49 protein-coding genes and 1 pseudogene are annotated in these 57671 nt (G+C 69.4%); 27 read left to right on the top strand and 23 right to left on the bottom strand.

The window, feature by feature from the left end; genetic code table 11:
- Nucleotides 1-123: 123 nt before the first annotated feature.
- Together ACFPIJ_RS28710 and ACFPIJ_RS28705 are read right to left on the bottom strand one after the other, a co-directional pair.
- Nucleotides 124-333 (bottom strand): annotated as a pseudogene (locus ACFPIJ_RS28710) (integrase core domain-containing protein); the annotation flags it as partial.
- A 120-nt stretch (nt 334-453) separates the two neighbouring features.
- A complete protein-coding gene (locus ACFPIJ_RS28705) occupies nt 454-843 on the bottom strand; it encodes an ArsR/SmtB family transcription factor (RefSeq protein WP_380119283.1) in 390 nt (129 codons plus the stop codon).
- Between the two features lie 89 nt (nt 844-932).
- Here ACFPIJ_RS28705 and ACFPIJ_RS28700 point away from each other — a divergent pair, with 89 nt between their 5' ends.
- Nucleotides 933-2900, top strand: a complete 1968-nt coding sequence (locus tag ACFPIJ_RS28700) for a heavy metal translocating P-type ATPase (RefSeq protein WP_380119365.1) — start codon at nt 933-935, stop codon at nt 2898-2900.
- A gap of 709 nt (nt 2901-3609) precedes the next feature.
- Here ACFPIJ_RS28700 and ACFPIJ_RS28695 read toward each other — a convergent pair.
- Genes ACFPIJ_RS28695 through ACFPIJ_RS28685 form a run of 3 tightly spaced genes read right to left on the bottom strand, consistent with a single transcriptional unit; the run spans nt 3610 to nt 7656 of the window.
- Nucleotides 3610-6276, bottom strand: coding sequence for an ABC transporter permease (locus ACFPIJ_RS28695; protein WP_380119280.1), 2667 nt, complete (start codon nt 6274-6276; stop codon nt 3610-3612).
- On the bottom strand, nt 6276-6983 hold the full coding sequence (locus ACFPIJ_RS28690; RefSeq protein WP_380119277.1) for an ABC transporter ATP-binding protein: 708 nt from the start codon (nt 6981-6983) through the stop codon (nt 6276-6278). The genes ACFPIJ_RS28695 and ACFPIJ_RS28690 overlap by 1 nt, the downstream gene beginning before the upstream one ends.
- Nucleotides 6976-7656 (bottom strand): ABC transporter ATP-binding protein, encoded by a 681-nt coding sequence (locus tag ACFPIJ_RS28685; protein ID WP_380119274.1) that lies wholly within the window; start codon nt 7654-7656, stop codon nt 6976-6978. The genes ACFPIJ_RS28690 and ACFPIJ_RS28685 overlap by 8 nt, the downstream gene beginning before the upstream one ends.
- 126 nt (nt 7657-7782) lie before the next feature.
- Here ACFPIJ_RS28685 and ACFPIJ_RS28680 point away from each other — a divergent pair, with 126 nt between their 5' ends.
- The 6 genes from ACFPIJ_RS28680 (at nt 7783) to ACFPIJ_RS28655 (ending at nt 17690) form a co-directional block, all read left to right on the top strand.
- A complete protein-coding gene (locus ACFPIJ_RS28680; protein WP_380119363.1) occupies nt 7783-8475 on the top strand; it encodes a response regulator transcription factor in 693 nt (230 codons plus the stop codon).
- Nucleotides 8468-9838 carry a sensor histidine kinase gene (locus ACFPIJ_RS28675; RefSeq protein ID WP_380119271.1) on the top strand — a complete coding sequence of 457 codons (1371 nt, stop codon included), beginning with the start codon at nt 8468-8470 and terminating at the stop codon, nt 9836-9838. The genes ACFPIJ_RS28680 and ACFPIJ_RS28675 overlap by 8 nt, the downstream gene beginning before the upstream one ends.
- Before the next feature lie 246 nt (nt 9839-10084).
- Nucleotides 10085-10582 carry a hypothetical protein gene (locus ACFPIJ_RS28670; protein ID WP_380119269.1) on the top strand — a complete coding sequence of 166 codons (498 nt, stop codon included), beginning with the start codon at nt 10085-10087 and terminating at the stop codon, nt 10580-10582.
- 221 nt (nt 10583-10803) lie between these two features.
- Nucleotides 10804-14028: an efflux RND transporter permease subunit gene (locus tag ACFPIJ_RS28665; RefSeq protein ID WP_380119266.1), complete on the top strand. Its 3225-nt coding sequence runs from the start codon at nt 10804-10806 to the stop codon at nt 14026-14028.
- 32 nt (nt 14029-14060) lie between these two features.
- Nucleotides 14061-14525, top strand: a complete 465-nt coding sequence (locus ACFPIJ_RS28660; RefSeq protein WP_380119263.1) for an efflux RND transporter periplasmic adaptor subunit — start codon at nt 14061-14063, stop codon at nt 14523-14525.
- Nucleotides 14526-14555: 30 nt separating this feature from the next.
- Nucleotides 14556-17690 carry an efflux RND transporter permease subunit gene (locus ACFPIJ_RS28655; protein WP_380119261.1) on the top strand — a complete coding sequence of 1045 codons (3135 nt, stop codon included), beginning with the start codon at nt 14556-14558 and terminating at the stop codon, nt 17688-17690.
- Nucleotides 17691-17757: 67 nt separating this feature from the next.
- On the opposite strand, the gene ACFPIJ_RS28650 is transcribed toward ACFPIJ_RS28655, so the two are convergent.
- The 4 genes from ACFPIJ_RS28650 to ACFPIJ_RS28635 all read right to left on the bottom strand — a co-directional run bounded on the left by ACFPIJ_RS28650 (nt 17758) and on the right by ACFPIJ_RS28635 (nt 21928).
- Nucleotides 17758-18312 carry a hypothetical protein gene (locus ACFPIJ_RS28650; protein WP_380119259.1) on the bottom strand — a complete coding sequence of 185 codons (555 nt, stop codon included), beginning with the start codon at nt 18310-18312 and terminating at the stop codon, nt 17758-17760.
- Complete coding sequence (locus ACFPIJ_RS28645; RefSeq protein ID WP_380119256.1) at nt 18309-19082, bottom strand: ABC transporter permease; 774 nt, start codon at nt 19080-19082, stop codon at nt 18309-18311. The genes ACFPIJ_RS28650 and ACFPIJ_RS28645 overlap by 4 nt, the downstream gene beginning before the upstream one ends.
- Nucleotides 19079-20020: an ABC transporter ATP-binding protein gene (locus ACFPIJ_RS28640; RefSeq protein WP_380119253.1), complete on the bottom strand. Its 942-nt coding sequence runs from the start codon at nt 20018-20020 to the stop codon at nt 19079-19081. The genes ACFPIJ_RS28645 and ACFPIJ_RS28640 overlap by 4 nt, the downstream gene beginning before the upstream one ends.
- A 456-nt stretch (nt 20021-20476) precedes the next feature.
- The gene (locus ACFPIJ_RS28635; RefSeq protein WP_380119250.1) at nt 20477-21928 is read right to left on the bottom strand and encodes a beta-1,3-glucanase family protein; all 1452 of its coding nucleotides are present in this window, start codon (nt 21926-21928) and stop codon (nt 20477-20479) included.
- Between the two features lie 631 nt (nt 21929-22559).
- On the opposite strand from ACFPIJ_RS28635, the gene ACFPIJ_RS28630 reads away from it, so the two are divergent.
- From ACFPIJ_RS28630 to ACFPIJ_RS28620, 3 genes are all read left to right on the top strand, one after another.
- Nucleotides 22560-24995, top strand: a complete 2436-nt coding sequence (locus ACFPIJ_RS28630; RefSeq protein ID WP_380119247.1) for an alpha-L-rhamnosidase-related protein — start codon at nt 22560-22562, stop codon at nt 24993-24995.
- Nucleotides 24996-25239: 244 nt separating this feature from the next.
- The gene (locus tag ACFPIJ_RS28625; protein WP_380119245.1) at nt 25240-25392 is read left to right on the top strand and encodes a hypothetical protein; all 153 of its coding nucleotides are present in this window, start codon (nt 25240-25242) and stop codon (nt 25390-25392) included.
- 328 nt (nt 25393-25720) lie between these two features.
- A complete protein-coding gene (locus tag ACFPIJ_RS28620; protein ID WP_380119242.1) occupies nt 25721-27136 on the top strand; it encodes a cellulase family glycosylhydrolase in 1416 nt (471 codons plus the stop codon).
- Between the two features lie 626 nt (nt 27137-27762).
- On the opposite strand, the gene ACFPIJ_RS28615 is transcribed toward ACFPIJ_RS28620, so the two are convergent.
- Complete coding sequence (locus ACFPIJ_RS28615; RefSeq protein ID WP_380119240.1) at nt 27763-28062, bottom strand: transposase; 300 nt, start codon at nt 28060-28062, stop codon at nt 27763-27765.
- A 319-nt stretch (nt 28063-28381) separates the two neighbouring features.
- Here ACFPIJ_RS28615 and ACFPIJ_RS28610 point away from each other — a divergent pair, with 319 nt between their 5' ends.
- From ACFPIJ_RS28610 to ACFPIJ_RS28590, 5 genes are all read left to right on the top strand, one after another.
- Nucleotides 28382-29677 carry a M23 family metallopeptidase gene (locus tag ACFPIJ_RS28610; RefSeq protein ID WP_380119238.1) on the top strand — a complete coding sequence of 432 codons (1296 nt, stop codon included), beginning with the start codon at nt 28382-28384 and terminating at the stop codon, nt 29675-29677.
- A gap of 1286 nt (nt 29678-30963) precedes the next feature.
- Nucleotides 30964-31968: a BPL-N domain-containing protein gene (locus ACFPIJ_RS28605; protein WP_380119236.1), complete on the top strand. Its 1005-nt coding sequence runs from the start codon at nt 30964-30966 to the stop codon at nt 31966-31968.
- Complete coding sequence (locus ACFPIJ_RS28600) at nt 31965-33464, top strand: heparan-alpha-glucosaminide N-acetyltransferase domain-containing protein (RefSeq protein WP_380119234.1); 1500 nt, start codon at nt 31965-31967, stop codon at nt 33462-33464. The genes ACFPIJ_RS28605 and ACFPIJ_RS28600 overlap by 4 nt, the downstream gene beginning before the upstream one ends.
- Nucleotides 33465-33583: 119 nt before the next feature.
- Entirely contained in the window at nt 33584-33700 is a 117-nt protein-coding gene (locus ACFPIJ_RS28595) for a hypothetical protein (RefSeq protein WP_380119361.1), read from the top strand.
- 547 nt (nt 33701-34247) lie between these two features.
- Entirely contained in the window at nt 34248-34508 is a 261-nt protein-coding gene (locus ACFPIJ_RS28590) for an alpha/beta fold hydrolase (RefSeq protein ID WP_380119231.1), read from the top strand.
- 11 nt (nt 34509-34519) lie between these two features.
- Here ACFPIJ_RS28590 and ACFPIJ_RS28585 read toward each other — a convergent pair whose 3' ends face one another.
- The gene (locus ACFPIJ_RS28585; RefSeq protein WP_380119229.1) at nt 34520-34981 is read right to left on the bottom strand and encodes a barstar family protein; all 462 of its coding nucleotides are present in this window, start codon (nt 34979-34981) and stop codon (nt 34520-34522) included.
- Nucleotides 34982-35124: 143 nt separating this feature from the next.
- Entirely contained in the window at nt 35125-35259 is a 135-nt protein-coding gene (locus ACFPIJ_RS28580) for a hypothetical protein (RefSeq protein ID WP_380119227.1), read from the bottom strand.
- Nucleotides 35260-35795: 536 nt separating this feature from the next.
- Here ACFPIJ_RS28580 and ACFPIJ_RS28575 point away from each other — a divergent pair.
- The 3 genes from ACFPIJ_RS28575 to ACFPIJ_RS28565 are packed head-to-tail and all read left to right on the top strand — an operon-like array spanning nt 35796 to nt 37648.
- The gene (locus ACFPIJ_RS28575) at nt 35796-36140 is read left to right on the top strand and encodes a winged helix-turn-helix transcriptional regulator (RefSeq protein WP_380119225.1); all 345 of its coding nucleotides are present in this window, start codon (nt 35796-35798) and stop codon (nt 36138-36140) included.
- A gap of 49 nt (nt 36141-36189) precedes the next feature.
- Nucleotides 36190-36813, top strand: coding sequence for an NADPH-dependent F420 reductase (locus tag ACFPIJ_RS28570; RefSeq protein WP_380119223.1), 624 nt, complete (start codon nt 36190-36192; stop codon nt 36811-36813).
- A 46-nt stretch (nt 36814-36859) separates the two neighbouring features.
- Nucleotides 36860-37648, top strand: coding sequence for an SDR family NAD(P)-dependent oxidoreductase (locus ACFPIJ_RS28565; protein WP_380119221.1), 789 nt, complete (start codon nt 36860-36862; stop codon nt 37646-37648).
- A 113-nt stretch (nt 37649-37761) separates the two neighbouring features.
- On the opposite strand, the gene ACFPIJ_RS28560 is transcribed toward ACFPIJ_RS28565, so the two are convergent.
- Both ACFPIJ_RS28560 and ACFPIJ_RS28555 read right to left on the bottom strand, forming a co-directional pair.
- Nucleotides 37762-38535, bottom strand: a complete 774-nt coding sequence (locus tag ACFPIJ_RS28560) for a beta-galactosidase trimerization domain-containing protein (protein ID WP_380119219.1) — start codon at nt 38533-38535, stop codon at nt 37762-37764.
- A gap of 324 nt (nt 38536-38859) precedes the next feature.
- Entirely contained in the window at nt 38860-39228 is a 369-nt protein-coding gene (locus ACFPIJ_RS28555) for an integrase core domain-containing protein (protein ID WP_380119217.1), read from the bottom strand.
- 800 nt (nt 39229-40028) lie between these two features.
- Between ACFPIJ_RS28555 and ACFPIJ_RS28550 the strand changes: the two genes are divergently transcribed.
- The 5 genes from ACFPIJ_RS28550 to ACFPIJ_RS28530 are packed head-to-tail and all read left to right on the top strand — an operon-like array spanning nt 40029 to nt 44521.
- On the top strand, nt 40029-40904 hold the full coding sequence (locus ACFPIJ_RS28550) for a sigma-70 family RNA polymerase sigma factor (RefSeq protein ID WP_380119216.1): 876 nt from the start codon (nt 40029-40031) through the stop codon (nt 40902-40904).
- A gap of 44 nt (nt 40905-40948) precedes the next feature.
- A complete protein-coding gene (locus ACFPIJ_RS28545; RefSeq protein WP_380119214.1) occupies nt 40949-42337 on the top strand; it encodes an NAD(P)/FAD-dependent oxidoreductase in 1389 nt (462 codons plus the stop codon).
- On the top strand, nt 42321-42677 hold the full coding sequence (locus ACFPIJ_RS28540; protein ID WP_380119212.1) for a sigma-70 family RNA polymerase sigma factor family protein: 357 nt from the start codon (nt 42321-42323) through the stop codon (nt 42675-42677). The genes ACFPIJ_RS28545 and ACFPIJ_RS28540 overlap by 17 nt, the downstream gene beginning before the upstream one ends.
- Nucleotides 42678-42731: 54 nt before the next feature.
- Nucleotides 42732-43673 (top strand): SDR family oxidoreductase, encoded by a 942-nt coding sequence (locus ACFPIJ_RS28535; protein WP_380119210.1) that lies wholly within the window; start codon nt 42732-42734, stop codon nt 43671-43673.
- 2 nt (nt 43674-43675) lie between these two features.
- The gene (locus tag ACFPIJ_RS28530; protein WP_380119208.1) at nt 43676-44521 is read left to right on the top strand and encodes a helix-turn-helix transcriptional regulator; all 846 of its coding nucleotides are present in this window, start codon (nt 43676-43678) and stop codon (nt 44519-44521) included.
- Here ACFPIJ_RS28530 and ACFPIJ_RS28525 read toward each other — a convergent pair.
- Nucleotides 44518-45252: an SDR family oxidoreductase gene (locus ACFPIJ_RS28525; protein ID WP_380119206.1), complete on the bottom strand. Its 735-nt coding sequence runs from the start codon at nt 45250-45252 to the stop codon at nt 44518-44520. The two genes, ACFPIJ_RS28530 and ACFPIJ_RS28525, sit on opposite strands and share 4 nt — an antisense overlap.
- 283 nt (nt 45253-45535) lie before the next feature.
- Between ACFPIJ_RS28525 and ACFPIJ_RS28520 the strand changes: the two genes are divergently transcribed.
- Nucleotides 45536-46144 (top strand): DJ-1/PfpI family protein, encoded by a 609-nt coding sequence (locus tag ACFPIJ_RS28520; protein ID WP_380119204.1) that lies wholly within the window; start codon nt 45536-45538, stop codon nt 46142-46144.
- 158 nt (nt 46145-46302) lie between these two features.
- On the opposite strand, the gene ACFPIJ_RS28515 is transcribed toward ACFPIJ_RS28520, so the two are convergent.
- From ACFPIJ_RS28515 to ACFPIJ_RS28500, 4 genes are all read right to left on the bottom strand, one after another.
- Nucleotides 46303-46674 carry an ArsR/SmtB family transcription factor gene (locus tag ACFPIJ_RS28515; protein WP_380119359.1) on the bottom strand — a complete coding sequence of 124 codons (372 nt, stop codon included), beginning with the start codon at nt 46672-46674 and terminating at the stop codon, nt 46303-46305.
- Between the two features lie 66 nt (nt 46675-46740).
- Entirely contained in the window at nt 46741-48591 is a 1851-nt protein-coding gene (locus tag ACFPIJ_RS28510; protein ID WP_380119357.1) for a sensor histidine kinase, read from the bottom strand.
- A 413-nt stretch (nt 48592-49004) separates the two neighbouring features.
- The gene (locus tag ACFPIJ_RS28505) at nt 49005-49511 is read right to left on the bottom strand and encodes an HD domain-containing protein (RefSeq protein WP_380119202.1); all 507 of its coding nucleotides are present in this window, start codon (nt 49509-49511) and stop codon (nt 49005-49007) included.
- Between the two features lie 106 nt (nt 49512-49617).
- Entirely contained in the window at nt 49618-51294 is a 1677-nt protein-coding gene (locus ACFPIJ_RS28500; RefSeq protein WP_380119200.1) for a LuxR C-terminal-related transcriptional regulator, read from the bottom strand.
- Between the two features lie 292 nt (nt 51295-51586).
- On the opposite strand from ACFPIJ_RS28500, the gene ACFPIJ_RS28495 reads away from it, so the two are divergent.
- Complete coding sequence (locus ACFPIJ_RS28495; RefSeq protein WP_380119198.1) at nt 51587-52018, top strand: WD40 repeat domain-containing protein; 432 nt, start codon at nt 51587-51589, stop codon at nt 52016-52018.
- A gap of 542 nt (nt 52019-52560) precedes the next feature.
- Here the strand turns inward: ACFPIJ_RS28495 and ACFPIJ_RS28490 are convergent.
- Complete coding sequence (locus ACFPIJ_RS28490; protein WP_380119196.1) at nt 52561-53469, bottom strand: integrase core domain-containing protein; 909 nt, start codon at nt 53467-53469, stop codon at nt 52561-52563.
- A gap of 30 nt (nt 53470-53499) precedes the next feature.
- Here ACFPIJ_RS28490 and ACFPIJ_RS28485 point away from each other — a divergent pair, with 30 nt between their 5' ends.
- Both ACFPIJ_RS28485 and ACFPIJ_RS28480 read left to right on the top strand, forming a co-directional pair.
- Complete coding sequence (locus ACFPIJ_RS28485; RefSeq protein WP_380119194.1) at nt 53500-54396, top strand: DUF7919 family protein; 897 nt, start codon at nt 53500-53502, stop codon at nt 54394-54396.
- Nucleotides 54397-54423: 27 nt separating this feature from the next.
- On the top strand, nt 54424-55473 hold the full coding sequence (locus ACFPIJ_RS28480) for an MOSC N-terminal beta barrel domain-containing protein (RefSeq protein WP_380119192.1): 1050 nt from the start codon (nt 54424-54426) through the stop codon (nt 55471-55473).
- Here ACFPIJ_RS28480 and ACFPIJ_RS28475 read toward each other — a convergent pair.
- The 3 genes from ACFPIJ_RS28475 to ACFPIJ_RS28465 form a co-directional block, all read right to left on the bottom strand.
- Nucleotides 55367-56296 carry a hypothetical protein gene (locus ACFPIJ_RS28475; RefSeq protein WP_380119190.1) on the bottom strand — a complete coding sequence of 310 codons (930 nt, stop codon included), beginning with the start codon at nt 56294-56296 and terminating at the stop codon, nt 55367-55369. The two genes, ACFPIJ_RS28480 and ACFPIJ_RS28475, sit on opposite strands and share 107 nt — an antisense overlap.
- The gene (locus tag ACFPIJ_RS28470) at nt 56275-56799 is read right to left on the bottom strand and encodes a SigE family RNA polymerase sigma factor (protein WP_380119188.1); all 525 of its coding nucleotides are present in this window, start codon (nt 56797-56799) and stop codon (nt 56275-56277) included. The genes ACFPIJ_RS28475 and ACFPIJ_RS28470 overlap by 22 nt, the downstream gene beginning before the upstream one ends.
- A gap of 323 nt (nt 56800-57122) precedes the next feature.
- Nucleotides 57123-57671: transposase (locus ACFPIJ_RS28465; protein WP_380119186.1), on the bottom strand; the 549-nt coding region annotated here is incomplete at its 5' end.

Below are 57671 nucleotides of genomic sequence, written 5' to 3'. Positions count from 1 at the left end.
ACGGTGTCGCGCCGGCTGTCGGTCGTAGTCGGCTTCTACTGCGTCTGCGTCATCGACCAGATCATGCCGCACTCGCCCGCCGACTACGTCCGCCGGCCAACAGTGCCGGCCGAGTCACCAACCCTAGGTGTTCTGCCCAGAGAGGTTGGGAACGCGGCTGGCGGGTGGTCCGCCGATCGCGGTGTGGTGGCGGTGGTGATTGTAGGTGTGTAGCCAGCCGCGTAAGGCCTTTCGGCGGGCGTTCTCGCTGGTGTAGGGCCTGGCGTAGGCCCATTCGTCGGTCAGGGTGCGGTGGAAGCGCTCGACCTTGCCGTTGGTCTGTGGCCGGTAGGGCGGGTCTTCTTCACCGTGACGCCGAGCTGGGTGCAGGTGTCGGTCCAGAGCCGGGACTTGTAGCAGATGCCGACTGTGTCGTCGCGGCCACAGGTAGCTGCGACGCCATCCGGCACAAACCTAGCGAGCGGCTGCCGCGACCGAGGCGTGGGCGTGCGGCAGGGTATCCCCGTTCGGGTGGTCGGGAAGGTCGCGGTCGGTGTGGTCGGCGTGGAACAGCGCCTCCGCCAGCAGCGCCCGCACATGGGTGTCCGCCGCGGAGTAGTGCACGAACGTGCCTTCCCGGCGGCCACGGACGAATCCGGCCAGGCGCAGTTTGGCCAGGTGCTGGCTGACGGCGGTCGGGGCGGCGCCGACGAGTTCGGCGAGGCAGGCGACGGACGACTCGCCCTGCAGCAGCGCCCACAGGATCTTGATGCGGGTCGGGTCGGCCAGCATCCGGAAGCCCTCGGCGGCGAGGTGGACCTGCTCGTCGTCGGGCATCTGGAAGTCGGGCAGCGAGGTGTGCATGTGCCCAGCGTAACCCGAACCACCGCATTCATCTGCCCATCTGTTTGGCTATCTACGTGATTACGCAGGTATCGTGGTTCGTTGTGACCCTGACAACGAGCCCGCCTGCCGCCGCGACCGCGATACGGCCACCCTCACCGGCGCCGAGGCGACTGCCGGCTCGGCTGTGGGCGCTGCCCGAGATCCGCTGGGCGGCACTGGCCACGGTGTTGTTCGCCGCCGGTGGGCTGGCGCAGCTGGCCGGTGTGCCGTCGCCGGTGTGGTGGACGCTGTACCTGGCCTGCTACGCCACGGGCGGCTGGGAACCGGCCCTCGCCGGCCTCCGCGCGCTGCGCGCGCGGACCCTCGACGTGGATCTGCTGATGATCGTGGCCGCTCTCGGCGCGGCCTCGATCGGGCAGGTCTTCGACGGGGCGCTGCTGATCGTCATCTTCGCCACGTCCGGCGCGCTGGAGGCGTTCGCGACAGCGCGGACCGCCGACTCGGTGCGAGCCCTGCTCGACCTGGCCCCGGATCGGGCCACCCGGGTCGACGCCGACGGTGCGGAGACCGTCGTGGACACGGCGGACCTGCACGTCGGGGACGTGATCCGGGTCCGGCCTGGTGAGCGCATCGGCGCCGACGCCGTGGTGCTCGACGGCGCAAGCGAGGTGGACCAGGCCACCATCACCGGCGAACCGCTCCCGGTGGCCAAGACCACCGGCGACGAGGTGTTCGCCGGCACCCTCAACGGCACCGGAGTCCTGCTCGCCCGGGTGCACCGGGAGGCCGGCGAGTCGGTCATCGCCCGGATCGTGGCCCTCGTCGAGGAGGCTTCGGCGACGAAGGCCCGCACCCAGCTGTTCATCGAGAAGGTCGAGCAGCGGTACTCGGTCGGGGTCGTGGCCGCGACCCTGGCGCTGTTCATTGTTCCGCTGCTGTTCGGCGCCGACCTGCAGTCCACGCTGCTGCGGGCTATGACGTTCATGATCGTGGCGTCGCCGTGCGCGGTCGTGCTGGCCACGATGCCGCCGCTGCTGTCGGCGATCGCGCTCGCCGGCCGCCACGGTGTGCTGATCAAGTCCGCGGTGGTGATGGAGCAACTGGCCGACACAACCGTGGTGGCGTTCGACAAGACCGGCACCCTGACCGAGGGCACCCCGCGCGTCGCGGAGATCCACCCCGTCGCCGGCGTGAGCGCCGAGGAACTGCTGCGGCTCGCCGCCGGGGCCGAGCACGCCAGCGAGCACCCAGTCGCCGCCGCGATCCTGGCCGCCGCCCGTGACCGGCACCTGGCCATCCCGGCCGCAGCCGACTTCACCTCGACCCCCGGCTGCGGCGTCCGCGCGATCGTCGACGGCCGCCTGGTCGAGGTCGGCAGCCCCGCCGTGCTCGACGAGGGACGGCACGGCGAGATCCGCAGCGTCGCGAGCACCGTCCAGGCTGCCGGCGGCACCGCCGTCGTCGTCACGGCCGACGGCGTTCCGGCCGGTGTCCTCGCCGTCACCGACCGGATCCGCCCGGCCGCCAGGGACACCGTGACCGCCCTGACCGCGGTGACCGGCACGTCGCCGGTGCTGCTTACCGGCGACAACCGCGGCGCGGCTGGCCGGCTCGCCGCCGAGGCCGGCATCACCGACGTGCATGCCGGGCTACTGCCGGCCGACAAAGTGCAGCGGGTCCGCACGCTGCAACACGACGGCCGGCGGGTGCTGCTCGTCGGCGACGGCGTCAACGACGCGCCCGCCCTCGCCGCGGCCGACCTCGGTGTGGCGATGGGCCGGCACGGCTCCGACCTGGCCCTGCACAGCGCCGACGCGGTCCTGGTCCGCGACGACCTCACCGCCCTGCCCGCGGTCATCGCCCTGTCCCGGCGCGCCCGCCGCCTCGTCACCGCGAACCTCGTCATCGCCGGTACGTTCATCACCGTGCTCGTCGCCTGGGACCTGTTCGGCCACCTGCCCCTGCCGCTGGGCGTCGCCGGGCACGAGGGCTCGACCGTCCTCGTCGGCCTCAACGGCCTGCGCCTGCTCGCCGACGCCGCCTGGCGACGCGCCCTTAGCGGCCTGGCCTCGTGAGCCGCCAGCACCGCGCGGCGCCGAACGGTGGGGCGGCACCCTGCACCGTCACCGTCTGCCGCGGCTGCTGCTGCGGCACGCCGAAGATCCCCGGCCTGGACCACGCCGCCCAACTGGCGCAGCTGCGCCGGTCCCTGGGCGGCGTCGCGCAGGTCCGGGCCAGTGACTGCCTGGACGCGTGCGAGCAGGCAGGACGGTGTCCGGTCGTACCAGTAGCCGCAGTCGGCGCAGCACCTGGCGGGGCAGGGGCGCCAGAAGGGCGGCGAGGAAGGTCTGGTCCTCGGGCGCGAACTTCACCCGGTCGGCCTTCACCCCGTCAGCGCCGAGTTGCCTGTCGGGCTCGTAAATTCGGTTCGGGCCTGTGACGTGCGGCTTTGTACGACGCCTACCGCGGGCAGGGATGATGATCGACGTCATGACGGCTTCGCTGGTGTACCTGCTCCTACGCCAGGTCTTGCAGATGCTCACCCCGCTCGCCCGCGACGGCAGCGCCAAAGATGTCGAGCTGTTGGTGTTGCGGCATCAGGTGGCGGGTGCTGCGCCGGCAGGTGCACCGACCGGACCTGCAACTGGAGGATCGGGGGCGGCTCGCCAGCGCCGACCAGCTGCTGCCGCGCCCGCTCGCCGGCCACACCCTCGAGGCCGGGGCGCACTCGAGGTCCTCCGCTGGTGCGGGCGCGTCCGGCTCCGCCCGGGCGCGGCCTGAACCTCACGGTTCACGCAGCACGGCGGCCGGCGTGGCGCGGGTGACCCGGCGCAGGGTGACGCCCAGCGCGACGAGCGAGGTGACGACCAGGCAGCCGGCAAGCAGGGCCAGGGTCCCGGCCGGCAGCACGAGCAGCGGCGGCCGCAGTGAGAAGAACAGGCCGAGGATGCGGATGGCCAGGGCGCTGACGCCGACGCCGATCGGCATGCCGATCACCAGGCTGCCCACGGTCGCGATCGCCCCCTCGGTCGCCGGCGGGGTGAGGATCTGGCGCGTCGTCGCGCCGCAGGCCCGCAGGATCGCGGTCTCCCGGCGGCGTTCGAGCACCAGGAACGCGCCCAGGACGGCGACCCCGACGGCGGCCGCCAGCCCGGCCGTGACCGACTCCAGCCGGCCGAGCGCGCGCAGGTTAAGCGCGGTGAGGCTGCGCTGTTCGTTCAGCCGGCTCTGGTCCATCGTCTGGACGGTCTGGCCGGGGACGGCGTCGCGCAGGTCGGCCGCGACCCCGGCGGGCGGCCGGCCCGGGACGACGCGCGCCATGAAGTAGTCGGGTGCCGGTGCCGGCCCCGGGAGCGCGGCGGCGTTCATCACCAGCTCGCTGAACGGCTCGTTCGGCGCAAACGAGCGATACACGCCGGCGATGCGCAGCTTCAGGTTGCGGGCGTCGCCTTCCGCGTCGGGGAAGAGGGTTAGCGTCAGGGTGTCGCCGACGCCGAGCGCGAAACCGTCGGCGATCTCGGCGTGGACCAGCGTCGCCTGCGGGTCCCGCCGCAGCGCCTCAACGCCCTCGCCGTCAAGCAGTTCCGGGGCGACCCTGCTGGCCTGCGGGAAGGTGGCGGGGTCGATGGCGAGGACGCTCTTGCGGTCCGTGCCCACACGGGCGGGCAGCAGCCGGATCGGGGTGATCGCGGCAATGTCCGGATGGCTCGGCGTGGTGGCGGGGCCGCCCAGGCGGGCCGGATCATCGGGTGGCGTGATGCGTAGGTCGGCGCCGAAGCCGGCCTGCCGGTCGTTGTGCTGGGCCGCGTGGTACGTCGCGACGAACGTCACCACGTTGGTGCCGAAGGCGACGGCGAGCGTGCCGAGCACGAGTGCGACGCCGGTGCGGGCGGGACGGCGCCCCAGCCAGCGCAACGCCGCCGCCGTCCAGGTGGTCAGCGCGCGGGCGCGCTGCGGTGCCGTCCGGCGGGTCAGCAGCGCGCTGAGCCCGCGCACCGCGAGCAGGCTGATCCCGAGCCACAGCGCGATCGGCGCCAGCAGTACGTAGAACGCCAGCGCCAGCGTCTGTCCTTCGATCGGTACCTGCTTCAGCCCGCCGGCAGCCAGGTTGATCAGCAGGATGCAGGCGCCCACGGCGATGGCGATCAGGTCGAGCCGCGACCGGCGCCATCCCGGGGCCCAGCCACGCTCCAGCACCCGGCGTTCGACCGCCACCTGACCGCGGCGGACCGCCCGGACCAGGGGCACCACGCGGACCGCCACGGTCAGCGCACCGCCGGCGAGGGCCACCGCCACCACGACCGCGAGCCGATCGGGCGGCAGCTCCCGCCACACCTGCCGCCCGGTCGCCGCACCGACCGCGAGGGCGGCCAGGACCAGGCCGAGCACGGCGCCGAGAGCGCCGGCGACGATCGCATGCGCCGCCGCGAGCCGGGCGAGCTGCCGCCCGGTGGCGCCGCGCAGGTCGAGCAGCGCGTCCTCGCGCCGCTGCGCCTCGGCCAGGGCGGAGGCGGCGGCCAGCCCGAGACCGGCCGCGACGAGCGCGCCGGGGATGCCCAGGAGCAGGAACAGGATCCTGGCGTTGGTCGCGTCGACGCGGGCCATGTCGAGCACCTCGGCGGCGTTGTCGGCCACGATGATGTCGGGTGAGCGCTGTTCGAGTACACGACGGAGCCGGTTGGAGAAGAGCAACGCCTGTGCCGGGTCGGCCGGGTAGGCGTTGTGGTCGACGGTGAGATGCGTCTCCAGCGTCACCGGCGGCAGGTCGGTGGTGCTCGGGTTCAGCGCCGGCTGGGCACCCTGCGCCTGGCGCAGCAGTGGCAGGAACTGCCGCTCGAAGGTCGCGTAGTCGACGACGACCGCCCGCGGGACGCTTGCGATGTCGCCCTGCGCGTCGCCGTACGGGATGGCGAACCAGGTTGTCGCGGCGCGCAGGTCGGCGGTGCCGGTGACGGGCAGCGTCACGGACGGCGGGGCCTCCTCACCCCCGGCCGGGAGGCCGACGGTGACGGCGGCCGGGCCGGTGAAGCCCGCGGTCGCCCGCAACGGCTGCGACATGAGCAGGCCGCCGCCGAGCCGGCCCTCGGTGATCTTCACCCACGGGTGGTGGGCGAGGTACTCCGGATCGACGGCGAAGAGCCGCGCGGGGAGGGGGGCGGATCCGGGCACCGACACGGTCACGGCCGCGGACGCGAAGCGTTCGGCCCGCTGGACCCCGCCGACGCCGGCCAGCAGGCGCGCGGTGGCGGTGCCGTCGCCGTTCACCGTGGTGGCGAGGGCGCGCATGTCGACCTGCACGGGCGCCAGCGCCGTGCGGGTCATCGCGCGCGAGGCGTCGTCGACCAGCAGCAGCGTCGCGGCGAGCACGGCCACCGGGAACGCCACCCCGACGGCGGCGAGGACGAGACGTCGCGGCGCGTGCTGGATGCCGTGGACGAGGAGCCAGAGCATCAGTGGGTCCTTTCGGGTCGGTTCGCGGGTCGGTCCGGCGAGAAGCGGCCGGAGTGCAGGGTCACCGTGCGGTGCGCCCGCTCCGCCACGGCCGCGTTGTGGGTGACCAGGACGACGGCCGCGGACAGTTCGGCGGCGGTCTCGACGAGCAGCCCGGTGATCGCGGCGGCGTTGGCAGAGTCGAGGCTGCCGGTAGGCTCGTCGGCCAGGATGACCGCCGGCCGGCACACCAGCGCGCGGGCGATGGCGACGCGCTGCTGCTGGCCGCCGGAGAGCTCGTCGGGCAGCTTGGGCGCCTCGTCGCGCAGGCCGACGCGGTCCAGCGCCTCACCGACCCGGCGGCGGCGCTCGGCCGGATCGACGCCCGCCAGTACCAGCGGGACCTCGACGTTCTCCGCGGCGGTTGCCTGCGGCAGCAGGCTCAGTCCCTGGGTGACGAACCCGCAGGCGGTGCGCCGGAACCGGGCCCGCGCGGCGCTCCGCAGGCTGCGCCAGTCGACGCCACCCACGAGCACCCGGCCGGCGTCGGGGTCGTCGAGGCCGCCGAGGAGGTACAGCAGCGTGCTCTTCCCCGAACCGCTCGGCCCGACGACGGCGAGCACCTCACCGGGTGCCACGTCGAGGTCGACCTCGTGGATGCCGCCGCCGGTCCGGTAGACGCGGGTGAGCCCGACGGCCCGGATCGCAGCGGTGCCGTGCTCAGTCATCACCGATCACCCCATCGCGCATCACGAGGCTGCGGCCGGCGCGTTCGGCCACGGCCGGGTTGTGGGTGACGGTGAGGATCGCCGTGCCGTGCGCCGCGCGGGCGGCCTCCAGCAGGTCGAGCACCGCCGAGGTGGACCGCTCGTCGAGCTCCCCGGTGGGCTCGTCGGCGAGCAGGACCGCCGGCCGCGCGGCGACCGCGACGGCGACCGCCGCGCGCTGTGCCTCGCCGCCGGAGAGCCGGGCGGGCCAGCGGTGGCGGCGGTCCGCCAGGCCGACCTCGTCGAGGAGGGTGCCGACCCGGTCGCGGATCGCGCCGGCCGGCTGGCCGTCCAGGCGCAGCGGGAGCGCGATGTTCCCGGCCACGTCGAGGCCCGGGTGGAGGTTGTCGCGTTGCAGGACCACACCGATGCGCCGGCGGCGGCAGCGGGCCCGCTCGTCCGGGGTCATCCGGGTCATGTCGTCGCCGTCGACCAGGACCGCGCCCGCCGTGGGGGTGAGCAGTCCGGCGAGGATCTGCAGCAGCGTCGACTTCCCGCTGCCGGAGGGCCCTGTCAGGCTCGTCCACGAGCCGGGACGCAGGGCCAGCCGGGCACCGCGCAGCGCGACGGTCTCGACGTCCCGTTCCCGGTAGATGTGGTACAGCCCCGTGGCCTCGACGAGGAATTCCGTCATTCCCGGCCTCCTCAGGTTGGGGTACGCTCGCTGCTGTCGACGGCCAGCGAACGCTCGGCACGAACACCGAGAAATCAGCATGCGAGTTGCTCGGTAAGAGCACGCGAAGAAGCTGGCTAGGTGATCATGAATGCGGGATCCGCGCGGCTGCTGGTGGTCGAGGACGAGGAGGCCCTGGCGACCGCCCTCGCCGAAGGGTTGTCCGCCGAGGGCTTCACGGTGGAGATAGCGCTCGACGGCGCCAGCGGCCTCGCGCTGGCCCGGGAGCGGGAGTTCGACCTCATCCTGCTCGACCTGCTCCTGCCGCGGGTCAACGGCTTCAAGTTCTGCGCGCTGCTGCGCCGCGCCGGGAACTGGACGCCGGTGCTGGTGCTGACCGCCAAGCAGGGTGAGCTCGACGAGGCGGAGGCGCTGGACACCGGGGCAGACGACTTCCTCAGCAAGCCGTTCTCGTTCATCGTGCTCGTCGCGCGGGTCCGGTCGCTGCTGCGCCGGCGCCGCCTGGAACGGCCGCCGACGCTCGTCGCCGGTGACCTGGTGCTCGACACCGCCGAGCACCGCTGCCGCCGCGGCGCGACGGAGATCGAGCTGACCCGGCGGGAGTTCGCGCTGCTGGAGTTCCTGATGCGCCGCGCCGGCACGGTGGTGCGCAAACGGGAGATCCTCGACGAGGTGTGGGACTGGGCGTTCGACGACGAGTCCAACATCGTGGAGGTCTACGTGGGCTACTTGCGCCGGAAGGTCGATCTGCCGTTCGGCCGGGCCGCCATCCGCACAGTGCGGGGGGTCGGCTACCGGTTCGAGCAGTCCGGTGGCTGAGGTGGGCCGGGCCACGGTCCGCGTGCGGATCACCGCGACCGCGCTCGGCGTGGTCGGCACCGGCCTGGTGGCCGCGGCGGTGCTGGTGCTGGTGCTCCTGCAGGTGTCCATGCGGGACAACGTCGACGCGCAGGCCCGCCTCCGGTTGGTCGAGATCGCCGATCTGGTGCGCAGCGACCGGCTGCCCGCCACCCTCGCCGGTGAGGACGACGGCACGGTCGCCCAGGTGGTCATCAACGACGTCGTGGTCACGCAGAGCCCGACGATCCGCGGTGACCGCCCGATCGTGGCGTTCATCCCGGCCGGGACCGAGATGACGATCCGTACCGTCCGCAACCCGCCCATCGGTGACGGTGAGACCCATCGCGTCGCGGTGCAGCGGGTCGACTCGCCGCGCGGTCCTGCGGTGGTGTACACCGCCGCGACATTGGAGCCGGTGCAGGACAGCACCACCACGCTCGCGCTGCTCATGGCCGGGTTCGTGCCGGTGACGATGCTGCTGGTCGGGATCACCGCGTGGCGTCTTGTCGGCCGCACCCTCGGCCCGGTGGAGGCGATCCGCGCGCAGGTCGCCGAGATCTCCGCCAGCGCGCTGGACCACCGCGTGCCCGTCCCCGGCACCGGTGACGAGATCGACCGGCTCGCCCGCACCATGAACGAGATGCTCGACCGGCTGGAGGCGTCAGCGCGCCGTCAGCGCACGTTTGTCGCCGACGCGTCCCACGAACTGCGCAGTCCGATGGCCGTGATCAGGACCAGGCTGGAGGTCGGCCTGGCGCGTCCGGACGCCGCGGACTGGCCGGCGCTGGCCCACGGCTGGCTGACCGAGCAGGGCCGGTTGGAGCGTCTGGTCGACGACCTGCTCCTCCTGGCCCGGCTCGACGAGACCGTGCCCGTCCCGGCACCGTCCATTGTGGATCTCGATGAGCTGGTACTGCGCGCGGCACTCGATCTGCACACCCGTGGTGACGTCCGGGTCGACGTGACTGAGGTGGGCGGTGGCCGGGTCCGCGGCGACGCCGGGCAGCTGCGCCGGGTCGTCATGAACCTGCTCGACAACGCCGGGCGGTACGGCGCGTCCGTCGTGCGGTGCGCACTGTCGGAGTCCGGCGGCGTCGTCGAGTTGACCGTCACCGACGACGGCCCGGGTGTCCCGGCGGCGGATTGGGAACGGATCTTCGAGCGGTTCGTCCGGCTCAACGAGGCGCGTGACCGCCGGACCGGGGGCGCGGGCCTCGGCCTGGCGATCGTGCGCGACATCGTCACCCGCCACGGCGGCACCGTGGAGCTTACCGACCGGGACGACGACTGCGACGGCGGCGGCGCGAGGTTCGCGGTGCGGCTGCCCGCGGCCGGCGACTGACTGTCGCCCACCCGACACTTCGTCGGCACTCGATATCACCTAGCTCCAATTGTCCTATATTCAACCTATTTATCGTGGCAAATGTTGGATCGTCGCAGGGTCGGCGCCGTTCCGCCGGTACCGGAAAATTCCTCATAAATTTACAAACATCAATTTACTGACAAGGCGCAAATGCCCCGGACCATACTCAAGCGGGGGACATCGATGGTCGGGGGACTTCAGTTGGGGCGCAGAACGCTCACTGTCGTGGATGTTGCTGAGATCTTCGTACGTTGGCACGCCGGTCAATCACAGGGCGAGATCGCCACGGGCCTGCGTCTCGATCGGAAAACGGTCCGGAAGTACCTGCAGCCGGCGCAGGTCAAGCGGTTGCATCCGGGGCGCGTGTCGCTGAGTCGCGAGGACTGGACGGCGCTGGCCCGTATCTGGTTCCCGGAGGTGGCCGACGCCAGACTGCGCCGGATCACCTGGCTCGAGATCGCCCCGCATCAGGCCTACATCGAGGCGATGCTGGGCCGCGCCCCAGTGGCGCAGATCTGGCGGCAGTTGCGGGACGAGCGCGGTCTCACCAGCAGCCTGGCGTCATTTCGGCGACATGTGCGGATAATGCTGGCGGACCAGGCGAACGCTATGGAGAGCGTTTTCGAAGATCGCCCGACCGGCCGCGACGGGGAATTTTCTGACGCCGGTGAGGAATTGGTTGACCCGCCTGCACAATTGCCGGAATCCGACTCCATCACTTGACAGACGTGCAATTTGTGAGTAGCGATTAGGCATAACGCGATACCGCAACCTGCAACCTGGCCGAGCGCGGGTCTGGCGGTGCGATCACATGCGCTGAGCAGCTGTTTCTGATCTCGGGGGACCTCCGAACGCACTGTTTCCGTGCCCGCCGAAAATGCCGCGCGGACACAACATGCATTACCCCCTTCGGTTACCGGGCCGGGACGTGCCCGGTAGCCGACGTGCCCAAAAACCGTCCCGCAAGAAACGATTCCGACAGCAGATGCGCCGAAAGGTCGTGCGCAATGACACGGTGGATCATTGGCTCGAGCGTGCAGTTCCGTCGGCTGGTGCTGCTCGTTGCCCTCATACTCTTGGTGATTGGATTCGGTCAACTCTCGAAACGACCGGTGGAGGCATACCCGGAGTTCACGCCGCCGCGGGTCGAGGTCCAGACCGAGGCGCTGGGGCTCTCGGCCGAAGAGGTCGAACAACTGATCACCAATCCGATGGAGCAGGAGTTCTTCAACGGCCTTCCGTGGCTGAGCAGAATCCGCTCCAATTCGTTTCCCGGGCTGTCGTCGATCGAGCTGATCTTCGAGCCCGGCACCGACATCATCCAGGCCAGGCAGGTTGTCCAGGAACGGCTCACGATGACCGCCGCGCTGCCCCAGGTGGCCTCAAAACCGCCGTTTGTGGTGCAGTCGCTGTCGTCCACCAGCCGGCTCATGATGATCGGGCTTTCCTCGAAGGATCTGTCGCTGATCGACATGTCCGTGCTCGCGCGGTGGAAGGTCAAACCTCGCCTGATGGGCGTTCCGGGCGTGGCCAACGTCGCCGTCTTCGGACTGCGTGACCGGCAGCTCCAGGTGCTGGTGGATCCCGCGCAGTTGAGCCGGCACCAGGTGACCCTCGACCAGGTGGTCCGCACGACCGGAAACGCGCTGTGGGTGTCGCCGCTGACCTTCGTCGAGGCGTCGACGCCGGGCACCGGCGGATTCGTCGACACGCCCAACCAGCGGATCGAGGTCCAGCACACCTCGCCGATCAAGACCGCGCAGGACCTGGCGCAGGTGACCGTACAGGACGCGCAGAGCCCGTCGGTCCGGCTCGGCGACGTGGCGCAGATCGTGGAGGATCACCAGCCGCTGATCGGCGACGCCGGGATCAAGGGTGGATCGAACCTGATCCTGGTGGTCGAGCGGTTCCCGGGCACGAACGTCGCCGCGGTGACCCGCGACGTGGAGGACGCTCTCCAGGCGATGCGCCCCGGTCTCACCGGCGTCGACATCGACACCACGGTCTTCCGCCAGGCGACCTTCCTCGAACAGGCCCTCGGCAACCTCACCAGGACGGCCGTGCTCGGCATTGTCGTGCTGCTGCTGATCGCCGGCGCGCTGCTGTTCGACTGGCGGGCCGCCGTCATCGGCATCGTGGCGATCCTGTCGTCCGTCGCCGCGACGGTGCTCGTCCTGACCGCGTTCGACCTGACGGTGAACCTGATGATGCTCGCGGGGCTGGTGATGGCGGTCGCCGTTGTCGTCGATGACGCCATCGTGGACCTGTACGCCATCAGGCGCCGGCACGGTGACCAACCGCTGACGGCGACCGTCGTCGCGGCCGCCGCCGAGACGCGCGGCCCGCTCCTCGTCGCCACCGCGATCATCGCGGCCTCCGTGGTGCCATTCCTCGCGATCGGCGGGGTGACCGGGGCGTTCCTGCGGCCCGTCACGTTCGCCTATCTGCTGGCGGTCCTCGCCTCGATGGTGGTCGCCCTGACCGTCACCCCCGCGCTGACCATGGTGCTGCTCGCCAAGCGTGTGCTCCCGCCGCGTGAGTCGCCGGTCGCCCGGGTGCTGGAGCGCTGGTACGCCGCGGTGCTCGGCAGGCTCGTCCGCCGGCCGGTGCTGTCCTACGTGATGGTCGGCCTGGTGCTGCTCGCCGGCCTGGCGATCCTGCCGCAGTTGCGAGGCCTGCCCCTGACGCCGCCGCTCAAGGACCGGCACCTGCTCGTGCACTGGACCGCGGCGCCCGGCACGTCGCTGCCGGAGATGAACCGGATGACGGCGCAGGCCGGCAACGAGCTGCGGACCGTCCCCGGCGTCCGCGCGGTCGGCTCGCACGTGGGTCGTGCCTCGACGTCGGAGCAGCTGAACGCCATCAACGCGGCCGAGTTCTGGATCACTGTCGATCCGGCGGCCAACTACGACACGACCGTGCGCTTGATCCGGGCGGTGGTCGAGGGTTACCCGGGGTTCGACAGCGCCGTGTCGGCGTATCCGGACCAGCGCGTCCAGGAGGTGAACACCGGCACCGACAGGCCCCTCGTCGTGCGCGTCTACGGCAACGACTACACGGTCCTGCGGGCCAAGGCCGACGAGGTGACGCGGATCCTCTCCGGGGTCGATGGCGTCGTCGCGCCACATGCGAGCGTGCCGACGACCGAGCCGACGATGGAGATCGAGGTGTTCATCGCCGCCGCCGCCCGCCACGGGATCAAGCCCGGTGACGTGCGCCGCGCCGCCGCCACGTACGTCTCGGGCACCACCGCGGGCAGCCTGTTCGAAGAGCAGAAGGTGTTCGACGTCGTGGTGTGGGGCACCCCCGACACTCGCCGGTCCCTGACGAGCGTCCGCGAGCTCATGCTCGACACGCCGACCGGCGGCCAGGTACGCCTCGGCGACGTGGCCGACGTGGCCATCCGGCCGAACCCGAGCGTCATCAAGCACGACGAGGTGTCGCGGTACGTCGACGTGGTCGCCGACGTCCGTGGACGTGATCTCGGCGCGGTGACGCGTGACGCCGAGCGCCGCCTGCGGTCGGTGACGTTCCCTCGGGAGCACCACCTCGAGGTCCTCGGCGACGCCACGGCACGGCAGGACGCGCAGCGGCTCGGCCTGATGTACACGATCGGCGTAGCGATCGCGATCTTCTTCATCCTGCAGGCCTGCTTCGGCAGTTGGCGGCTCGCGTCCGTGGTCTTCCTGCTGCTGCTGCTGGTGGCGTTCGCGGGCGCGGTGTATGTCGCGGTCGCCCAGGGGGGCGCGACGTCGACGGTGTCGCTGCTTGGCGTCCTCACGGTGCTGGCGGTCGTCACACGACATGCCGTCCTGCAGGTCAGACACTACGAGGAACTCACACGACAGGCCGGCCGGCTCGACCCGGACGTCGTCGTGCGCGGGTCACGGGACCGCTTCGCGCCGACCGTGACGACCGTGCTGGGCACCGGGCTCGCGCTGCTGCCGATGGCCGTCGCCGGTGCTCATGCCGGGTTGGAGACCGCGCAGCCACTGGCGGCGATCATCCTCGGCGGACTGGTCACCGCCGCGCTGGTGAGCCTGTTCCTCCTACCGGCGCTCTACCTGCGGTTCGCCAGGCATCCGCGGCCCGACGCAGTCACACAACCCGACCCGGAGCGGCCGTCCGGCACGCAGCCGGCGGCAGCCCCAAGCCCCGCCTCGGCATGAGGCGACACTCGCCCAGACACCAGGGGGACCACATGTCACACAGGAAGCAATGGACGGCGGCGGTCCTGATCGTCGCGGCGGTGACCCTCGCGGGATGCTCAGGAAACCCGGCGGCCACCAACAAGCGGGCGCAGGCCGCCCAGGTCAGCAGCCTCGACAGCAGCGGCACGAGGTGGGTGACCCTGACCCGGGAGGCGGCCGACCGGCTCGTCGTCCGGACGGTCGCGGTGCAGGAGTCCACCGTGCCGCCGCGGGTGCCCGGAGGCCCCGGCGTGGCCCGGAAGGTCGTGCCGTACGCGGCGCTGCTCTACGACGCGAGCGGCGGCACCTGGGTCTACACCGCGCCCCAGCAGCTGACGTACGTCCGGCAGCGCATCACGGTGGACTACATCGCGGGCGACCTGGTCGTGCTGTCCGACGGCCCGCCGGTGGGCGCGGCCGTCGTGACGACGGGCGCCGCGGAGTTGTACGGCGCCGAGCTCAACGCCGGCCAGTGACGGACAAGGACGCTCGCCATGATGCGCTCGATGGTCCGCACGAGTCTGCGGCTCCGCTACCTCGTTGTTGTCCTCGCGTCGCTGATGATGTTCTTCGGCGTCGTGCAGGTCCGGGACATGCCGGTTGACGTGTTCCCGGAGTTCGCGCCGCCGCGGGTCGAGGTGCAGACCCTGTGCACCGGGCTGTCCGCGGCCGACGTGGAGTCGTTGGTCACCATCCCGATCGAGCAGGCGCTCAACGGGGTGGAGGGCCTTGACGTGATGCGTTCGAGGTCGGTCTCGCAGCTGTCGCAGGTGGTGATGATCTTCAAGCCGGGGACCGACCTCATGCGCGCCCGGCTGCTGGTGCAGGAGCGCATCACGGCGGTGACCCCGGCGCTGCCGAGATGGGCGAACTCACCCTTCATGATCCAGCCGCTGTCGTCGACGAGCCGCGTCATGAAGATCGGCATGTCGACCCCGGACACCTCGACGCAGTCGCTCATCGAGATGTCGCTGGCCGCCTACTGGACCGTGCGACCCCGGCTGATGCGGGTTCCCGGGGTTGCCAACGTCGCCATCTGGGGAGACCGCTGGTCGGTGCTGCAGGTGCAGACCGATCCCAGGAAGCTGCAGGAGCAGGACGTGTCGCTGCTGCAGACGATGGAGGCCGCCTCCGACGCCCTCGACGTGGGCATGCTGAAGCACTCGAGCGGCCACGAGATCGGCACCGGCGGATTCGTCGACACGCCGTCCCAGCGGCTCACGGTCCGCCACCTCATGCCCGTCCTGACGCCGGAGAACCTGGCCCAGATGCCGGTGGACATCAAGGAGGACGGCAGGGTCGTCACGCTGGGCAACGTGGCGAACATCGTCCGGGACCGCCAGCCCCTCATGAACGGTGACGCGGTGATCGACGACGACCTGGGCCTCATGCTCGTCGTCGAGAAGCTCCCGTGGGGCAACACCCTGGAGGTGACCAGGGGAGTTGAGGAGGCGCTCAAGGCGATGGAGCCGGGCCTGCAGGGATTCAAGGTGGACACCGAACTCTTCCGGCCGGCGACGTTCGTCCAGACGTCGATCCACAACCTCACCAGGGCGATGATCATCGGCTTCGTCCTCGTCGCCCTGATCCTGCTCTTCTTCCTCTTCGAGTGGCGTGTGGCGCTGATCAGCATCATCACGATCCCGCTGTCCCTGGTCGCCGCGGGACTTGTGCTCGACGCCACCGGAGCGACCGTCAACACGATGATCCTGGCGGGGCTGGTGATCGCCCTGGGGGTCCTTGTCGACGACGCCATCATCGACATCGAGAACATCGTGCGGCGAATACGCCAGCACCGGCGCGAGGGCAGCGACCGGTCGACCGCCGCCATCATCCTCGACGCGTCCCTCGAGGTGCGCGGCCCCATCATCCACGCCACGCTCATCATCCTGGTGTCGATCATCCCGATCTTCCTGCTCGGCGGACTGACCGGAGCGTTCTTCGGGCCGCTCGCGTTCTCGTACGGGCTGGCGATCCTGGCCTCGATGCTGATCGCGCTGACGGTGACCCCGGCGCTGGCGTTGATCCTGCTGGCCAGAACGCCGATCGAGCGCCACGACTCGCCGGTGGTGCGCTGGCTGCAGCGCGGATACAGAGCGGCACTCGCCCGCATCATCCCTCGCCCGGTCGCGGCGTACGCCACCGTCCTCGTGGTGATGGCGGCCGGGACGGTGGTACTGCCGTTCCTCGGTCAATCGCTGTTCCCGGCGTTCCAGGAGCGTGACTTCCTGATGCACTGGGTGGCCCGGCCCGGCACGTCACAGCAGGAGATGATCCGCATCACCAAGGAGGTCAGTCGGGAGCTCAGGGCCATTCCCGGGGTACGCAACTTCGGCGCTCACATCGGCCAGGGCACGCTGGCGGACGAGCCGGTCGGCATGAACTTCGCCGAGAACTGGGTCAGCATCGATCCGTCCGTCGACTACAACAAGACCGTTGCCGCCATCCAGCAGGTGGTGGACCGTTACCCCGGTCTGCAGACCGACGTGCAGACCTACCTGAAAGAGCGGACCAAGGAGGTCCTGACGGGCACGAGCGAGGCCGTCGTCGTGCGCATCTACGGCGACGACTTCCGGGTGCTGCGGGAGAAGGCCGCCGCCGTGAAGCAGATCGTCGCCGGGATCGAGGGTGTGGTCGACGAGAAGGTGGAGTTGCAGGTCGACATCCCGCAACTGGAGGTGGAGGTGGACCTCGCCGTCGCGTCACGGTACGGGATCAAGCCCGGTGACGTGCGCCGGGCGGCCGCCACGTTCGTGGCGAGCGAGGAGGCCGGTGATGTCTGGCGCGACGGGAAGAACTACGAGGTGCACGTCTGGAGCACGCCGGAGACGCGCAACAGCATCCCGAGCATCCAGGACCTGTTGCTCGACGCACCCGACGGCCGCCGCGTGCGCCTCGGTGATCTCGCCACGGTGCGGATCACCCCGACGCCGAACGTCGTGGTGCGGGAGAACAGCTCCCGGCGTATCGACGTGGGTGCCAACGTCCACGGGCGCGACCTCGGATCGGTGGCGCGTGAGGTACAGCAGAAGCTGGCACAGGTGAGCTTCCCGCTGGGCTACCACGCCGAGGTGCTGGGTGAGTACAAGGAACGCCAGAGCGCCCAGCGGCAGCTGATGATCTTCGCGGTCGTTGCCGTGACCGGCATCCTGCTGATCCTTCAGGCCGCCTTCGGCAGCATGCGGCTCGCGCTGCTCGTACTGCTGACCCTGCCGGTCGCCCTGGTAGGCGGGATTCTCGCGGCTACCGTGACCGGAGGCATCCTCTCGCTCGGCTCGCTGGTGGGATTCTTCACGGTCCTCGGGATCGCCGCCCGCAACGGCATCCTGATGATCAACCACTTCCAGCACCTGGAACGGGCCGAGGGAGAGACCTTCGGACAGACCCTGGTCCTGCGTGGTGCCGAGGAACGGCTGGCGCCGATCCTCATGACCTCGCTCGCGACCGGGCTGGCCCTCGTTCCCCTGGCGGTCAGCGGCTCCATCCCCGGCCACGAGATCGAACACCCGATGGCGGTGGTGATCCTCGGCGGCCTGCTGACCTCGACGCTGCTCAACCTGTTCATCGTGCCGTCGCTCTACCTGCGCTTCGGCGGGCGACGGCAGGAGCGCCCCGCCGTGGCCACCACTGTGACGGAGTGATCGCGGGCGCCGGCCCGGTGTGCACCTCGGCGGAAGCGCCGGGTGTGCACACCGGGGGAGCGCGGGCTCACCGCCCGCGGCGCAGCCGCAGCCGGGCGCCGAGCACCACCAGGCCGAGCAGCAGCGGTACCGTGACCGCGACCGGCAGGGCGCCGCCGGCACTCAGCGTCTGCCGCCCCGCCACCCGCACGAGCTGCGGCGGGCTGGCGACGAGGGCGTCCGGCGTGTCGCCCTTCGGCAGCACCACGACGTACACGTCGAAGCTGCCGACGTTGACCGCCTGGATTTCCCAGGCGGCCGATATGCTCGCGCCCGGCGGCAACGGGTCGAGCTCCTGTGTCGGGCTCGCCGTCCAGTCCTCCAGGTCGACGTAGACGCCGCTGTCGAGCGTGGCCACGTTGAGGTGCGCGACGAGCCGGTCCGTCGGCTGCGCACCGGCGTTGACCACGCGGGCGCGGACGGTGAGCCGGTCGCCGACATCGACGGCGGCGCGGTCCTGCTCCAGCGTCACCCGCAGCCCGGCCAGCTGTGCGGCCGCCGGTGTGGCGGGCATCCAGGCGAGCGCTCCGGCGAGCACTGCCAGTACCGCTGACGTTCCAGTCCGGGCGATCAACCTGTTCATGCTCCGCTCACCCCTCCGGTCAGGCGGACGATCCGTGGGCCTGTCACGACCAGCAGGACACCGGCCAGCACGACAGTGATCAGCGGCGCGGCGAGATAGGACAGGTCGCGGGTCCAGTCGTGCCCGTTGACGAGCACCGACGTCAGGTAGTGCGTCCCGGAGCTGACCGGGTTGACCCGGCGCAGGAGCTCGCCGAGCCAGCCCTGCGGCATCCTGGGCAGCTGCGTGGGCGCGAAGAGCGCCAGGAGCAGCAGGAAGCAGATCGCGAGGCTGACCTTGTTGGAGTTCGACAGCGCGCTGATCAGCAGGCCGACGCCGACGAGCCCCACCGCAAGCAGTGTGCCGACAACGAGACCGAGCAGGAGCGCGGAGCCGACGAGCGACACGCCCCGCCCGAGCACCCACACGTACGGGATGCTCACCGCGAAGGCGGCGAACCAGAGGCTCAACGCGGCGACGGACTTCCCGGCGAGGATCGCGCGCCGCGAAACGGGCGCCAGGAGCAGGCTTTCGAGTGTGCCGCGCTCGCGCTCGCCGCTGATCCCGTCGGCGCTGACGGCGAGTGCGACCAGGACCCCGACCGCCACCGCTACCTGCACGACGAGGTTCACCGCCTCGCGCTGCTCGAGGAAGTTGAGCGCGAGGTTCGTGGCGGTCAACCACGTGACAGCGCTCAGCAGCACGCTGAAGCCGAAGAGCAGCAACGGTCCCCGGCCACCGCGCCACAGGTCGCGGCACTCCTGGGCGGCCACCACGCGCCAGCGGTTCATGACGTTGCCTCCGCCGTCATCGTGAGGAAGGCGGTGCTGAGCCGCGACCCCTCGACCTCGAACCCGAGCACCGGCACGTCGGCGGCGAGCACCGCGCGCAGGGCCGTGTTCAGTCCGGCGTCCCGGCCCGCGTCGACCGTGATCCTGATCAGTTCGGGCCGGCCGGTGACGGTGTCCAGCGTCAGCCCGGGCACGTCTGCCAGCGCCCGCCGCGCGGGCCCTACCTGGTCGGCCGGCACCCGCAGCTGCCCCGAATGCTGCACGGTGACCCCGCGCATGACCTCACCCATCGGCCCGGCGACGAGGACGCTGCCGGCGTTGAGGATGATCACTTCGGTACAGACGTCCTCGACCTCCGGCAACATGTGCGTGCTGAGCACGACGGTGATGTGTCGGCCGTGCGCGATGTCGCGGACCATGTCGAGCACCTGCCGCTGGCCGGCCGGGTCGAGGCCGAGCGTCGGCTCGTCGAGGAACACCACCGCCGGGTCGTTGACCAGCGCCCGGGCGATGCCGAGGCGCTGGCGCATGCCGCGGCTGTACGTCGAGATCCGCGACGAGGCACGCTCGGCCAGGCCCACCTGGGCCAGCAGGTCCCGCGCCACCCGGACGGCGTCGGTCCGGGAACGGCCGAAGAGTCGCGCGTGGTACTGCAGGTACTCCTGTCCGGTCTGCTGGCCGGGGTACCCGGAGCTCTCCGGCAGAACCCCGATCCGGCGCCGGATCTCGGCGGGGCGGTCGGACGGGATGCCGGCCACCGCGAAGGTCCCGCTCGTCGGCGGCAGCACGGTGGTGAGCACGCGGATCGTCGTGGTCTTGCCCGAGCCGTTGGGCCCGAGCAGGCCCACGACATCGCCCCGGCGGGCGGTGATGCTCAGCTCCCGGACCGCGGTTCGCGGGCCGAACCGCTTTGTGAGACCGGCTGCCTCGATCGTCACGTCAACCATGGTCAACGTCGCCTCCAATCGGTCGTCCACCTGCAGTGAAGCAGCGCGGCGATAAGAGCTGCATGAGAACGCGGCGGGGCCGGCGGATCCTCCCGGCCTCTGTTGCCGAGCGGGACCCTGGCATGGACGACGTTCGGATGACGGGAGGGCAGGTCGTGGCGACATCGCCGCCTGACGCACACCGTGTGAGCGCGGAAGGTGCCGCCGTGGCCGGGGCCCTTCCGCGCTCACGCCTTGTCGCGCTGTTGTCGAGGAGCGGTCACCTGCGTCCGGCGGGCAGGCGGCGGGTGCCGCCTGCCCGTCTTCGTCTATTGGCCGCCAGTCGCTGTGCGGGTTCAGAAACCGGGCCGGAGTACGGCGTACGCCACTGTCAGGAGCGCTGGTCCTCGACTGCGGGTCCTGCCGATCGCGTGTTGAGGTAACGCCCCTTCGCGTCCGTGCTCGTTGCTATCGTGCGGTGCCGCTGGCCCAGAGTGGGTTGCGGCCGTTGTGGTAGATGACGAGGTTGCCGTCGTTCTGCATCTCCACGAACGGGTTGACGCGTCCTGAGCCCCAGCTGCCGGAGGCCCATGCCGCCTGGTTCGCGTCGTTGTAGAGCACGAGGTTGCCGTCGGCTTGCATGTCGACGCGGGTGGGTCGGCGGTCCGCTGGCAGGTTCCAGGTGCCGGTGGCCCAGATCGGGCTCGCTCCGTCGTAGATGACGAGGTTGCCGTCGGTCTGCATGCTGAGGCGGAAGCGGCCGTTCGTCGAGGTGAGCGATTGGCCTGCGGTCAGCCGCTGCCCGGCCTGCAGCTGGTTGCCGGTGCCCGGGTTCCCTGCGCCGAACGGACTCATGATGATTCCCGCGGCACGGGGGTCGCCGTCGTGGACCAGGGACTCCTGGGCTGCGACGTCGTCGAAGGCGAAGCCGTAGGCCTTACCGTCGGCCATGTTCGCGTGGATGATCCGCGAGTAGTGGTTGGTGATGGTGCCGTGGTAAAACTCGCTCGGGCTGTAGCGCGGCTCGGTGTCGTAGGTGCCGAGCGTGGAGCGGTGCAGTGCGGCGCAGAGCGTCCGGGCGATCGGACCCACCACCAGGTCATTCGGCGCTCGCAGGTTCCCGTCGCAGCCCCACACATTGGCGGTGGAGGGCCTGGTGAACGAGGCCACCTGTTGGCCGGCACCGTTGGTGAAGTTCATGACGTTTCCGCTGGTGCGGCCGAAGAACTTGGTGTTCGGCTCGTTCTGGAACGGTACCACCGTCAGTGTGCGGTTGGTGTATGCGTTCCACGCGCTGGCGATGTACGGGTCCAGGTAGTTGGCGTCCATCGAACCGCTGTCGACGGCCTTGCCGGGAGCCCAGACCCGCAGGACGGTGCCGTCGGACCGGGTGTGGACGGTGTTCGCGAACCCCGCCGTGTTCCTGATGTCGTTGATCACTCTGTTGCGGCCGTCGTTGACCAGGTCGCCGGTCCGCGTCGTGATGCCGGTGCTGCCGGTCACCGTGACCGCGTGGGGGATGGCGAACATGTCTACCTGCGAGCTGTTCAGCCACAGGCCGGCGTTGTTGTAGGTGAACTCGCTGGTGTCGAACAGGATGTTGCGGTTCGGGTCACTGGGGTTCCAGGGTGCCGGTTGTACCAGGCCGTCCGGGCTCAGGAAGAACTTGAGCTTCTCACCGAAGGACATGTAGACGCGGCCGGACAGCTCACGCGGGATCCGCAACGTGACGCTCTGGCCGTTCGGCGGGCCCGGTATCGACACGTCCGGCGCCGGCGAGGGAGGCAACGACCCACCCGTCCACGGGGTGTGGATGCCAGCCGCGTTGACGTACCCGAGCCGCCCACCGGGCTTGAGGGACACACCGAGCACGTACAGGTAGACCGCGTCGGCGCGGCCCGTGTTGTTCGTGACCGTCATCGGCAACAGATCTGGCCCGACCGCGTGAGCGGGTGACGCGGCGACGCCGACGGCGATGGGCGCGGCTATCGCCACCGCCGATAGCCAGTGGGCGAGTCTTCGTGTGGTACGCACAGGCAACTCCTCAGGTCGCGGGGGTCGGAAGGTGGGCCCTGGGCGCACCTCCGGCAGGGCGCTCCGCGTCGGTCCGGTGGCGGATGGATCGATTCAATGGCGAGAGCGCTCTCACAGAATCGTGGGGGACAAGATGCATGTCAATGGGGGTGCGACGGTTTGCTTCACGGAGCGGTCCGCTGGCTCGAGCTGTCTCGGGCGCGGTCGCCGCGGTGTCCACACGGTGCACAACCTGCGGCGCTCGCGCCCTGACCCCAAGTGAGCCCGACCGCGCCGGCGACACCGATGCCCTCCGATGCCTTGACGCCGGATGACATCGATGGCATCGTCTGAAACGTTGCATGTTATGAAACGTTTTAAGAGCTTCAGTGCACCTCGATCGCGCCACCGCCAGCGGCGCACATCGGCTCCGTTACCCCCGCCCACCCTCGGCTCTCGTCCGGTCGTTGCGGCAGCCCGCCCCGCTGTGCCGCGCAGCAGCATCGACGTGCGCCGATCAGCAACGCACGGAGTAGCCATGCGCAGATCGTTCGTCCGCCAGACCGGTACCCTCATGACGCTCTTCCTGCTGGCAGCGCTCCTGCCAGGTGGCGCGGTGCCGGGCCGGGCTGCCCCCGCGGCCGCGGCTCCACCGCCAGGCGCGATCGAAGCGCTGAACCTGTCGCCGACGTCGCGCACGGTCCGGCCGACGGCGGTGTTCCGCACCACCGGCACGGTCGCCAACCCGCAGAACGTGCTGTCCGGCTCGGCGACCCGGATCTCCGGTCAGAACTCGTCCATCACCCTCGACTTCGGCAAGGAGGTCGGCGGCCTGGCAACACTGAATTTCGGCGCCGCCAGTGACGGCAACCAGCAGCTCGGGCTGGCGTTCAGCGAGTCGTCGCTCTTCGTCGGGACCAACAGCGACACCAGCGCCACGCACGAGGGCCGGCTGGACGGTGCGCTCACGGCCGCGGCGGGTCCGAACAGCACCTACACCATGCCGACCGCGAGGCTACGCGGTGGCTTCCGCTACCTGACCGTGTTCCTGAGGACATCCGGCTGGATCGACCTGACCCGCGTCACGCTGAACTTCACGGCGGCGCCCGGCAAGGCCAACCCGGCCGACTACGCGAACTACTTCTACTCCAACGACGACCTGCTCAACCGGATCTGGTACGCCGGCGCGTACACGGTGCAGCTCAGCACCATCGCGTCCAACCAGGGCCGCGCATGGCCTGCCCCGTCGACGGAATGGGACAACAGCGCCGTGATCGGCGTCGGCACCGCCGTGCTGTCGGACGCCCCGAAGCGGGACCGGACCGTCTGGCCGGGAGACCTCGGCATCGCGACGCCCACCGCGTACGCGTCCACCAACGAGCTGGAGTCCACCCGCAACGCCCTGACGACCCTGTACAACCGGCAGCGGTCCTCCGGCGAGCTGCCGTACTGCGGCCCGCCGTTCGACCTCTGGGGCTCGGACACCTACCACCTGTGGACGCTGTACGCAGCGTCGATGTACTACAACTACTCCGCCGACCGGGCCTGGCTGGACTCGCAGTGGTCGAGGTTCACCAGCGGAATGACGTACATCATCAACAAGATCGACGGCTCCGGCCTGCTGAACGTCACGAACAACGCGGACTGGGCGCGCAACGGCCAGGGCGGGAACAACATCCAGGCCAACGCGCTGATGTACGGCGCACTCATGGGTGCGAGCAGGCTCGCGACGGTCAAGGGTGACAGCGGCCTCGCATCCAGCTACGCCAATCGGGCCGCCACGCTCAAGTCGGCCGCGAACTCGCGGCTGTGGGACGCCAGCGCCGGAATGTACCGGGACAACCCATCGAGCGGCCTGTACCCGCAGGACGGCAACGCCCTGGCGGTCTGGTACGGGCTCACCGACTCGACCGCGAAGAACACCAGCATCGTGCAGCGGCTCGCGGGGCGGTGGAACGCCTACGGCGGGATGACGCCGGAGTGGAATGGCGACGTCCACCCGTTCTCCGGCGGCATGGAGCTGCAGGCGCACTTCATCGCGGGCGACGACTTCACCGGCCTGACGCAGATCCGCCGCACATGGGGTCACATGCTCGACAGCCCGATCGGCACGAAGAGCACGATGTGGGAGGGTATCAAGGCCGACGGCTCCTTCGCCTACGACCCGCGGTTCATGAGCCTCGCGCACGGCTGGTCGACCGCGCCGACGTCAGCGCTGACGTTCCACGTCCTCGGCACGGCCCCGGAGCCGACCGTCGGGCAGTACCGCTTCGTGCCCCATCCCGGCGACCTGACCAGCGTCGAAGGGCGCATCACCATGCCGCAGGGTGCGGTCAACGCATCCTGGTCGCGCAACCCGTCGGCGGGTACCTTCACCGCAACGCTCAACAGCCCGTCGGGCACCACCGGCCGGGTCGGCATCCCGAAGCTGACCGGCAACATCACCGTCTCCGTCAACGGAGCGGTCGTCTGGAACAACGGGACCTTCACTCCGCGACCGGGCATCGGCGGCGGCAGCCAGGACGATGCGTACGTGTACCTGACCGGCGTCGCCCCGGGCAGCTACCAATTCACCGCCACCGGGCTGGGCAACCCGGGGCCGCCTACACCGCCCACCGCTGCCAACCAGCTGCAGGCCGGGCAGCGGCTGACCGCAGGCCAATCGCTCACCTCGACGAACGGCCGCTTCCGCCTCAGCATGCAGACCGACGGCAACCTCGTCATCTACGACGGAGCGAGCCCGATCTGGGCCACCGGCACCTGGAACCTGCCAGCGGACCGCCGACCCACCCGCGTCGACATGCAAGCCGACGGCAACCTCGTGCTCTACAACGACGCGAACCAGGCGGCATGGGCCTCCGGCAGCTGGGGCTCAGGACGCGTCAACCCGTTCGTGGAGATGCAGAACGACGGCAACCTCGTCATCTACCACAACGGCCGCAACCCACTCTGGGCCAGTGGCACCGCCCGGTAGCGATGCGCAACAGCCGCCCTGCGCGGCCTCGGCGTCCCCCGGGCCGTTCCTCCCGCGCCGGGAGCAAACCCGGCCCTGACTCTGGCGGCCTGGACAGGAACCCCCAACCCCACGGCGGGATTTCCTGTCCAGCGTCACCTAGGTTCTGGCGTGGCATCGATCGCTGGCCTTGCGGGAGTCCTCGCCGTGCGCGGTGGGGGACGAGCACGCATGCCGGTCCCTGAGGCCAAACCAACGGAACCTGGTGCCCTACAACGACGCGAACCAGCCAGCCTGGGCCGCTGGCACGTTCGGCTCCACCTTCGTCAATCCGTACCTGGACATGCAGGACGACGGCAACCTCGTCATCTACCACAACGGTCGAACCCCGATCTGGGCCAGCGGCACCCACAGGTAGCGGTCGCGCATGGGGACGGGCTGTCCTCTCGAATGCTCGAGCCGCACGGGGGCTGAGCCGACGCCGGCTCTGTACAGCTGTAGCCCTCGCCGCTTTGAGCCGCATCTGCACTTCACCGAGTGGTGGTTAGCGCCGAGCCGACGGCGACGCCGGTCCGGGCCGGTCGGTGAAAGTTCGCGGAGACGTCGAAGGCACCCGTCCACCATGTGCGTGCCGCCTGGTGTCTATCACTGCAAAACGATAGGCAAATTGCCTAACAATTATTGACGCAGTGCCGGTCGGTGCCGCAGGGTCTTCCAAGTCATCGACGTACATCTATGGAGGGTTCATGCGGCACCGGTTACTCACACTCGTGGTGGCGGCGGGACTCGCCGCCTCCACCGTATTCGTCGGCACCCCGAGCGGCGCCGCCGTCGGAGTCGCCGCGACGGCGGCCCTGGCTTCGACGCCTGTGGCGGCCAACGGTCAGTTGAAGATCGTCGGGACGCAGGTGCAGAATCAGTACGGCCAGGCGATTCAGCTGCGGGGTATGTCGACACACGGCATCCAGTGGTACTGGCAGTGCGTGAACAACGCCTCGATGAACGCGCTGGCGAACGACTGGCAGGCGGACGTTCTGCGCATCTCGATGTATGTGCAGGAGGGCGGGTATGAGACCGACCCGGCTGGGTTCACGGCGAAGGTGAACCAAGCGATCCAGATGGTCTCAGACCGTGGCATGTACGCGGTGGTCGACTTCCACCAACTCAGCCCCGGTGACCCGAACTACAACCTGGCGAACGCGAAGAGGTTCTTCACCGACATCGCGAACGCGAACAAGAACCGGAACAACATCATCTACGAGATCGCGAACGAGCCGAATGAGGTGTCTTGGGCGCGGATCCGCGACTACGCCCACGCGATGATTCCGTTGATCCGGGCGATCGACGGTGATGCGCCGATCCTGGTGGGCACGCATGGCTGGGGCTCGCTGGGCGTCTCCGACGGCCGTAACGAGACCGACGTGATCAACAACCCGGTGAACGCGACGAACATCGCGTACACGTTCCACTTCTATGCTGCCTCGCACGACGACGAGTACCTAAACACGCTGGACAGGGCCTCGCAGCGGATCCCCATGTGGGTCAGCGAGTTCGGCACCCAGCAGGCGTCGGGGGATGGGCCGAACAACTTCGCGCAGTCGCAGAAGTACATCGACCTGATGAGGAACCGCAAGATCAGCTGGACGAACTGGAACTACTCTGACGACCAGCGCTCCGGCGCGGTCTGGAACGGCGGCACCTGCAGCAGCGGTGACTACTCGGTCGGCCGGCTCAAGGAAGCGGGCAGGTGGATCCGCGACCGGATCGCCACGCCCGACGACTTCCCCGGCGGCGGTGGCGGTAACCCCAGCTCCCGGCTCAACGCCGGGGCGCAGCTGACCGGCGGCCAGAGCCTCACCTCCCCGAACGGCCGGTTCCGCCTCACCATGCAGTCGGACGGCAACCTGGTCATCTACGACAACAACGCCGCGATCTGGGCAACGGGCACCTGGAACCTGCCGGCCGACCGCAAGCCCACGCGCGTCGACATGCAGTCGGACGGCAACCTCGTCCTCTACAACAACGCGAATCAACCCGCCTGGGCATCAGGCAGTTGGGGCTCGGGCCGCGTCGATCCGTTCCTGGAGATGCAGGACGACGGCAATCTCGTCATCTACCACAACGGCCGGGCGCCCCTGTGGGCCAGCGGCACCGCGCGGTAACGGAGCGGGGCGGAGTCCCGACGTTCACTCCATGACCACCGGGTGACCGGACGGCATCGTGCGCGGGCCCGCGCCTTTCAGCGAGGGCCCGCTCGCATGGCGGTCAGCCGGTCGCCATGATCGGGGTGATGGCGGGGTTGGCCGCGTTCGGCTCGTCCGTGAGCGTCAGTTTGGATACCACGCGGTAGCGGTCGCCGCAGTAGGGCGGTGGACGCGACGATGGCGACCGCGGCGACGGTGGCCCCATCGCCCGCGCGTAAGGTTCCGCGCCGATGCCGCGCCGCCGCCACCGGTGCAGGACCCGGACGATGAGGGTGGCGGCCCGTCGTCCCCGCAGGCGGGCGAACGGTGGTGCACCCGACAAGGGTGTCGCCGTCGTCCACGACCTCGAGCAGATACCTCCCGACCCGCGCCGCCCGGGGACTGTCAAGTTTTCGGCTCTGGCACAGAGACGGTGGTCGTGTTGAGTGGTTAGGCGAGAAGGATTCGTTCTCCTGGATCCGTTCGCTCAGGGCGGTCAGCGGGTGGCAGGTAGAACCACGACTCGGACACCCCGAGGGCCCGGCAGGCCACCGCGTGCGGCACATGGTGCTCGGTCCTCTGGGCAGCGATGAAGGCGGCCACGCTCACCGGCTCGTCGCTTCCTTGACCCACAGGACCACGGATCGCTTGAGGACATCACGCTCCATCGCCAGCTCGGCGTTCTCCCGCCGCAACCGCGCCAGCTCAGCCCGCTCGTCCTCGGCCAACTGCCCAGCGGCCGCCTCGCCACGAACCGCACGATCCTGCTGCACCCAGTTGGCGAGGGTGCCGCTATTGATCCCCGGATCACGCGCTACCTGCGCGATCGACTTCCCAGTCTCCCGCACGATCCGGACCGCGCCCGCGCGGAACTCCGGATCGAATCGGCGTCTCGTCTCAGCCATGAACCTCTATCCCTCAAGTCCTGGCCTCCACGTTACGAGGGGAACCACATCTGAGCCGAGTGGGAGCGCGGCCTCACCGCGCCATCCGATCAAATAATGCAACGGCGCCAGTTGGGCGAGTTTTCGGATCTGGTGGACTTGCACCCTTTCCGGTTCCTCGCATAGCTCGCATCTGCCCCGGCGGAGCCATCACGACTTTTTGAATAGCGCTCTCGGTGTCCACATTCGGGTGAACCCCACTGCTTTAACTTTCTATGATCGGATTCTTGCCATAGATTCATTGGCATCGTTCTGCTGGGATTCCCCCACCCTAAATCCGTTGATCAAGGCCAACCGGCCTTCGCCGACCCGTGAGGAGCAAGCCGTGTCCACGTACCCCTCCATCGTCAGACGCGCGTTCGCCGCCGCAATGATCACGCTGCTTGCGGTGCTCTTCGAAGCGATTTCCACCCAGACGTCGGCGGCCGCCCAGCCAGCCGCCCCGGGCAGCAGCTTGCACGAAACCGTATCCGCCGCGATCATGCAACGGGCGCAACTGAGCCAGTTACAGGCAACCGCCGCCGGGCGACACTCGCGGGTGGACGTCCAACGCCGGGTCGGCGGCTGGGCCTTCGGCAGCGCGGTGCTGACCGCACCCGCGAAACCCGACCAGTACCCGACGGGGTGGATGTTTCTCGCCCACCGCACCGGTTCTGGCTGGCAGGCAACCCTCGACGGCACCGCGGAATTCAGCGCTTTGGCCAGTCAAGCGCCGACAACCATCGTGTCCGCTCGGGAGCGCCAAGTGCTGGGGCCGGCCGCCGTCACGATAATGTCCACGGCGGACACCACGTACAACACCGGGCTGCGCCTGCCGTTCGCGATCGGCCAGTCCTGGAGACTCACCGGTGGACCGCACGGTTGGAACGGCTCCGACACCCCATACAGCTCGATAGACCTGAACGGTGGTGACTTCCGCGTGCTGGCCCCCGGTAGCGGCACCGCGTACCTGATGTGCGCCGGGTCCAGTTCGGGACAGTACGGCGGCTGGGTGCGTGTCTACCACGGCAGTGGCTACACCACCGATCATTACCACCTCTGGGCGCCTGTCGACTACAACGGCGGCTCCGTTGGCGAAGGGGCCTTCCTCGGCTACACCGGCACCGACGTGTCCTGTGGCGGCTCCGCCCCCTATCGGCACGTCCATTGGTCCATCCTCAAAAGCAGCACCCGGGTCTCGTGGAACACGCGATCTGCCGGCCAATGGGTGTTCATCAGCGGATCATCCCCGTATGGCGGCTATGCGCTGCACGGCAGCACGCAGGTCGCTGCCGGGGGCCAGCACACGGATGTCGGTGGATTGCTGTACAACTATGGCGCCCTCAACTTCAACCAGGGCATCGTTGACGCCAACGACGATACGAGCATCAACAAGCGCTCAGGACCCGGCACCGGGTACGCCATCGTCGGATCCGTTTCCGACGGCACCACCGTCACCATCTCCTGCTGGCGCAACGGCACCACCCTCACCGGCCGCTGGGGCCCCACCGCGGTCTGGGACAAGCTGACCGACGGCACCTGGGTCAGCGACGCGTTCGTCTACACCGGGACGGACACCATCGGGCCGAACTGCTAAGAGGACATCTCATCCATTTTCGTGGGTGATGATCTGGCATAGACATGGCGGGCGGGTCACGGGTGGACGTCCCACCGCTGCCGGGTAGACGGCGCGGATCTCACCCGCCGTCTACCCGGCAATGGGCGCCCGAGCATCCTCGTTCCCGGTGTGTGGCGCCACCAAGCTGCCGATGGTGCCGAGGCCGATCAGGAGGTTGCGTCCGGCGGAGGCGCGCCGTGGCGGTGTGGGTGATTTCCCGTGTGAGGCCCAGGAACCGGCCGGGATCGCACCGTGGCCGTTCGGGTGGGCGCCGGGCCGGGCGGGTGGTCTCGTGGTGAGAACTGCCTGGCGAATGCCCTGCACCCGGATCCGGAGCTGTCAACCTGGAATGGCGACGCCCGCCCAGGTGTCGATTTCGTGATGTGACCGGAAACGACCACGCGGCCCCGGGGAAGTGTCGTTTGTTGATCGCCCGACGAAGATGTCCGCGTCGCGCGGCGCAGGCGCCGCCACGCTCGGCCAAGCGGCCCGGATTCCGGTAACCCCGGCCGGACGCGTCCGGGACCGCCCTCGGCGCGTTTGGTTCAGCTTTCACGTTTCATCGTCGGGAATTGCCACGGTTACATGGCCGTATCTCGATGAGGATTGCACCATCGACCTGCTGGCGTCGTCCCCCGAATTCGCCGGCGCCGGCAGATTTGGAGCTGTTTCGTGAGCCAGGCACGCGCCACCAGAATCACCATGCCGCTAGGGAACGCGGGTTCGGACGGTGGTGAGGCGGACGATCCGATCTTTCGGCTGCCCGCCGCCAGGGGCCGCGAGCGACGGTGCCCCCGACGGCGCACGGCGCCTGCATCACCTGTTCGAGGCCGTCTGTGACCGCACGCCCTCCGCCATCGCGCTGGAGCGCGGCGACGAGTGCCTGACGTACCGAGACCTGGACGAACGGGCGAGCCGCCTGCCCCATCACCTGCGCGACCTAGGAATCGTCGGTGAGGCGTGGACGGCGATCCTGCTGCAGACCGACCTGTTCGGGGACCGCGTGATGACGATGTCCGTCGTCACCGTCCGCGCCGCCGCCACCGTCGGCACCCGCGCGGTCGTCGTGTACGACGCGGTGGTCGGCGAGGACGTGTCGCTCGGTTCGCTCTCGCTGCTGATGAAGGGCGAACACCTCAACCCCGGGCAGCCGATGGCGGGGCATCCCCCGACCAGGGCATCGCCAGCCACGACGCCCTCCCCGAGATCGCCGCCGCCTGACTTTCCCAGTCCCGTCGTTTCCACGCCAAGGAGTGCGACATCCGGTGAACACCGAACTGCTGGTCTGCGACTCGGCGCATTTCCGGATCGACTACGAGATCAACCCGTACATGCACACCGAGGTGCAGCCCGACCCGGAGGCCGCGGCGACCGAGCACGCGGCGATCGTGGTCGCGCACCTGGCGGCGGGCCGCCGCGTCGAGTACATGCCGCACCACCGAACTCGCCAAGGGCGGCGGCGGAGTCCGCTGCACCGCGCTGACGCTCGACAACCCACCCCGCCGGAGGTCGAGGTGACCACGAGGAAGCGCGCTCAGATGCCCGGCGCCGATCGCCTGATGTCCGCCGTACGCCGCGTGCCCTCCTGGTTGCCCAGCCGCACGCGAAGCGATCCGCCGGTGGCGCTGGTGTACCGCGGACCAGCGTCGCTGCCCGGCTGCCCGGAGGCCGTGGCGGCGCTGCTCAAATCCAGCCGGTGGCGCTTCGACGTCCGCTACGTCGGCCCCGACGAGGACCTGCCGATCTCCGCCGGAGCCTTGGCCGGCGCGGCCCTGTACGCACAGCCCGGCGGGGGCACCCTCGCGCACGGCTACCGCAAACTGCGCCGCCACCGCGCCGAGATCCGATCGTTCGTGGGCAACGGGGGCAGATACCTGGGGTTCTGCCTGGGCGGCTACCTGGCCGGGGCCACGCCCGGCTTCGGGCTGCTGCCCGGGGACACCGACCAGTACATCGCCTCGCCCGACGCCACCGTCGCCTCGGAGGACAACACGCTGGTCGAGGTCGCCTGGCGGGGCTGGCAGCGGACCCTGTTCTTCCAGGACGGCCCATACTTCTGGCTGCACCCGGGCACGAACGCGACCATCGTCGCCACCTATCCCAACGGCACCACCGCCGCCCTCGTCGCCGGATTCGGCCTGGGCCGGGTCGGCGTCGTCGGCCCCCACCCGGAGGCCACCGACGACTGGTACACCGATGCCGGGCTGACCGTCGACCGGCTCGGCACCGATCTCGGCCTCGACCTGGTGGATGCGGTGATGCGGCCATGACCCCGCGACCGCTCGATCCCGGGCCGCCGTCGTCGGCTTCGTCCGCCGTTGTGCCGGCGTCGGCCGGGCCTTCCTCGTCGGTCGCGTCTTCGCCTTCGCGGTCGGCCGCGACGAAGCAGCGGGCGCGACTGGTGGGCGTCGACGCCGCCCGCGGCGTGTCACTGCTCGGCATGATCACCCTGCACGCCCTATACGAGTCCGACGCGGCCGGCAACCCGACCTGGTCGGCGACCGTCTTCAGCGGCCGGGCCGCGGCGGCGTTCGCGTTGCTGGCCGGCGTCGGTGTCACGCTCGCGACCGGCCGCCGGCCGGTCCGGCTCGCCAACGCCCGGGCGACAGTGGCCCTGCTCGCCGTCAGGGCGCTCGCCATCGGCGTGATCGGGCTGCTGTTGGGCGCCGCCGACAGCGTGCTGGGCGCGGTCATCCTCGCGTACCTCGCGATGGTGTTCCTGCTCGCGATCCCGCTCGTGTTCCTGCCGACCTGGGCGGTGGCCGCGATCGGCGCGACCCTGCTGACGGCCGGTCCCGCGGGCGCCCACCTGCTGCTGCCGCACCTGCCGGAGCCGGAGCTGGTCAACCCGACCTTCGCCTGGCTGTTCGACGATCCGGTCGGGCTGGTCACCGAACTGACCCTCACGGGCATCTACCCGTCGCCGGCGTGGCTGGCGTACATGAGCGTCGGCGTGGTGATCGGCCGGCTCGACCTCGGCCGGGCGCGGGTCGCCGTCACACTGTTCGCCGGTGGCACGGCCCTCGCCGTCGCGTCGCACATCGCCTCGTCGTTCCTGCTGCACCGCCACGGCGGACTGACACGGATCTGGGCCGCACAACCGGCCAGCGGGCTGACCGTCGACCAGACCTGGCGGCTGCTCAAGCTCGGCGACAACGGCCGCACCCCGTCGTCGACGTGGTGGTGGCTCGCCATCGACGCCCCGCACACGAGCACCCCGTTCGACCTCATAGGTACCACCGGAACCGCCGTCGCCGTCCTGGGCCTGTTGCTGCTCGCCGACCAGGTCCGGCACCGAGTCGCACGGCGGCTCGCCACAGCGGTCCTCGTGCCGCTCGCCGCCGCCGGCAGCACGACCCTGACCTTCTACACCGCGCACGTCCTGTTCATCAACTCCAGCTTCGACACGTACAGCGCGACGACCGGCTGCCTCGCGCAACTCATCGCGGTCGTCCTCATCGCACTCGCCATGCGGGCGACCGCGGCCCGCGGCCCCCTGGAGGCGATCGTCGTCGCGCTGGCCACCCAGGCCCGCCGCACGGCCGCGCCGCGCCGGCCGGCCGCGGTGGCTGGTCCCGTGGCGAGCGCCGAGGCGGCGGTGACAATTCCCGCGCAGCGTGGCAAGGCGGCGGCTCCTCCAGCGGTACGGTCGGAGGCCGTGGCGTCTGGTTCCGCCGCGCCGGCCGATACCGCGGCGACTCCTCCCGCGGCGCGTGACGCGGCCGCACGGAGGGACCGTCCTGGGACGACCCCGCCGCGCTCGTGAGCTCGCTCCAGGAGCTGCGCATGGCACGGCGGCGCCGCAACCTGCGCCTGCCTACCCGCCGCCGGGTCCGGCGAGGCGAGCCGCCGCCCTGGACCGTCGCCGACGCGCTGTGACGGCGCATCGAACCGCTCCTGCCCGAGACGGGACGCCAACGGCGGCACCCAGGCCCCAACCGGGTCGCTGACCGGCAGGTGCTGCGCGGGATCCTGTTCGTGCTCCACACCGGGATACGGTGAGAGTTTCTACCGCCGGAGCTGGGCCTCGAGTCCGGGACGGCATGCCTGCGCCAGCTGGTCCGGTGGCATGCGAAGGGGGTGTGGGCCGGCATCCACGAGGTGCTGCTCGCTGACGTTCGACCTGCTGGTCGACGGCGCATAGCGTCCTTTGACGCGGGTCTTCGGACGTGGACCCCTTAACTCGGCCGGTTTATGCTTGCAGCGACCTGGGAGAACGTGCTTGAGCACGTCGCTGGGGCCTCCAACGACTGGGGGTCAAGGGGTCGTGGGTTCGAATCCCGCCGTCCCGACACTGTGAGCTGGGAATATTCAAACTCATTATGTACACATTGGACAGTTCCTGTTAGCGCGCGCTAGCAGAGGCGCTAACAATAATTCGGCTAAACCGGGCAGAATGCCCTAGTCAAACGCCAGGTTGGTCCTTTTTGGGTACATCGCACTTGACGCAAAATCAAGTGCTGTCAGTGTCGCGGGGTGCCATCCGTTAGCGTTCCGTTTGCGGTAGATGTTCACCGGTCGCACCGGCTAACCACTGCGGCCGGACAACGTGACCAGCCGGCTCGCCGCCGGCGCCGGGATCTGCGCCTTTTCGTCGCGCCGGCCGTGGCCCTGCGTGGCGACCGCCTGCGCCGTGCCGATGCATTTCATCGCCGCTGGCGACGACATCCGCCCGCCGTGGCCCCTGGCGCAGCTCGCCGCGCTCGTGCCGCGCGGGAGGTACTCAACCGTGCCCGGCGTTCCCCATACCTTCTGGTTCACGCACCCCGAGGTGTGGACCCGAACCATCACGAACGCCTGCACCGAGTGACGACCCAGCCCTCAAGACGGTAGGGGCGGCGTGACGGGGTCGCTTCCCGGCCAATCGGGACCGGTGAGCGTCGCGGTGAGCCGCCCATCGGCGAGCGCCACGCCGACGTCCATGCCGGATGCTGCCGCCTCAGCGAAGGCGACCGGCGCAGTCTCGTTGAGCAGCAAGACGAAGTGCAAGGAGAAGGGCGACCAATGCTCGTGAGGGACGCCATCGGCATCGAGTTGGAGGTTCGCCTTCCACGCGGCCTGGCAGAGCACCGAGACGAAGTCCCCGAGGAAATCTGCTTGAGCCAGGTGATCGGCGTCATCGACCAAGACCGCGAGGCCCTGCGCATCGAACTGATGGCCATGCCAATCGTGCAGGCAATCCGCGAGTGCGTCCCAGTTGCGGCCGAAGTAGCCAGGGAATGACAGTTCACGCGCGAAGGCCGTGAAAAGCGACGCCGGGTCCCGCAACTCCCGGCCGTCCATCCGTGCCACCATGCCGCCTTGCTGCTGCAACCTGACCACTTCGGTGCCTACCCACGGGTCGTCCGCGCGTGTGACGACGACCCACGGTGACCGTCGCTCAGAAAGGGTCGGGCTCCTCATTGCCATGATCTTTCCAGATGGGATCAACGGCGTTCGGGCCATGCGGAAACCTGGAAGCGGCGGCCAGATACGGAGTAGCGGCGCAGGTCGCGTGGCTGCACCTGGATTGGGTGGTGGCCGGCGACGGTGAACGTGTAGGACTCGGCACCGAGCGCCACGCGGTCGATAGTGAAATCGAAGGTGCACGGGCCGCCGACCGTTCCGAGGAGTTGGGTGGGTGTGCCCGGCCCCAACTGGCGAACGCCGAGCGCCTGGCCGGTGTCGTTGGCGAGCGTCAGGTCGGCGCCCTCGGTGACGTCGCCATAGTCTCCGATACCGTGTCTCCGTCGCCGCCGTCCGGCCGGTCGCCGCAGGCGCCGGGAACCCCGTTCTTGGCGATCCGGAACGTGTCGGTCCGGTCGACCTCGCTGATCTCCCGTGGAAGGCCTCAGCCATCTTCCGGAAGCCGCTCGCGTTCGGGTGCAGCGAGTCGGTCATGTCGCCCTGACTGACCGCGGACATGTCCACCAGCCGCACGAACCGGCCCGCTGCACGGAGGTCCGAGACGATCCCGCAGACCGCCGTGTAATACGTTTGGGTGCGCGCGTTGATCAACCGGATTCGTCGACGATTGCGTCGAGTGACGTTGGTCGCCGTCCGGTTCCCAGGGATGTCTACGGTTGAATGGTGAGAATGGGAAGCGGGGGTTGACGGTGTGAGCGAGCACGACGTGTTCCTGGCCGACTGTCCGGCGCGCACCACGCTGTCGCTGGTGGCGGACACCTGGTCGGTCGTGGTGGTGTACGGGCTGGGCCAGGGGCCGCGTCGTTACAGCGATCTGCGGGAGCGGGTGGGTGGGATAAGCAAGAAGATGCTCACCCAGACGTTGCGAAAGCTGGAGCGCAGCGGGCTGGTCCGGCGGCGGGTGCTGGCAACCGCGCCGGCCGGTGTCGAATATGAGCTGACCGAGCTCGGGCGCACCCTGCTCGAACCGGTCGGGGTGCTGGCCAGGTGGGCGGAGGAGCATGCGGACGCGATCGCGGCGGCGGACTCGGGATAGCCGCCGGTGGGGAACCGATCGGTGCCCCACCGGCTTCTAGCGTTGCGGCATGAAGATTGGCGTGCTCGGCGCGGGTTCCATGGCACACGCGCTTGGCGGACAGTGGGTGGCCCAAGGCCACGAGGTATTCATTGGTGGCCGCGACGGGTGCAAGGCCGAAGCGCTCGGTGCAGAGCTCGGCGCTCAGAGCGGCTCGCTGCGGGAGGCGGCGGAGTTCGGTGATGTGGTGCTGATGGGGGTGCACTGGGCCGGTATCGAGGACACGGCCGTGGCGATCGGCGACGCGGTGCGCGGCAAGGTGGTGATCGACTGCGGCAACCCGGTAGAAGTCGAGGGCTTTACCCTCATCACCGAGCCCGGTGACTCGCTCGGCGAGCTGATCCAGCGACGGACGGGGGCCCGGGTGGTGAAGGCGTTCAACCTGTGCCATGCGGAGGTGTGGCAGATGCGGCCGCCGGTGTTCGACGGACGGCCGCTGGCCGTGCCGTACAGCAGCGATGATCCGGCTGCGAAAGAGGTAGTGGCGCAGCTGATTCGTGAGATGGGTGCCGACCCGATCGACCTCGGGCCGCTGTATCACTCCAAGGACTTGGAGGGGATGGGCACGGTCATCATCACACTGCTGTTCGGCGGGCTGGCCCCGCGTACCGTCTTCAACCTGGTAGCGGCGTGAGTGGTCGCGTGTTCGCCGGGTGCGATGGTGCGGTGATCGCGTGAGTGTGGCATTGGTGACCGGTGCGAATCAGGGCCTCGGCCTGGCTGTCGTTGAGCAGCTCAGCGCCGTCGTCGACACCGTCTATCTGACCGGCCGTGACGCCGATCGAGTCGCCCGCGCTGCGGCGGTCTTGCCGAAGAACGTGGTGGCGGAGCGGCTCGACGTTACCCGGCCATCGGACGTGACCAACCTCGCGTGCAGGCTGGCGGATCGGCACGAGCAGCTCGACATCGTGGTGTCCAATGCGGCGGCCCGGCTGAGCCCACAGCTGTCCAGTGCCGATCAGGTGCGAGGCCTCGTCGACACCAACAACCTCGGTACCACCAGAATGATCCGCGCGTTCGGTCCGCTGCTGCGGCCGGACGGGCGGTTCCTGGTGGTCGCCAGCTCGTTCGGGTCGCTGCGCCGCCTGCCCAACCAGCTCAGGGACCGGTTCGATGCGCGGGCAGTGACACTCGACGACCTCGACACGGTGATGCTCGATTACGTCGATGCCGTCGAGACCGGGCAGGCCGCGGTGCGTGGCTGGCCGGACTGGATCAATGTGCCGTCGAAGGTGGGCCAGGTGGCGGCGGCGCGCGTGTATGCGCGGTCAGCTGCTGGGCGGTTTGTGGCGGCAGTGTGTCCCGGGCTGGTCGACACGGAGGCGTCCAGACCATGGTTCGCGGACATGTCCGCGGCGCAGACGCCGATGCAGGCCGCAGCTGATGTGGTCGCGTTGGCGGTCGACGCGGTCGAACCGCGGTTCGCGGGGGAGTTGGTGCAACACCGCCGGGTCATCCCTTGGCGCTGACGACCGGACGAAGTGTTCGCCGAACGCGTCGACGGCGACACGACGAAATGCTGCAAGGCAGTCCGCGCCAAGGGCATCCGCAGACGCATCGCCCAGCGCGGCACACCGCAGGGTCAGGCGTCGGCGTGTTCAGGTGGGTCGTCGATGGGATTGTTTCGGATCGGGTGTTCGTGGACCTGAACCACGAGTGCAGCGCGTGGCTCGAGGGTTACGGCTTCGTCGCGGGCGTATCGAAGGTGTGAGGCGAGGTCGAGGGCCGGAGCTGGCGCGATCACACTGGTCTGCTGGACCGTCCAGTTCGAGATGAACGTGAGCAGACGGCCGTTGGCGAGGCCTGTGGCGACGGTGACGCCTTCGGGTGCCTGCCATTGCCGGGCGGCGGTCTGCGGGACCGCCCAGCGGGCGATGCTGCGCGCGAGCGGTGCGTTGGGAACGGTGCCCAGGTAGCTGAGCCGGCCAGCTCCGAACGCCCGTGTGGTCAATGCCGCCGATGCGCCGAGCTCGTTCGGTTGGCAGGTGGCCAGGACGTCAGCGTCGTCGACCTGCAGGATGTCGACCCATCCTGTTGCTGCCGCGCCCGGTTCGAGGGTGAGCTCGTCCGTCGCGGAGGACACCGGTAGCGGCTCGGAGAGGTTGCTGTATTCGTCGTCGTGCACGCCGGCCGCCTCGGCGAGGAACGCGGGCGCTACCACGGGCCGGGCCCGGGCGAGGTCGTCGCCGTAGCCGGTGCGGATCCCTGCGATGAGGTGTCCGCCGGCCCCGGCGTACTGGCGCATGTGCTCCAGCACCGCGTCGTCAGCGACGTAGACGGCGGGGGCGAGCAGGACGGGGAAGCTGCGAACCAGTTGCGCCGGTGTAGCGGCGAGGAACTGACTGAGGTGCTGCACGCGGACCTGGGCGCCGGCCTCGAAGCATCCCGGTAGAACGCGCTGAAGATGTCCAGATAGGAATACCGATTCGGTAAGCCGTCCAGGTCGGCAAGTGGTGGCTCGAACTCGAAGGCCCACTTGGTGTCGGTGGAGTACAGCAGCAGGACGTCCGCGTCGGGCACGTAGGCGTCCAGGGCGGGCCCGATCGTGTCGGGCTCGTAAAATTCGGTTCGCGGCTGTGACGTGCGGTTTTGCGTGGAGTTCACCCGTCGGTAGCGGTGACAATCGAGGCCATGACCGCTTCGCCGGTGTTGCCCTTGCCGAAAACCTCATCCGTGCAGGTCAGGCGGCATGTTGGTATTCGTGGAGGACGTCGCCGAGGCAATCGCGTCTTCGGATGTCGAGGCGGCCTATCTTGTCCGGGTCGACGATCGGTGTGGGTAGCGAGCGGAGCGGGCGGGCGTTCGCGATCCCCTGGTGTGGGCGGTGTCCATTGTAGAACTGTTCGAACTCGCGCAGCGCGTGGAGCAGGTGCCGCTGGCTCCAGATCAGGGTCCGGTCCAGCAGTTCGCGGCGGCAGGTCTGGACCCACCGTTCCATGATCGAGTTCATTCTCGGCATCTGGATGCCGCTGAGGACGATGTCGATGCCCGCGTCGGCGAGGATGGCGTCGAACAGTTCGGAGAACTTGCCGTCCCGGTCGCGGATCATGTACCGCGCTCGGGAGCCGTTGTCTTCGAGGTCCATGACGAGGTTCTCGCGGCCTGTGCCACCAGGAAGCAGTTGGATGGGCGGTAGCGCCCAGGATCCGGATCCGGCGGCTGGCGTGCTCGATCACCGCGAACACGTCGAACCGCACCTTCTCCTTGCCCAGCTGGCGTTCCAGCACCGCGATTTGATGGCGTAGGGCAAGGATTTCCACGGCCTTGTCCCGATTGCTCATCGGCAGCAGCCGCAGCACCGCGAACGCGTTCGTCACAGCCAGGTACGCCAGTCGCAGCAGCATGGCAGACCATCAAGCCGTATCGATTACCAGCTACGCCGAGGCCCAGCAACTGGGTCAACATCTCCGACATTCCCACACTGGCCCTCACCAGGGCGGAGGGGGTATTCGGCAAGGGCAATGCTGCGCCAGAGTTTTGACCTAGCAGCCTAGGGTGCTGTAGTCGATACGGTGGCCATCTCGGCGATGTTGCTGGACCCGTACCGGTATGCACCGGTACGGCAGCAAATGCGACCTTCGAGCCCGGCGGAGCCATTGTTGACAGCACCGCCATTGTCGGTGCTGGCTCACTAACCACTTGATTGCGTGTCAAGCAGTCGTAGACAGGCATGGGGTTTGCGGGTCGCATCGGCGATCTCCTGCGCCTTCGGCTCCAGGACGTGCTCGGTGATGTGCCCCTGTTCTCTCGGTGATGACGTGCTGTCGTAAGCCGAGACAGGGCAGGTTCCGAATCTGTGACAGCGGCTAGCCTGGGAGTCGCGAACGACCTTGGGGGGAACAGGTAGTGGTGGGGGATCTCGACGAGGCGGCGTCGATCTTCACGGGCGTGCGTCCACGCTTGTTCGGGATCGCGTATCGCATGCTCGGCAGCGTCAGCGAGGCCGAGGATCTGGTGCAGGACGTCTGGCTGCGCTGGCAGACGACGGACCGCAGCGTGGTGAACAATCCGGGGGCGTTTCTGGCGACGACCACGACGCGGCTGGCCATCAACGAGTTGCAGTCGGCCCGGGCGCGCCGCGAGACGTACATCGGGCCTTGGCTGCCGGAGCCGGTCGACACCAGCGCGGACCCGTTCCTGGGCGCCGAGCGCGGGGAGGCGCTGGAGCTCGCGGTCCTGACGCTGATGGAGAAGCTCACGCCGCATGAGCGGGCGGCGTATGTGCTGCGGGAGGCGTTCGATTACCCGTACACGCAGATCGCCGGGATCCTGCTGTCCACCGAGCAGGGCGCACGCCAGCTGGTCAGCCGGGCGCGCAAGCACATCGCCGGCGAGCGGAAGATTCCGGTGCCGGCGACCGCGCAGCGGCAGCTGTTGGCGACCTTCCTCGATGCCGCCCGCACCGGCGATCTCGAGACGCTGGAGAAGCTGTTCGCAGCCGAGGTGGCGAGCGTCTCGGACGGCAACGGCGCGCGTCAGGTCTCCCGCAAGGCGGTCGTGGGCGCGGCTCGCGTGGCGAAATACATCGCGGCGTTCTCCGCCTGGTACTGGGAGGGTGTGGACGTGCAGTGGGTCACGACGAACGGGCAGGCCAGCGCGGTCATGTGCCGCGGCGGCACGCTGCTCGGCATGGTCACGATCACCGCCTCCGAGACCGGTATCGACCAGGTGCTGTGGATGATGAATCTTGACAAGATCGCAGCATTTGCCGCTGTCACAAAGTAGGCGCCTGCCCTGTCATAGCTGCTGACAGCGAGAGACAGGGGACCATGGTGCGCACGATCCTGATCGTCGGCGGCGGGTACGCCGGCTTCTACACGGCCTGGAAGCTGGAGAAGAAGCTCCGCCGGGGCGAGGCGCGCGTGATCGTCGTCGACCCCCGGCCGTACATGACTTATCAGCCGTTCCTGCCCGAGGTGGTGGCAGGCTCGGTCGAGGCACGGCACGCCGCCGTCTCGCTGCGCCGGCACCTGAAGAAGACCGAGCTCATCGCCGGTCGGGTCACCAGGATCGACCACGCGCACAAGACCGTCACCGTGCACCCCGCGGTGGGAGACTCCTACCCGCTGGAATACGACATCATCGTCGTGACCGCGGGCGCGGTGGCCCGCACCCTCGCGATCCCGGGCGTGACCGAGCACGCGATCGGCATGAAGCACGTCGAGGAGGCCGTCGCGATCCGTGACCGGCTGCTGACCGCCTTCGACCAGGCCGCTGGGCTCCCGCCCGGCCCGCTGCGCCGGAAGCTGCTCACCGTCACGTTCGTCGGCGGCGGCTTCTCCGGCGTCGAGGGCTTCGGCGAGCTGCTGGCGCTGGCCAAGGCGCTGGTGCGCCGCTACCCCGAGCTGAGCCGGGACGAGCTGAGCTTCCACCTGGTGGAGGCGCGCGGCCGGATCCTGCCCGAGGTGACCGACAAGCCGGGCGAATGGGTGGTGCGCTCGCTGGAGAAGCGCGGCGGGCACGTGCACCTGAACGCACAGCTGCTCTCCGCGATCGACGGCCACGTGGTGCTGTCCACCGGCGAGGAGTTCGACTCCGAGCTGATCGTCTGGACCGTCGGCAACGCCGCGAACCCGATGGTGCACAACCACACCGACCTGCCCATCGACCAGCGCGGGCTGCTCATGGTCCGGCCCGACCTGCGGGTCGGCACCGACGAGGCGCCGGTGGCGGACGCGTGGGGCGCCGGCGACGACGCGGCCGTCCCCGACCTCAGCGCGGGGCAGCCCGGTGCGGCGACGGTGCCCAACGCCCAGCACGCGGTGCGGCAGGGCAAGCTGCTGGCCAAGAACCTGATCGCCACCCTGCGTGGGAGCGAGCCGAAGCCGTACCTGCACCACAGCCTCGGCGTGGTCGCCACGCTGGGCCTCGGCCGCGGCATCTTCCAGTTTCACCGCCTGGTCATCAAGGGCTTCCCGGCCTGGCTGATGCATCGCGGCTACCACGTGCTGGCGGTGCCCACCTGGGAGCGGAAGTTCCGGGTGTTCGCGGTCTGGGCGACCGCCGTGCCGTTCGGCCGTGACATCGTCTCCCTCGCGTCGGTGCAGCAGCCCCGGGAGGCGTTCCTGGCCGGTGCCGGCCCATACGTACCCGCACCCGCTCAACGGGCGGGTGCTGTGGAGGCGAGTGTGCTGGCGGGCGATGCCCCGCGTCCATGACGAGGTCGTACGCCGGCTCGCCGCTGCCTGCCGAACGGGCGAGGTCATCGCGATCGAGGCCGTCCTCGATCCGGACGCCGTTGCCGTGTGCGACAGCGGCGGCCGCGTACCGGCCCCGATCCGTCCCGTGCAGGGAGCAGCCAAGGTCGCCCGGCTGCTCGTTGTTCTGCTGCCCGGAGCCGACCTGACGATCGAGAGCGTCAACGGGCGCGCCGGCCTGGTGATCCGCCGGTCCGGCACCGCCGTGGCCGTGATCGCCGTCAGCCGCGGCGAGGAGCGGGCCACGACCCTCGGGGTCGTTCTGAATCCCGCGAAGCTGCGGGGCTGGCACCGCAACTGAGCCTTGTACTGGCAGGACATGGTTGCGAACGAGAAGCGGCGTCAACGTTGAGGCATGAAGAAGGTGACCATGCAGAACTCCATTGATCTGACCGGACGGCTCGCCGTGGTGACCGGAGCGAGCAGCGGCCTCGGACTCGGCCTGGCGACCCGCCTGGCCGCGGCCGGTGCCGAGATTCTCCTGCCGGTCCGCGACGAGGCCAAGGGCGAGGCCGCACTGACCCGCATCCGCGCCGAGGTGCCCGGTGCCGACGTGTCGCTCCACGAGCTCGACCTGGCCTCACTGAAGTCGGTGGAGGCGCTGGGGGACACCTTGCACGCCGAGGGCCGGCCGATCCACATCTTGATCAACAATGCCGGGCTGATGACGCCGGCCACGCGGCACACCACAGCCGACGGCTTCGAGCTCCAGTTCGGGACCAACCACGTCGGGCACTTCGCGCTCACCGGCCGGCTGCTGCCCCTGCTGAGCGCAGGCGGGGCCCGGGTGACGACCATGACCAGCAGCGCGGCGCGGCACGCCAAGCTGAACTGGGAGGACCTGCAGAGCGAGCGGGCGTACGCGCCGGTCCGCGCGTATAACCAGTCGAAGCTCGCGAACCTGATGTTCGCGCTCGAGCTCGACCGGCGTTCGAGAGCGGCTGGGTGGGGAATCGTCAGCAACGCCGCCCACCCGGGCACGACCCTGACCGGCCTGTACGCCGCCGGCCCCAACATGGGCCGGGAGAAGCCCTCGCCGATCGAGGCCGTCATGAAGCGACTGGCGAGCTGGGGCATGCTGGTCCAGGGCGTCGACCGGGGCCTGCTTCCGGCCTTGTACGCGGCCACCAGCCCCGAGGCGGAGGGTGGCCACTTCTACGGCCCGGACGGGTTCGGCCAGTTCACCGGCGGTCCGGCCGAGCTGGACCTCTACCGTCCGGCACGCGACGAGGCCGGGGCCGCCAGGTTGTGGGATGTCTCGCAGCGTCTCGCCGGTGTCGAGTTCGCGGCGGTGTGAGCATGGACCGCGCCCGGCTGGCCGAGTACCTGCGCACCCGTCGTGAAGCCCTGCAACCGGAGGATGTCGGGCTGCCCCGCGGGCGGCGGAGGCGCACGCACGGCCTACGCCGCGAAGAGGTCGCGGTGCTCTCCGACATGTCGATCGACTACTACAGCCGGCTCGAGCAGCCGCGCGGTCCCCATCCCTCCGAGCAGATCCTCGGCGCGCTCGCCCGCGGGTTGCGTCTGTCCATGCAGGAGCGTGACCATCTCTTCCGGCTGGCCGGGTACGCCACTCCGCGCCGCTCCACCGATAACCACGTCAACCCTGGGATGATGCGCATCTTCGACGGTCTGCGAGATGCCGCGGCGCAGGTGGTGAGCCCGCTCGGCGAGACATTGCTGCAGACCCCGCTGTCCATCGCCCTGATCGGCGACGAGAGCGTCCACAATGGTCTCGCGCGCAGTCTGCACTACCGCTGGTTCACCGACCCGGCGACGCGGCTTCTCCGGCCCGCGGAGAGGCCGCTCATCGTCGCGGACCTGCACGAGTCGTACATCCGTGACGGCAAGGATTCCCGGGCGGGCGCGCTGGTCGGCGCGCTGCTCGAGGAAAGCCCGGAGTTCGCCGCGATCTGGCGCGAGCATCCGGTGGCGAGCCGTTACTGTGGCCAGGTCCGGCTCATGCATCCGGAGGTCGGGCCGATCGACCTGCACTGCCAGCGGCTGATCGATCCGGACCAGTCGCAGCAACTGGTCGTCTACACCGCGCAGCCCGGCAGCGAGAGCAACGAGAAACTTGAGCTTCTGAAAGTGATCGGCGGCCAGCACCTCGACGAGGCGCCGGCCGCCGATCACGGCGCCTAGCGGGTCAGCCAGTCGCGGTAGGTGGTCTTCGCGAGGACTGCGCCCTCCGGGGCGATCAGGACGTCGCCGGACACCGCGCCGAACATGCCGGCGGTCGGGTCGACGACGACCGTGTGCTGGTCGCCCTTGGCGGCCAGCGCGGCGCGGCCCCACTCGTCGAGCGTGAAGACCTCCGGGCCGGCCACGTTCCGGGTGCCCTGCAGCGGCGCACCCACGGCGACGTCGGCCACCGCCTTCGCGACGTCGGCCGACGCCATCGGCTGTACCGGCGTGCTGGGCAGCCGCACCGTGTCGCCGTCGGTGGTCCAGGAGAGGATCGCGTCGACGAACTCGAAGAACTGAGTGGCGCGGACGATCGAGTACGGCACCGGGCTGGCCTTCAGGATCTCCTCCTGCAGCGCCTTGGCGCGGTAGTAGGCGAGGTCCGGCACCTGGTCGACGCCGACGATCGAGAGGATCACGGCGTGGCCGACGCCCTCGCGCTGCGCGGCCGCCAGCAGGTTGTCCATCGTCGTGCGGAAGAAGTCGGCCGATGCCTCGTCGAAGGTCGGCGAGTTGGTCAGATTCAGCACGACGTCGGCGCCCTTGAGTCCGGTGTCGAGGCCCTCGCCGGTGAGCAGGTCCACGCCGTTCGACGGGGACAGCGGCACCGCCTCGTGCCCCTCGGCCTGCAGGATCTTGACGACCTGCGACCCGATGAGCCCGGTACCACCCAGCACGGCGATCTTCATGTCTTTCACTCCCTCTGTTGCGGGGTTTACCTGTCTGCGTCAGCTATGACCGGACGGCACCGCCGGTTGTGACTCGCGGTCGTCAAATACTTCGGGGTGTACTGAAGGTGAGCAGGTCGGCCAGGCCGAAGCACGCTCCGGCGGCAGGGAGGGTCGGCGCCCAGCCGGCCGCCCTCGTCGAGCACCTGGCACCCGCAGTGCCGCCGGCCGATGATTGGCTCTCGACCCGCAACGGCGCGCCACGGAGAGTGGACTCCACTGCCGTACCGAGGGGGACTTTGTGATGCAGGTTGCCGTGGTCACCTTCGATGGCTTCAACGAGCTCGATAGCTTCATCGCCTCCGCGCTGATCAACCGGTGCCGGAACGACGGTGTGGAGGCCTTCATCACGACGCCGGCGCCGGTGGTCACGTCGATGAACGGCGTCGTGGTGACCGGGCAGCGCCCGATGGAGTTCGTGACCGAAGCCGACGTCGTGCTGATCGGTAGCGGGGTGAAGGCGCGGGACGTGGCCGCCGACGACCGGATGCTCTTCAGGCTGCGGCTCGACCCTTCACGGCAGCTGATCGGTGCCCAGTGCTCCGGCGCGCTGGTCCTCGCCCGGCTAGGGTTGCTGGATGGCATGCCCGCCTGCACGGACATGAAGACTCGGCCGTTCGTCGAAGCGTGCGGCGTCACCGTGCTCGACGTGCCGTTCCACGCCGAGGGGAACGTTGCTACGGCCGGTGGTTGCCTGGCGTCACAGTATCTCGCCACATGGGTGATCACCCGGCTGCTCGGGCAGGACGCCGCGCGCGACGTCATCGGGTATGTGGCTCCGGTCGGCGAACAGCAGCAGACCGTCGAGCGCGCCATGCGTGCCGTCCACGCGGGGGAGGCCGTCCTCGGCTGATGCCCCGCCGCTTTCGCCTGGCCAGGCACGCGCGGCTCCCTTGCACCGGAGCAACGGTGGCATGACCGGCGGTGAACACGCCCGGAGTGCACTGCATAGGTGCGCCCCGATGGGCCTGCCGACCTACGGGCCCGGCGCCGGCCTCTCGGCACTGCCGCTCAGCGGGCCCTCTTCGTCGCCCGCTTGCGGGGAGGCGTCAACAGCTCCGCGATCCCCGCGATCGTCGACGGGACCAAGCGGTAGTACGCCCAGACGCCGCGCTTCTCGCGCTCGAGCAGGCCGGCTTCGGTGAGGATCCGAAGGTGATGACTCACGGTCGGCTGGGAAAGGTCAAGCGGCGGGGTGAGGTCGCTCACGGACGCCTCGCCCTCCGGAGCGGACTGGATCAGGCTGAGCAGTTGCAGCCGGGCCGGGTCGGCGATTGCCTTCAGCACTCCCGCGAGCCGCTCGGCATCGGCGCGCTCAATCGGCTCGCCAGCAAGCGGCGAAGTAGCAGGCATAGCAGTTTTCGCAGTTCCCACGCCCTCCATTGTTCCACGGATGACGTATCCGGCACGGCAGTACGTGCGTCCGGTGGTGCGAGCAATGATCAAGTGTCAAGCAGTCGACGCGCCGTCGATGTCGGTCGGTAGCTTGGCGATCAGTGTCGTCCCGGCACCTGCTGGGCTTGAGATCTGCAGGCGTCCATCGAGCGCCTCGACCCGGTCGGCGAGACCTACGAGCCCCGAGCCGAGGGCCGGGTCGGCGCTGCCGACGCCGTCGTCGCGGATCGACATCGTGAGGAACTCACGCGCCGTGTGATCGTCGGTGGTGATGTCGACGTCCACCTCGACCTTGGAGGCGTGGGCGTGCTTGGCGGCGTTTGTGAGCGCTTCGGACACGACGTAGTAGGCGGCGACCTCGACGCGGCTCGGCAGTCGGCGTTTGGGGCCTGGGTTGATGGTGGCCGGGACGGGGCTGCGGCGCGCGAGCGCCTTCAGCGCGGGAGTGAGGCCGCCCTGGGAGAGGACGGCCGGGTGGAGGCCCCGCGAGATCTCCTGCAGGTCCGTGAACGCGTCGGTCAGGCCTTCGGCCGTCCGGCCGAGCCGCGCCTTGGCCTCGTTGGGGTCGCCCGGCAGCAGTGCCTCGGCCGTGCGCAGTTCGAGGCCGAGCGACACGAGGCGCTGCTGGACGCCGTCATGCAGGTCGCGTTCGATACGGCGGCGGGCCTCGTCGGCGGCCAGGACGATCCGGGTACGCGACGCGTTGAGCTGGGCCCGGCTCTCGGTGTTTGCGACCGCGGTGCCGACGAGCTCGGTGAACTGGGCCAGCCGCTCTTCGGTATCGGGTGGCGCCGGTTCGCGCCGGGTCCACAGGACAACGAGTGCGCCCCAGACCCGGCCCTCGACCATGATCGGTGTGGCGACCGACGAGTTGAACCCTTCTTTGCGTGCCAGGTAGGGGAGGGCGCCGTTGCGGTCGTCGTAGCTGTCGACGCGGGCTGGGTGGGCGGTGCGCAGCACCAGCTCCGTGATGCCGCCTTCGACGGCGAACTGGCGCCCCAGCTGAGGTTCGGTGCCGGGTTTGCTGTACTCGGCGATGACGGTGACGGTGTCGGGCGTCTCGTGGCGCAGCAGGCTCGTGGCGTCCGCCGCCAGCAGTGACGCCGTCTCGGCGGCGACCGCGGCCACGACGTCGGCCGGTGGCGCGCCGTGGGCGACGAGCACCGCCACCCGCCGCAGGCTCGCCTGTTCCGCTGCGAGCTCGTGCAGCGAGTTGGTCAGGGCCTCGCGTTCGGTCGCGGCCTGCAGCAGTATCTCCAGCCGGGGTACCGCCCGTTCGCGCAGCCGGCGCAGGATCGGCTCTGGCAGATCGGCGGGGATGAGCAGGGTGCCGGTCTGCGAGCCGTACTGCAGCGGGAGCGCCGCTTGGTGTTCCTCGGCCGGGACGTTGTCGCGTTCGATCGCCGCGAACGGCAGCTGCAGAGTTTGTGCGAGGCGGTGCGACGCCTCCGGCAGCACCGACCGCAGATTGTGTAGGGTCAGCATGCGGCGGGCCACCCCGGCGAACAGGTCGGCCTCCTCATGGCGCTGGACCGACTCGACCGCTCGAACGCGGGCCAGTTCGGCCATCAAGCTGGCCGTTACCGCCGCTACGAGGAACGCCGCGAGTCCTGCCCATGCCTGGGTCTGACTGAGGTCGAACTGCCGAACGGCCGCGACATAGCCGATGCTGTAGGCCGTGACGCTCACGACCGTCATCGCCAACGCCAGCCACAGGCCCCAGATTGTGGAGATCGCCAGCACGCCGAGCAGGAAGAACACCACCAGGACGTCCCGCGACACCATGTGTTCGAGCAGACGGACCAGCACCATCTCGACCACGATGAGCAGCGCGCCGACCGCGATCCCCAGCCAAAGCGGCGGCGGCGTCGGCCGCACCAGCCGGGCAGCCAGGCGTTCCAACATCACCGAACCACCTCCCAGCATCTGCCGCCAGCGCGACTCGCTGTCACTGCCACGATCAGTTCGTCGTGTGACACGAGCGATGGTGACCGCATCGTCCCCGGCCGTCGGCCATGCCGCCTGCGCAACCTGGATACCCGGGATGAGGCCGTTGTGCCTGCCTCGATCACCATCATGTCGGCCACTGCAGGTCACCCTATGCCGCTCACCCGGCGCGATCGAGCGAGGCGAAGGGTGACAACGACCGGTCGACCGGCGCGAGCCTCGAACCACCAACGCACGGGGTGCCTCTCAAGGCCGTACCACTGATGCGTAAGCAGCACGCCGCGATTGAGCCAACGGCCGGGGAGCAGAGCGAGCAAACCAGCCGAGAAGCCAAGCCGGGCTGTGGGTATGAAACCGACACGAGCTTCCTGTCACCGACCCGGGCCGATGCAGCCGCGCAACCGATGCTCGACCCGCTGCGCGATGGCCAGCAGGTCAGTTGCCCGCAACTGGTGGACCCGTGCATTGTCCGAATCCGGGCGTGCCGGCGCAGCATGTCGGCCATCCTGGAAACCACATCCGTGCGGGTGCCGTCCAGGTCGACCGTCTGGTCGGCGTACGTCAAGACGTCGGCCGCCGGGGATACTTCGCGGGGAAAACTCGCCGAGTTCCCGGCCGAGACCCCGGACGCTCGCGACGTACCTGGCACCGGAGTGGTGTGCGACGAGCGCGCAGATCCGTGCCGGCCACCCGGCCCGTGCCAGAAACCGCGCGCCGTCGAGCGGGTGGAACCCGGTGTCATGCAGGTCCGCTGCGTAGCCGATGTCGTGCAGCCAAGCCGCCGCCAGGACAATGTCAAGGTCCGCCAGGTCCACAGCATCGCGCAGTTCGGCCGCACGGTGCGCCACGCCCGCCGAGTGCCGCTGCCGCTGCGGCATGCTCGCCAGTACACGCAGCGCCAGACGTTGCGCCACATCGACGTCAACGGAAATCGCCGCTCATCGCTGAGTCCCTCGAGGTTCATCGCAGAGATCCACAACGCGTTCAGCGGATGTTCACCGATTGCCCTGGCTTGGGATGACCCTCAGCCTGCCCGGCGGTACTGGGTGGCGCCGCGCCGCGGGCTGGGCGGCCGGCGTTGACCGGCACCTCGACCGGTGCCTTGACCGGTGCCTTGACCGGTGCCTTGACCGGTGCCTTGACCGGCACCTTGATCTGCATGAGCGTCCCGGCTCCCGGCGGGCTCACCAGTCGCATCGCTGCGTCCATTGCCTCGACGCGGTCCGTCAGGCCAGTCAGTTCTGAGTCGTTGAGGTCGGCGCCGCCGATACCGTCGTCGCGCACCGTCACGTCGAGGAACTCTTCGGACAACGCGGCAGAGATGTGGATGACGCTTGCCTTTGCATGCTTCGTTGCGTGGGTCAGCGCTTCGAATACGATGTAGTAGGCGCCGATTTCGACTGGCTGCGGGAGCCTCTCGTCAACTCGCAGGTCGAGCTCCACCGGTATGGTTGAGCTTCGGGTCAGCGCCTGGATCGCCGGCCGCAGGCCTTTGTCAGAAAGGGTCGCTGGATACACACCCCGGTAGATTTTCCGGAGACACTCAGTCGCCTCAACCAGCCCTTCGGCGACTTTGCTGAGTTCGTCTGTGAGCTCCGAACGTTCGGGTGGGACTGAGGTGCGTGCCAGGCCGAGTGACAGGCCCAGTCTGGCGAGTCGCTGCTGCAAGCCGTCCTGGAGGTCGTGTTCGATACGGCGCCTGGTTTCGTCGAAGGCGGCGAACGTCCGCGCCTTCGCGGTGGAGCGTTCGAACGTCCGGGCCAGTTCCACCCGGGACCGGACCCCGAGTTTGGTGAACACGCGGCGAAGGTGCGAGTGGACGGAGGACGGGGAAAGCGCCAGCCGCTGCGCGACCGCGCGACTGGTCAGTCCTTCGGAGACGAGCTCGGCCACCGTGCGTTCGGCGGCGGTGAGGCTCATCAGCCCGGAGGGCGGCATGGTCTCGTCGATGGTCGTGCCATCCGCCACCCGGTTCGGCATCGGCTGGAGCCAGATCAGCGCACCGATCACCCGGTCGCCGTCTCGAACCGACTTGCACCGAATGGCGAGCGGGGAGCCGTCGATGAGCTGTAGCTGTTGGGGTGCAGGCCTGCCGCCGGTGAGCACCGGGGTCATCAGATCCGACAATTGTTCTCGGTCTGCGGTCTGCAGCAACGCTGCCGCCGCCGGGTTGGTGAGCGTGGTGGTCGGGCTGAGCAGGATCAGCGGGCCTGAGGTCCTGCGCTGGGCGGTGGCGAATTCCTCGCGCAAGGCTCGTTCGGTCGCCGAGCAGTCGGCACGCAACCTCTGCTCGATGTCCCGGGCGGCACGCCTGACGAGACCCAGCGCGAGTGGGGTGGCATGGGAGCCGTCGCACGCCAGGCTGATCGTCCCGACGAGGCCGCCGTCGGGACCTGTAATCGGATTGGCCGCGGAGGCCATGCCGACGAGGGCCTCGGCGAAGTGCTCGGCCTGGATCACCCCCGAAGGTCTGGCATTTGCGAGCGCGGTACCGATCGCGTTGGTGCCGACCTGGGTTTCGCCGTACTGGAAGCCGGGAGCGAGGCTGATCCGGTCGAGCAGCTGCACGACCGCCGGCTCGTCCGCTATGCGGCCGATGACGTGGCCGTGCTCGTCGGACATCAACACGCCGATCTCGCAGCCTTCGAGGTCCTGCGTCAACTGAGTGAGAACCGGCCCTGCGGCACTCGTCAACCGAGCCGTATCGTCGAAATCCGGCTGATACGGGACCGTGAAGTTGCCGGGATGTAGCCCTAGCCGCAGACACCGTTCCCAGGACGAGGCTATCGCCTTACGCGCGACCCGAGGTTGCTCGTGACAGTTCACGAGACGTTCCAGGTCCGCGCGGAGATCGTTTGTCGAGGCTTGGGGGAGCATGATGTATTCCTGGTAGCTCCCTGAAAGCCTACGCTCTGCCTGGAGTTTCCCACAGGGTCGTCGATGGCCACACGGGATGCGCTGCGCCAGGCAACCAAACATCACCAACCTGGCCGTCAGCCCCGACGGTCGTCGCCTTGTGCCGGGCAGTCGCGACATGACCGTGCGGACCTGGGATCCGTCCACCGGTCACCCGGTCGGCGCGCTGGCCGGTCACACCGCCCGGGCGGCCGCGGTCGCGGTCGGACCCGACGGCTCCGTGGTCGCCTCGGCCGGCGACGACAGGACCGTCCAGCTGTGGGACGCCGCCGCCGACACGCCGCTGATGACGCTTCGCGACCACACCGACCTGGTGCTCAGCCTCGCCTTCGACGGTCACGGGTTGCTCGCCAGCGGGAGCGCCGACAAGACCGTGCGCCTCTGGTGCGCCGACGGCACCCCGCTGGGCGGACCGTCGCGTGGAGCCCGGACGGCGGACGCCTCTACACCGCCGGCAACGACCGGATGATCACGCGGTGGACGACGCGGCCCGACGATGCGGCCGAGATCCTCCACGCCGACGTGACGGCCGACCGCCCGTGACCGCGCCACCGGCTGGAATGCAACAGCGCCGGCGCAGGTACTTGCGAGGTATGCGTGGTCAGATCCGCCGTCCATGGCGATTCCTCTCGCCCGGCGGTCGTTCATACCGGCGTCGCCGCATGGACAACGATGAGTGGAATTCTGCGGCTCGCCCCCCGGACGGCGCATCCAGCGATGCGGCCGTGACGTCAGCGCGCTGGCGTCCCTCGGCGTTTCACAGGCACATGGCCGTCCTCGCCGGTGGTGGCAAGTATCCGCGACTGTCGGGGCTCCACACGATCCTCCGCATGTCGTTGGTACGCCGGGTGAGGTCCATCCTCCAAGGTTCGGACCGTCCCGCTACGGCGCGGGGTGGATCGCGTCGAAGTCGATGAGCAGGTGGCTGGGGCCGCGCAGGGTCGGGTTCGGGCGATACGGCGGCGGGTCGGCGGCCAGCCGCGGGTGGTCCAGCCTGGTGGGGCGCGTAAATCAGGTTTCGGCTATGCGGCCTGCGTGTATTCGTTGATCAGCCCGCCCAGGATCTGGCGTCGTTGAACGCGGGCGGCGGTGAGGTCGATGACCTGTGGTTGGTGGGTTCGGTGGTTGTTGGTCGAGCGATCTGTGTGGTTGGTGGCCGTTGTAGTGGGCAGCGTACTCGGTCAGGACGCTCGTCAGGTGTCGTTCGCCAGCGATGAGGATCCGGTCGGTGCACTCGCGTCGTAGGGTGCCGACCCAGCGTTCCGCGTAGGCGTTCGCCCTCGGTGCCTGTGGCGGTGTGCGGAACACGTCGATCCCGGCGGCGGTGAAGACCGCGTCGAACGCTGCGGTGAACTTCGCATCTCGGTCGCGGAGTATGAACCGGAGCCTGTCGGCTGCCTGGTCGAGGGTCATCAGCAGGTTCCGTGCCTGTTGCGTGACCCAGGCGCCGGTCGGGTGCCTCGTGACTCCGGCGATGTGGACTTGGCGGGTGGCGAGTTCGATGAAGAATAGAACGTAGATCCGTTGCAGCAGCACGGTGTCTACCATGAAGAAGTCACACGCCAGGATCGTGCGGGCCTGGGCGGTCAGGAACTGCTGCCAGGTCGGTCCGGTCCGGCGGGGTGCCGGGTCGACGCCGGCCCGGTGCAGGATCTTCCAGACCGTGCTGGCCGCGATCCGGTAGCCCGGCCGAGCCAGTTCACCTTTCACGCGGCGATGACCCCAGGTCGGGTTCTCCGCGGCCAGACGCAGCACCAGCTCACGCAGCTCTCGGTCGATCGGTGGCCGGCCAGGCGATGCGTGTGGATAGGTCCGGTGTCGGGCGATCAGCTGCCGGTGCCAGCGCAACAGCGTGGCCGGGGTGACGAAGAACGCTGACCACTGCGGTCGGGGCAGCAGCCGCGACAGCGCGGCCAGCACCACCCGATCCTCGGGCTGCATGTCCGGGCGGTGGACCTGCCGGCGAAGGACCGCGACCTGATGGCGCAACACGAGCAGTTCGACGTCCTTCGCTCCGCCGTCGCGGGCGAGCTGGGTGAGCATCTGCAGAATCTGGCGCAGGAGCAGGTACGCCAGCGAACCGGTCATGACCTCGATTGTCGCCGCTACCGCCGGGCGGACTCCGTACAAAACCGCACGTCACAGCCGAGAACCGAATTTACGAGCCCGACACGTATCTTCTCCTCGGTGACCTACTTCGCAGACCTGACGCACGCGTACTCGCTCTTCGACCACGACACCGTCAGATACGAATGGGGCACACTGGACTACCGGCCGCGGTACGAGCGGCTCAGCGTCGGCTGGTTGGATGGCTCGCAGCCGTTCGACACGGGCCCGGTCCCGGACGGGTTCGCCGATGCGTTGCTCGACATCGTCGGCAACCCGGCCGTCAACGAGACGCGCGGCCTGCACGGCTGTGAGTTCTGCCCGTCAGACACGAGTCTCATCGCCGATCCGCGGTCGGACGGCGAGTCCTGGCTTGCGTTCCGCGAGATCAGGGTGCCGGCCCGGCCGGGCGTGATGTTCGCGGCGCCGGCGCTGATCTGGCATTACGTCTCCGCTCATGCCTACCGGCCGCCCGCGGAGTTCGTCGAGGCGGTGCAGCGTTATGACGCCGGCTGGGCCACCGAGCCGAGCCCCTGGATCCCGCCCGACGGGGAGCGCGCGGTCTGGGGCCGCACCGCCAGGAACGTCATGCTTCGGTGTGTGAGGTGCGGCCAGAAGTTCGAGTTGCACTACACGCCGGACGAGCCTGGTCGCAGGGCGTTATCGCTGGCCACCCAGCAGCTCAGGGAACAGTGCCCCGACCACGGCAAGGAATGGGAATTCTGGGACAAGATCCGATGATGCATCGGCGTGCCCGCGTGACCGCCGATGCCGATGCCGCCGACGTGGCCGGATGCTCCGGCCGCGGCGGTACCCCTCGGACCTGACCGACGAACACTGGGCGCTGGTCGGGTCGCTGCTCCCCGCGCCCAAGCACGGTCCGGGGTGCCGGTGAGCCACAGGGAGTCGGTGCCGGTGTCTCGTTCGCGACACGGGTGTCGCCGGGCGCGAGGGAGACATGCGACAGTGCACCCGCCTGCCGGTTGTCGGTGGGGCCGGGTGGAGAGGCGCTGCGACGGACGGGTGTCCGCCACGCTCCACCTCGGTGTCGATGGCAAGGGCGCCTCCGACAAGGAGGTTGCCGTGCAGGGTGGCGTGGGTCGTCGGCCGGTGGGCCGGGTGGTGGGGCTGTGGAGGTACCCGGTCAAGTCCATGGGGGCGGAGGAGCTGCGGGAGGCTCGCGTCTCCTGGCACGGCGTGGCCGGTGACCGCCGTTGGGCCTTCATGCGCGATGGTCAGGTCCGCAACGGCATGCCGTGGCTGACGATCTCGCGGCGGCCGGAGATGGTGCTGTACCGGCCGTGGTTCGTGGAGCCGGACCGGCCCCACGCCTCCTGCACCATGGTGCGCTCGCCGTCGGGCGAGGAGTTCGAGGTCGTCGATCCGGCGCTGGCCCGGCAGCTGGGCGACGGGCTCCGCGTGGTCAAGCAGGATCGGGGCGTCTTCGACGCCATGCCGCTGTCGGTGATCACGACCCGGTCCGTCGCCGGGGTCGGAGCGCTGGCCGGCGCACCGCTCGACGTGCTGCGCTTCCGGCCCAACCTGCTGATCGAGGCGGACGACCCGACAGGCTTCCCCGAGGACGCGTGGGTCGGCCGTGTACTGCACGTGGGCCGGTTGCGATGCGCGTCGACGTGCGCGACCAGCGATGCGCCGCGCGGCATGGCAACGACGTGCCCATGCCGCGCAGGGTTCGTCGACTACCTCGATATCACTTGCCCGGAACCTGCTCGAAGGTGCCGCCGGGGCGTTCCACGGTCACCGGGCTGCCGTAGTCGGACAGCTCCAGCGTCCCGTCGAGCACGGCGGTTTCCGTAGCGAAGCGCTGGGTGGCCTGGTAGACCACCTTCGCGATCCGCTTGTCCGAGCCCACCGTCACGTCGCCGACCATGGTGCCGCCCGTGAGGCCTTTGCGTGGCGGGATGGCTACTTCGAAGTGGTACCGGTCCGGGCCGGTCTGGCTGATCTTGGCGCCGGACTTCGTGAGGGCATCGAACAGTTGATGTGGATCGGCGGAAAGAGAGAGCACGTCGGTCTTGAGATCGTAGACGAAGTTGGTGTATTTCTTGCCCGGGTCATGCGTCCAGTCCACTCGCTGGTCAGTGCTGGGGGTGGGCTTTCCTTTCGGGTTGCTGGGGATGGGTCGGAGGTGGACCAGGTCGGCGGTGTACAGGTCGCCATTGACAAGCCGCTGTTCGCTCCAGGGCAGAGCATCGCCGGACGCGAAGAACAGGTAGCCGGTTGTCGTGGCCGGGTCGAATGCCCCGGTGGCGACCATCGATGGGCTGCCGGGCTGGCTCCGGACGATGATGGTGTTCTTCACCCGGTAGCTGATGCCCTGGCTGGCGGAGACCGCGGCGGCCAGGCGCAGCTGCGGTGACCCGGCGCCAGCCACCGATGGCCGGTCGGGGGTGGCTGCCGGCCCGGTGCCACCGGCGGCGAGCACGCTGGCGGCCAGCGCGCCGGCCAACCCGACCACACCAACCGCGTATGCGCTCCGCGTGACCATCGTGCGACGCCGCTGGCTGCGCAGCGTCTGGCCGACAAGGTCGGTGGTGATGGTGATGCCAGCGACCCGCTCACGCATCCCCTCGGTCAGCTGTTCCTCGATAAAGTTCGTCACTTCCCAGCTCCATTCCATGCCTGGACGTCCTCGGTCGCCCAGTCGGCGGTGAGCTCACGCAGGCGGGCAAGCCCGCGCGAGGCGGTGGACTTGACGGTTCCGACAGAACACCCGAGCACATCGGCGGCCTCGGCCTCGCTGAGCTGCTCCCAGTAACGCAGCACCAGCACCGCGCGCTGCCGGGGCGGCAGGGTAGCCAGCGCCTGCACGAGCACGTGCCGCAGGTGTACCGCGTCAGTGCCGTCCGGCTGCCCGGGCGGTTCCACCTCCGCCAGCACCTCTGGCCGTCGCCGCCGCAGGCGCCACTGGTCCACCGCGAGGTGGTACAGGGTTCGGCGCAAGTACCCTTCCTTGTCGCCGCGCACCCGGCTCCAGTGACGCACCAGCCGCTCCAGAGCCGCCTGTAACAAATCCTCGCCCGCTACCCGACTGCCGGCCAGTAGCACCGCCGTACCGAGCAACGCGCTGCCCCGCTCGGCGACGAGGACATCCAACCCCTCATAGCTGTTCTTCCAGCCCACGCGGGTTCTCCTTCCGTCGCTGGCAAGGACGCCAGCGCCGCCCGAAAGGTTGACCGGTGACCAGGAGGCATCCGCGGACTCCCTGGTACGTCTCGTATTTGTAACTGAGCGCCGAATCCACACGCGATCAAACGAGCCGTCGACGCGGGCGTTGCGCTGCTGAGGTGACGGGTTCCACGCCCGGCGTGGACGGATCAGCGGCGGCCCAAGATTGTCGACGATCGGTAGTTCCCTGATCGTGAACGGCCCAGATTCGGGGGAATTTCATGATCGCCGACACCAAGATCAAGCACCCTCATCTGGTTCCCCTCTTGGTCAAGGGATCATGGCGACTTTGTTTTAGGCTTCTTGGTGGCGGGTCCGGGTTGTGACTTGTCCGAAGAGGCGGCTGTCGGGATTGGGCCGTCCGCGCTGGATTGCAGAGTCGCTCCCGTGTGTCCTCCCGGACCCGTCTCACCAGCTCCGCTGGCCTTTGCGTCGTGCAGCATCCGCTTGTAGACGACGTCGGACAAGTGGCGTTTGAGCGCGCGGAGGGCTTCCATCGTGGTTTTGCCTTCGGCGAGGCGGCGCCGGTAGTAGGCGCGGCCGGGTGTGTCACGGCGGAGCTGGACGATGGCCATGATGTGCAGGACGCGGTTGATACGACGGTTTCCGGCGCGGGAGAGCCGGTGGCGGCGTTGGTCGCCGGAGGACGCCTTGAGTGGCGCGGTGCCGTTCCAGGAGGCGAAGTGCGCTGGGGTGCGGAACCGGCTGATGTCGGCGATGTCGCCGATCAGCCGGGCGGCGCCGGACGGGCCGATGCCGTGCAGGCCGGTCAGGGTGCTGCCGTGTTCGGTGACGAGCTGGCGTAGTTGCTTGTCGGCTGCCCGGAT

Origin of the sequence: Dactylosporangium cerinum, assembly GCF_042653625.1 — a bacterium.
Classification (GTDB): Bacteria; Actinomycetota; Actinomycetes; order Mycobacteriales; family Micromonosporaceae; genus Dactylosporangium; species Dactylosporangium cerinum.
Note: the sequence above shows the minus strand (reverse complement) of the source record. Positions and strands in the feature narration are given on the sequence as shown.

Bases quoted from the DNA above. Each gene is read 5' to 3' on its own strand.
- ACFPIJ_RS28705 (WP_380119283.1), bottom strand. From the start codon at position 843: ATGCACACCTCGCTGCCCGACTTCCAGATGCCCGACGACGAGCAGGTC.
- ACFPIJ_RS28695 (WP_380119280.1), bottom strand. From the start codon at position 6,276: ATGCTCTGGCTCCTCGTCCACGGCATCCAGCACGCGCCGCGACGTCTC.
- ACFPIJ_RS28690 (WP_380119277.1), bottom strand. From the start codon at position 6,983: ATGACTGAGCACGGCACCGCTGCGATCCGGGCCGTCGGGCTCACCCGC.
- ACFPIJ_RS28685 (WP_380119274.1), bottom strand. From the start codon at position 7,656: ATGACGGAATTCCTCGTCGAGGCCACGGGGCTGTACCACATCTACCGG.
- ACFPIJ_RS28680 (WP_380119363.1), top strand. From the start codon at position 7,783: ATGAATGCGGGATCCGCGCGGCTGCTGGTGGTCGAGGACGAGGAGGCC.
- ACFPIJ_RS28660 (WP_380119263.1), top strand. From the start codon at position 14,061: ATGTCACACAGGAAGCAATGGACGGCGGCGGTCCTGATCGTCGCGGCG.
- ACFPIJ_RS28655 (WP_380119261.1), top strand. From the start codon at position 14,556: ATGGTCCGCACGAGTCTGCGGCTCCGCTACCTCGTTGTTGTCCTCGCG.
- ACFPIJ_RS28650 (WP_380119259.1), bottom strand. From the start codon at position 18,312: ATGAACAGGTTGATCGCCCGGACTGGAACGTCAGCGGTACTGGCAGTG.
- ACFPIJ_RS28645 (WP_380119256.1), bottom strand. From the start codon at position 19,082: ATGAACCGCTGGCGCGTGGTGGCCGCCCAGGAGTGCCGCGACCTGTGG.
- ACFPIJ_RS28635 (WP_380119250.1), bottom strand. From the start codon at position 21,928: ATGACGGTCACGAACAACACGGGCCGCGCCGACGCGGTCTACCTGTAC.
- ACFPIJ_RS28630 (WP_380119247.1), top strand. From the start codon at position 22,560: ATGCGCAGATCGTTCGTCCGCCAGACCGGTACCCTCATGACGCTCTTC.
- ACFPIJ_RS28620 (WP_380119242.1), top strand. From the start codon at position 25,721: ATGCGGCACCGGTTACTCACACTCGTGGTGGCGGCGGGACTCGCCGCC.
- ACFPIJ_RS28615 (WP_380119240.1), bottom strand. From the start codon at position 28,062: ATGGCTGAGACGAGACGCCGATTCGATCCGGAGTTCCGCGCGGGCGCG.
- ACFPIJ_RS28600 (WP_380119234.1), top strand. From the start codon at position 31,965: ATGACCCCGCGACCGCTCGATCCCGGGCCGCCGTCGTCGGCTTCGTCC.
- ACFPIJ_RS28585 (WP_380119229.1), bottom strand. From the start codon at position 34,981: ATGGACGGCCGGGAGTTGCGGGACCCGGCGTCGCTTTTCACGGCCTTC.
- ACFPIJ_RS28570 (WP_380119223.1), top strand. From the start codon at position 36,190: ATGAAGATTGGCGTGCTCGGCGCGGGTTCCATGGCACACGCGCTTGGC.
- ACFPIJ_RS28555 (WP_380119217.1), bottom strand. From the start codon at position 39,228: ATGATCCGCGACCGGGACGGCAAGTTCTCCGAACTGTTCGACGCCATC.
- ACFPIJ_RS28545 (WP_380119214.1), top strand. From the start codon at position 40,949: ATGGTGCGCACGATCCTGATCGTCGGCGGCGGGTACGCCGGCTTCTAC.
- ACFPIJ_RS28540 (WP_380119212.1), top strand. From the start codon at position 42,321: ATGCCCCGCGTCCATGACGAGGTCGTACGCCGGCTCGCCGCTGCCTGC.
- ACFPIJ_RS28535 (WP_380119210.1), top strand. From the start codon at position 42,732: ATGAAGAAGGTGACCATGCAGAACTCCATTGATCTGACCGGACGGCTC.
- ACFPIJ_RS28530 (WP_380119208.1), top strand. From the start codon at position 43,676: ATGGACCGCGCCCGGCTGGCCGAGTACCTGCGCACCCGTCGTGAAGCC.
- ACFPIJ_RS28525 (WP_380119206.1), bottom strand. From the start codon at position 45,252: ATGAAGATCGCCGTGCTGGGTGGTACCGGGCTCATCGGGTCGCAGGTC.
- ACFPIJ_RS28520 (WP_380119204.1), top strand. From the start codon at position 45,536: ATGCAGGTTGCCGTGGTCACCTTCGATGGCTTCAACGAGCTCGATAGC.
- ACFPIJ_RS28515 (WP_380119359.1), bottom strand. From the start codon at position 46,674: ATGGAGGGCGTGGGAACTGCGAAAACTGCTATGCCTGCTACTTCGCCG.
- ACFPIJ_RS28510 (WP_380119357.1), bottom strand. From the start codon at position 48,591: ATGTTGGAACGCCTGGCTGCCCGGCTGGTGCGGCCGACGCCGCCGCCG.
- ACFPIJ_RS28505 (WP_380119202.1), bottom strand. From the start codon at position 49,511: ATGCCGCAGCGGCAGCGGCACTCGGCGGGCGTGGCGCACCGTGCGGCC.
- ACFPIJ_RS28495 (WP_380119198.1), top strand. From the start codon at position 51,587: ATGCGCTGCGCCAGGCAACCAAACATCACCAACCTGGCCGTCAGCCCC.
- ACFPIJ_RS28480 (WP_380119192.1), top strand. From the start codon at position 54,424: ATGCCGATGCCGCCGACGTGGCCGGATGCTCCGGCCGCGGCGGTACCC.
- ACFPIJ_RS28475 (WP_380119190.1), bottom strand. From the start codon at position 56,296: ATGGAATGGAGCTGGGAAGTGACGAACTTTATCGAGGAACAGCTGACC.